The 56,103-nt window shown below is 64.0% G+C and carries 49 protein-coding genes and 2 tRNA genes (1 of these 51 only partly in view); 26 read left to right on the top strand and 25 right to left on the bottom strand.

Features of this window, described 5'->3' with window-relative positions; all coding sequences use genetic code 11:
• From L630_RS0106375 to L630_RS0106355, 5 genes are all read left to right on the top strand, one after another.
• Positions 1–146: the 3' portion of an aa3-type cytochrome c oxidase subunit IV gene (locus tag L630_RS0106375; RefSeq protein WP_024847437.1), read on the top strand. The gene continues 82 nt to the left of window position 1, outside the view; 146 of the gene's 228 nt are visible here — the last part of the coding sequence; the start codon falls outside the window, past its left edge; its stop codon occupies positions 144–146.
• A gap of 513 nt (positions 147–659) precedes the next feature.
• Positions 660–1,784 carry an extracellular solute-binding protein gene (locus L630_RS0106370; RefSeq protein ID WP_245263669.1) on the top strand — a complete coding sequence of 375 codons (1,125 nt, stop codon included), beginning with the start codon at positions 660–662 and terminating at the stop codon, positions 1,782–1,784.
• Positions 1,785–1,838: 54 nt separating this feature from the next.
• Positions 1,839–2,906, top strand: coding sequence for an ABC transporter ATP-binding protein (locus L630_RS0106365; RefSeq protein ID WP_024847435.1), 1,068 nt, complete (start codon positions 1,839–1,841; stop codon positions 2,904–2,906).
• A complete protein-coding gene (locus L630_RS0106360; protein ID WP_024847434.1) occupies positions 2,899–3,780 on the top strand; it encodes an ABC transporter permease in 882 nt (293 codons plus the stop codon). Before L630_RS0106365 ends, L630_RS0106360 begins: the two co-directional genes overlap by 8 nt.
• Entirely contained in the window at positions 3,777–4,586 is an 810-nt protein-coding gene (locus L630_RS0106355) for an ABC transporter permease (RefSeq protein WP_024847433.1), read from the top strand. Before L630_RS0106360 ends, L630_RS0106355 begins: the two co-directional genes overlap by 4 nt.
• Before the next feature lie 29 nt (positions 4,587–4,615).
• Here L630_RS0106355 and L630_RS0106350 read toward each other — a convergent pair whose 3' ends face one another.
• Together L630_RS0106350 and rpsU are read right to left on the bottom strand one after the other, a co-directional pair.
• Positions 4,616–5,467, bottom strand: a complete 852-nt coding sequence (locus L630_RS0106350) for a tetratricopeptide repeat protein (RefSeq protein ID WP_144708861.1) — start codon at positions 5,465–5,467, stop codon at positions 4,616–4,618.
• A 153-nt stretch (positions 5,468–5,620) separates the two neighbouring features.
• Positions 5,621–5,851: a 30S ribosomal protein S21 gene (gene rpsU / locus L630_RS0106345; RefSeq protein ID WP_024847431.1), complete on the bottom strand. Its 231-nt coding sequence runs from the start codon at positions 5,849–5,851 to the stop codon at positions 5,621–5,623.
• A gap of 324 nt (positions 5,852–6,175) precedes the next feature.
• Between rpsU and L630_RS0106340 the strand changes: the two genes are divergently transcribed.
• From L630_RS0106340 to L630_RS0106320, 5 genes are all read left to right on the top strand, one after another.
• Positions 6,176–7,429 (top strand): sarcosine oxidase subunit beta, encoded by a 1,254-nt coding sequence (locus L630_RS0106340; RefSeq protein ID WP_024847430.1) that lies wholly within the window; start codon positions 6,176–6,178, stop codon positions 7,427–7,429.
• A 66-nt stretch (positions 7,430–7,495) separates the two neighbouring features.
• Complete coding sequence (locus L630_RS0106335; protein WP_024847429.1) at positions 7,496–7,786, top strand: sarcosine oxidase subunit delta; 291 nt, start codon at positions 7,496–7,498, stop codon at positions 7,784–7,786.
• The gene (locus L630_RS0106330; protein ID WP_024847428.1) at positions 7,783–10,770 is read left to right on the top strand and encodes a sarcosine oxidase subunit alpha; all 2,988 of its coding nucleotides are present in this window, start codon (positions 7,783–7,785) and stop codon (positions 10,768–10,770) included. Before L630_RS0106335 ends, L630_RS0106330 begins: the two co-directional genes overlap by 4 nt.
• Positions 10,763–11,314, top strand: a complete 552-nt coding sequence (locus L630_RS0106325; protein WP_024847427.1) for a sarcosine oxidase subunit gamma — start codon at positions 10,763–10,765, stop codon at positions 11,312–11,314. Before L630_RS0106330 ends, L630_RS0106325 begins: the two co-directional genes overlap by 8 nt.
• An 86-nt stretch (positions 11,315–11,400) precedes the next feature.
• Positions 11,401–12,102 carry an HAD family hydrolase gene (locus L630_RS0106320; protein WP_024847426.1) on the top strand — a complete coding sequence of 234 codons (702 nt, stop codon included), beginning with the start codon at positions 11,401–11,403 and terminating at the stop codon, positions 12,100–12,102.
• Here the strand turns inward: L630_RS0106320 and L630_RS0106315 are convergent, their stop codons facing one another.
• Positions 12,103–13,131 carry a phosphotransferase family protein gene (locus L630_RS0106315; RefSeq protein ID WP_024847425.1) on the bottom strand — a complete coding sequence of 343 codons (1,029 nt, stop codon included), beginning with the start codon at positions 13,129–13,131 and terminating at the stop codon, positions 12,103–12,105.
• Entirely contained in the window at positions 13,128–13,622 is a 495-nt protein-coding gene (locus L630_RS0106310) for a MaoC family dehydratase (protein WP_024847424.1), read from the bottom strand. Before L630_RS0106310 ends, L630_RS0106315 begins: the two co-directional genes overlap by 4 nt.
• Before the next feature lie 197 nt (positions 13,623–13,819).
• Here L630_RS0106310 and L630_RS0106305 point away from each other — a divergent pair, with 197 nt between their 5' ends.
• Entirely contained in the window at positions 13,820–15,052 is a 1,233-nt protein-coding gene (locus L630_RS0106305) for an acyl-CoA dehydrogenase family protein (protein WP_024847423.1), read from the top strand.
• Between the two features lie 354 nt (positions 15,053–15,406).
• Here the strand turns inward: L630_RS0106305 and L630_RS0106300 are convergent, their stop codons facing one another.
• The 3 genes from L630_RS0106300 to L630_RS0106290 all read right to left on the bottom strand — a co-directional run bounded on the left by L630_RS0106300 (position 15,407) and on the right by L630_RS0106290 (position 20,746).
• Positions 15,407–18,541, bottom strand: coding sequence for an efflux RND transporter permease subunit (locus L630_RS0106300; RefSeq protein ID WP_024847422.1), 3,135 nt, complete (start codon positions 18,539–18,541; stop codon positions 15,407–15,409).
• 15 nt (positions 18,542–18,556) lie between these two features.
• The gene (locus L630_RS0106295) at positions 18,557–19,738 is read right to left on the bottom strand and encodes an efflux RND transporter periplasmic adaptor subunit (RefSeq protein ID WP_024847421.1); all 1,182 of its coding nucleotides are present in this window, start codon (positions 19,736–19,738) and stop codon (positions 18,557–18,559) included.
• Between the two features lie 180 nt (positions 19,739–19,918).
• Positions 19,919–20,746, bottom strand: coding sequence for a MurR/RpiR family transcriptional regulator (locus L630_RS0106290; protein WP_034329536.1), 828 nt, complete (start codon positions 20,744–20,746; stop codon positions 19,919–19,921).
• A 184-nt stretch (positions 20,747–20,930) separates the two neighbouring features.
• On the opposite strand from L630_RS0106290, the gene L630_RS0106285 reads away from it, so the two are divergent.
• From L630_RS0106285 to L630_RS0106275, 3 genes are read left to right on the top strand one after another with little or no spacing between them, the layout of a single operon-like run.
• Complete coding sequence (locus tag L630_RS0106285) at positions 20,931–22,301, top strand: glutamine synthetase family protein (RefSeq protein WP_024847419.1); 1,371 nt, start codon at positions 20,931–20,933, stop codon at positions 22,299–22,301.
• Between the two features lie 25 nt (positions 22,302–22,326).
• Positions 22,327–23,712: an aldehyde dehydrogenase family protein gene (locus L630_RS0106280; RefSeq protein WP_024847418.1), complete on the top strand. Its 1,386-nt coding sequence runs from the start codon at positions 22,327–22,329 to the stop codon at positions 23,710–23,712.
• A gap of 20 nt (positions 23,713–23,732) precedes the next feature.
• The gene (locus tag L630_RS0106275; RefSeq protein WP_024847417.1) at positions 23,733–24,905 is read left to right on the top strand and encodes an iron-containing alcohol dehydrogenase; all 1,173 of its coding nucleotides are present in this window, start codon (positions 23,733–23,735) and stop codon (positions 24,903–24,905) included.
• Positions 24,906–24,983: 78 nt separating this feature from the next.
• Here the strand turns inward: L630_RS0106275 and L630_RS0106270 are convergent, their stop codons facing one another.
• Positions 24,984–26,150: a TMEM43 family protein gene (locus L630_RS0106270; RefSeq protein ID WP_024847416.1), complete on the bottom strand. Its 1,167-nt coding sequence runs from the start codon at positions 26,148–26,150 to the stop codon at positions 24,984–24,986.
• Between the two features lie 181 nt (positions 26,151–26,331).
• On the opposite strand from L630_RS0106270, the gene L630_RS0106265 reads away from it, so the two are divergent.
• Positions 26,332–27,237, top strand: coding sequence for a bifunctional 5,10-methylenetetrahydrofolate dehydrogenase/5,10-methenyltetrahydrofolate cyclohydrolase (locus L630_RS0106265; protein WP_245263668.1), 906 nt, complete (start codon positions 26,332–26,334; stop codon positions 27,235–27,237).
• A gap of 77 nt (positions 27,238–27,314) precedes the next feature.
• Here the strand turns inward: L630_RS0106265 and L630_RS0106260 are convergent, their stop codons facing one another.
• The 4 genes from L630_RS0106260 to L630_RS0106245 all read right to left on the bottom strand — a co-directional run bounded on the left by L630_RS0106260 (position 27,315) and on the right by L630_RS0106245 (position 28,573).
• Positions 27,315–27,626, bottom strand: coding sequence for a hypothetical protein (locus tag L630_RS0106260; protein WP_024847414.1), 312 nt, complete (start codon positions 27,624–27,626; stop codon positions 27,315–27,317).
• A 164-nt stretch (positions 27,627–27,790) separates the two neighbouring features.
• Positions 27,791–27,865, bottom strand: a tRNA-Val gene (locus L630_RS0106255).
• A 191-nt stretch (positions 27,866–28,056) separates the two neighbouring features.
• Positions 28,057–28,131, bottom strand: a tRNA-Val gene (locus tag L630_RS0106250).
• A 79-nt stretch (positions 28,132–28,210) separates the two neighbouring features.
• The gene (locus tag L630_RS0106245; protein ID WP_024847413.1) at positions 28,211–28,573 is read right to left on the bottom strand and encodes a response regulator; all 363 of its coding nucleotides are present in this window, start codon (positions 28,571–28,573) and stop codon (positions 28,211–28,213) included.
• 189 nt (positions 28,574–28,762) lie between these two features.
• Between L630_RS0106245 and L630_RS0106240 the strand changes: the two genes are divergently transcribed.
• On the top strand, positions 28,763–29,653 hold the full coding sequence (locus tag L630_RS0106240; RefSeq protein ID WP_024847412.1) for an N-formylglutamate amidohydrolase: 891 nt from the start codon (positions 28,763–28,765) through the stop codon (positions 29,651–29,653).
• 205 nt (positions 29,654–29,858) lie between these two features.
• Positions 29,859–30,635 carry a histidinol-phosphatase gene (gene hisN / locus L630_RS0106235; RefSeq protein WP_024847522.1) on the top strand — a complete coding sequence of 259 codons (777 nt, stop codon included), beginning with the start codon at positions 29,859–29,861 and terminating at the stop codon, positions 30,633–30,635.
• Between the two features lie 3 nt (positions 30,636–30,638).
• Here hisN and L630_RS21070 read toward each other — a convergent pair whose 3' ends face one another.
• Positions 30,639–31,583: an alpha/beta hydrolase gene (locus L630_RS21070; protein ID WP_034329533.1), complete on the bottom strand. Its 945-nt coding sequence runs from the start codon at positions 31,581–31,583 to the stop codon at positions 30,639–30,641.
• Positions 31,584–32,016: 433 nt separating this feature from the next.
• Here L630_RS21070 and L630_RS0106225 point away from each other — a divergent pair, with 433 nt between their 5' ends.
• Positions 32,017–32,478, top strand: coding sequence for an Hsp20 family protein (locus L630_RS0106225; RefSeq protein WP_024847411.1), 462 nt, complete (start codon positions 32,017–32,019; stop codon positions 32,476–32,478).
• A 62-nt stretch (positions 32,479–32,540) separates the two neighbouring features.
• Here the strand turns inward: L630_RS0106225 and L630_RS0106220 are convergent, their stop codons facing one another.
• Positions 32,541–33,590, bottom strand: a complete 1,050-nt coding sequence (locus L630_RS0106220; RefSeq protein ID WP_024847410.1) for a low specificity L-threonine aldolase — start codon at positions 33,588–33,590, stop codon at positions 32,541–32,543.
• 357 nt (positions 33,591–33,947) lie between these two features.
• Here L630_RS0106220 and gltB point away from each other — a divergent pair, with 357 nt between their 5' ends.
• Positions 33,948–38,654, top strand: a complete 4,707-nt coding sequence (gltB, locus tag L630_RS0106215; protein WP_024847409.1) for a glutamate synthase large subunit — start codon at positions 33,948–33,950, stop codon at positions 38,652–38,654.
• Positions 38,655–38,846: 192 nt separating this feature from the next.
• A complete protein-coding gene (locus tag L630_RS0106210; RefSeq protein ID WP_024847408.1) occupies positions 38,847–40,304 on the top strand; it encodes a glutamate synthase subunit beta in 1,458 nt (485 codons plus the stop codon).
• Here the strand turns inward: L630_RS0106210 and L630_RS0106205 are convergent.
• Positions 40,301–41,512 carry a DUF459 domain-containing protein gene (locus L630_RS0106205; RefSeq protein ID WP_051473111.1) on the bottom strand — a complete coding sequence of 404 codons (1,212 nt, stop codon included), beginning with the start codon at positions 41,510–41,512 and terminating at the stop codon, positions 40,301–40,303. The two genes, L630_RS0106210 and L630_RS0106205, sit on opposite strands and share 4 nt — an antisense overlap.
• Positions 41,513–41,577: 65 nt before the next feature.
• Positions 41,578–42,804 carry a lytic murein transglycosylase gene (locus L630_RS0106200; protein ID WP_024847406.1) on the bottom strand — a complete coding sequence of 409 codons (1,227 nt, stop codon included), beginning with the start codon at positions 42,802–42,804 and terminating at the stop codon, positions 41,578–41,580.
• 221 nt (positions 42,805–43,025) lie between these two features.
• On the opposite strand from L630_RS0106200, the gene galU reads away from it, so the two are divergent.
• On the top strand, positions 43,026–43,946 hold the full coding sequence (gene galU / locus L630_RS0106195) for a UTP--glucose-1-phosphate uridylyltransferase GalU (protein WP_024847405.1): 921 nt from the start codon (positions 43,026–43,028) through the stop codon (positions 43,944–43,946).
• Positions 43,947–44,009: 63 nt separating this feature from the next.
• On the opposite strand, the gene denD is transcribed toward galU, so the two are convergent.
• The 4 genes from denD to L630_RS0106175 all read right to left on the bottom strand — a co-directional run bounded on the left by denD (position 44,010) and on the right by L630_RS0106175 (position 46,708).
• Positions 44,010–44,975 carry a D-erythronate dehydrogenase gene (denD, locus tag L630_RS0106190; protein ID WP_024847521.1) on the bottom strand — a complete coding sequence of 322 codons (966 nt, stop codon included), beginning with the start codon at positions 44,973–44,975 and terminating at the stop codon, positions 44,010–44,012.
• Between the two features lie 24 nt (positions 44,976–44,999).
• On the bottom strand, positions 45,000–45,200 hold the full coding sequence (locus tag L630_RS21065) for a hypothetical protein (protein ID WP_034329530.1): 201 nt from the start codon (positions 45,198–45,200) through the stop codon (positions 45,000–45,002).
• Entirely contained in the window at positions 45,200–45,958 is a 759-nt protein-coding gene (locus L630_RS0106180) for an SDR family oxidoreductase (RefSeq protein ID WP_024847404.1), read from the bottom strand. Before L630_RS0106180 ends, L630_RS21065 begins: the two co-directional genes overlap by 1 nt.
• Positions 45,959–46,024: 66 nt before the next feature.
• Positions 46,025–46,708 (bottom strand): GNAT family protein, encoded by a 684-nt coding sequence (locus L630_RS0106175; protein WP_024847403.1) that lies wholly within the window; start codon positions 46,706–46,708, stop codon positions 46,025–46,027.
• A gap of 83 nt (positions 46,709–46,791) precedes the next feature.
• Here L630_RS0106175 and L630_RS0106170 point away from each other — a divergent pair, with 83 nt between their 5' ends.
• Positions 46,792–47,961, top strand: coding sequence for a pyridoxal phosphate-dependent aminotransferase (locus L630_RS0106170; RefSeq protein ID WP_024847402.1), 1,170 nt, complete (start codon positions 46,792–46,794; stop codon positions 47,959–47,961).
• A gap of 57 nt (positions 47,962–48,018) precedes the next feature.
• Here the strand turns inward: L630_RS0106170 and L630_RS0106165 are convergent, their stop codons facing one another.
• The 3 genes from L630_RS0106165 to L630_RS0106155 all read right to left on the bottom strand — a co-directional run bounded on the left by L630_RS0106165 (position 48,019) and on the right by L630_RS0106155 (position 50,741).
• Positions 48,019–48,777, bottom strand: a complete 759-nt coding sequence (locus tag L630_RS0106165) for an SDR family oxidoreductase (RefSeq protein ID WP_024847401.1) — start codon at positions 48,775–48,777, stop codon at positions 48,019–48,021.
• Between the two features lie 199 nt (positions 48,778–48,976).
• Positions 48,977–49,708 (bottom strand): tellurite resistance TerB family protein, encoded by a 732-nt coding sequence (locus tag L630_RS0106160; protein ID WP_024847400.1) that lies wholly within the window; start codon positions 49,706–49,708, stop codon positions 48,977–48,979.
• Positions 49,709–49,820: 112 nt separating this feature from the next.
• A complete protein-coding gene (locus L630_RS0106155; RefSeq protein WP_024847399.1) occupies positions 49,821–50,741 on the bottom strand; it encodes a rhodanese-related sulfurtransferase in 921 nt (306 codons plus the stop codon).
• A gap of 113 nt (positions 50,742–50,854) precedes the next feature.
• Between L630_RS0106155 and L630_RS21060 the strand changes: the two genes are divergently transcribed.
• Positions 50,855–51,430: an N-acetylmuramidase domain-containing protein gene (locus L630_RS21060; protein WP_024847398.1), complete on the top strand. Its 576-nt coding sequence runs from the start codon at positions 50,855–50,857 to the stop codon at positions 51,428–51,430.
• 89 nt (positions 51,431–51,519) lie between these two features.
• Entirely contained in the window at positions 51,520–52,164 is a 645-nt protein-coding gene (locus L630_RS0106145) for a 2-dehydro-3-deoxy-phosphogluconate aldolase (RefSeq protein ID WP_024847397.1), read from the top strand.
• A 2-nt stretch (positions 52,165–52,166) separates the two neighbouring features.
• Here the strand turns inward: L630_RS0106145 and cueR are convergent, their stop codons facing one another.
• Both cueR and L630_RS0106135 read right to left on the bottom strand, forming a co-directional pair.
• Positions 52,167–52,607, bottom strand: a complete 441-nt coding sequence (cueR, locus tag L630_RS0106140; protein WP_024847396.1) for a Cu(I)-responsive transcriptional regulator — start codon at positions 52,605–52,607, stop codon at positions 52,167–52,169.
• Between the two features lies 1 nt (position 52,608).
• Positions 52,609–55,089 (bottom strand): heavy metal translocating P-type ATPase, encoded by a 2,481-nt coding sequence (locus tag L630_RS0106135; protein WP_024847395.1) that lies wholly within the window; start codon positions 55,087–55,089, stop codon positions 52,609–52,611.
• Between the two features lie 141 nt (positions 55,090–55,230).
• On the opposite strand from L630_RS0106135, the gene L630_RS0106130 reads away from it, so the two are divergent.
• Together L630_RS0106130 and L630_RS0106125 are read left to right on the top strand one after the other, a co-directional pair.
• Positions 55,231–55,425, top strand: a complete 195-nt coding sequence (locus L630_RS0106130; protein WP_024847394.1) for a heavy-metal-associated domain-containing protein — start codon at positions 55,231–55,233, stop codon at positions 55,423–55,425.
• Between the two features lie 33 nt (positions 55,426–55,458).
• Positions 55,459–55,848: a DUF305 domain-containing protein gene (locus L630_RS0106125; RefSeq protein WP_034329525.1), complete on the top strand. Its 390-nt coding sequence runs from the start codon at positions 55,459–55,461 to the stop codon at positions 55,846–55,848.
• Positions 55,849–56,103 lie beyond the last annotated feature (255 nt).

Genomic DNA, 56,103 nt, shown 5'->3' with positions numbered 1-56,103 from the left:
TCAACACGATCGTGAAGTACGGCTCGATGGCGACCGTGGCGCTCCTCATTGCCATGGCCTTCGGGTTCTTCACGACCGCCGGCTTTTTCTCGGCCACTTTCCTCTTCATCATCCTGATCGCCGCCGGCACCTTCCTGCTGCGCTAAGCGCCAGCCGCTGCGTGAACCGATCGCAAGATTCCGGTTCCTGCAGCGGAGGACGGTATGCTGCCGCGCGAGGCTGACCTGACGGGGCCTCGCGTCGTCGTTTTGCGGTGTGCACAGCGATATTTTTTCGCGGCGCTGCAGGTTGGGATTTCACCGTGTCCGAATCGATGACACGCCGCCCGGCATTGGTTGGAATGCCAATGCTGCCCCTGATGCCAGGAAGGTGAGGGGGCATATCGTCAGGTCGTTGACCCATGACGATGGTCCTGGCGGTTTGAAGACTGTGAAATTTGCTCGCCCGGTCAGCAACCGGGCGTTTCTTTTTCCGGCAACTTCTGGCCGCCTGCTCAGCAAATCAGCATCTGCTAACTTTTTGTTGCCGCGACGTTTTCTCCCTGCGGAATGTTCACCTTAAAGTGGCGGACCGACTAATCATCCGATTGCGCATTTGTCATCGAAATGTATCATAGTGAAAATAAACGCGGGTCATTCGCAACCAGGGAGAGCACTTTCATGATGACAATCCAGAGACGCACGCTTCTGCGTGGTGCTGCGGCGACGGCCGGCCTTTCGCTGGCCGCTCCGTTCATTTCGCGCAGCTACGCGCAGGGCTCCTCGGGGTCGGTCAACATTTTCGCGTGGGCCGGCTACCTGAACGACGAAATTCTCGGCGCCTTCGAGAAGGCGACGGGCATCAAGGCGAACTACACGCCTTACGGCACCAATGACGAGCTGCTGAACCAGCTGCGCGCCAACAATGGCGGTGGCTTCGACCTGATCTGGCCGACCGTTGATCGCGTTCCGAACTACGTTGAATACGGCCTGATCCAGCCGCTCGACGAGTCCAAGGTCGAGGTGTCCAAGTGCCTTCCTAGCGCCTGGGAGAATTCGGCCAAGTTCGGCGCCGTCATCGACGGTAAGCGCTATCAGGTTCCGGTTGACTGGGGCACCGAGGCAATCGCCTTCGACAAGGACCAGGCTCCGCTCGAGTACGGCACCGCGTCCTACGGCGACATCTGGAAGCCGGAGATGGCCGGCAAGGCAACCGTTCGCGGCCATTCGAGCCTCGTCGGCCTCGGCCTGTGGCTCGAAGCCGAAGGCAAGCTGCCGCGTCCGCTGCTCGACGCCTTCACCAGCCCGGAAGCCCAGATCGAGATCTTCGACGTGATCCTTGCCGAGGCGATCGCTCGCAAGGGCAACATCATGCAGTTCTGGACCAACGAGAACGAGGCGCAGGGCGCGTTCCGCGTCAACGGCGCCGCGATCGGCCAGACCTGGGACTCGACCGCTGCTGCGCTCGCCAAGGAAGGCCTGCCGGTCGGCTTCATCGCGCCGAAGGAAGGCGCCCTGGCGTGGATGGAAGGCGTGTCTATCCCGGTCGGTGCGACCAATGTCGAGCAGGCCTACGCCTTCATCAACTGGTTCCTCACGCCGGAAGCCGGAGCGATGTACACCAACGCCACCTCGATCAACTCGACCGCTGTCGGCGCTGCAGACCTTCTGTCGGACGACGCCAAGGCGTTCTTCGCCGCTGCTTACCCGGGCGACGCGCTCGACAAGCTGTGGTGGTGGCCGATCCAGGAGAACTGGTACGTCGCGAAGCGTAATGAATATCAGGACCGCTTCCTCTCGGCCTGATGAAGAACTGAAGGGGCTCGCAAGAGCCCCTTCTCCCCCCACAAGAGGTACCTGATGAGTCACTCCGTCGAGCTGCAAGCGGTCGGCATGAGCTTTGGCGCCACGCGCGCCGTGGGCGACGTCAACTTCACCGTCAATGGCGGCGAATTCTTTTCCATTCTCGGCCCATCCGGCTGCGGCAAGACCACGATCCTGCGGATGATCGCCGGCTTCCTGCAGCCGACTGAAGGCCGCATCCTGATCGGTGGCAAGGATATGCAGGGGCTTGGCCCCAACCAGCGCCCCACCGCGATGATCTTCCAGTCGCTGGCGCTGTTCCCGCTGATGCCGGTCTGGGAAAACATCGCATTCGGACTTGAAGCGCGTGGGGCCTCCAAGGCCGAACGCCGCAAGAAGGCCGATGAACTTCTCAAACTGATCGCCCTCGAGGGCTATGGCGACCGCATGCCGGGCGAGCTGTCCGGCGGCCAGCGCCAGCGCGTCGCGATCGCGCGTGCGCTCGCCGTGGAGCCGCAGGTTCTGCTGCTCGATGAGCCGCTGTCCGCGCTCGACCTCAAGCTGCGCCAGCACATGCGCGCCGAGCTGCGCGCGCTGCAGAAGCGCACGGGCGTCACCTTCATCTACATCACGCATGACCAGTCGGAAGCGCTGGCGATGTCGGACCGCATCGCGGTCATGAGCGCGGGCGTCCTGCAGCAGGTTGGCACGCCGCGCGAGCTCTACGACAATCCGGCGACACCGTTCGTTGCGACCTTCGTCGGCGAGAACAACGCGATCGCTGGCAAGGTGACCACCATCGCCGATGGCATTGCCGCGGTAGAAACTCCGCTTGGCTCGTTGCGCGGCCGCGCCAATGGCGGCATCAAGGCTGGCGACAAGGTCAAGCTCTACGTGCGCCCGGAGGCGCTGGTGTCTGGCGGAGCAGGCGAAAACGTGCTGACCTCCACGGTCGACCGCATCGATTTCGAGGGCGCATTCGGCCTCGCCTATGGCCGCCTCCAGGATGGTTCGCAGCTGATCGCGTCGATCCCGTCGACCGACCTTGCCAATGCGCCTGCAACCGGCAGCCAGGCTTCGTTTGGCTTCGCGACCCAGCATGCGGTGGTGCTGCCCGATGGCTAGTCTCTACCAACGCTTCGGCGGCGGACTCGCCACGATCTTCATCGCGCTGGTCTTCCTGTGGCTGGCGGGCATGGTGCTTGCCCCAAATGTGATGATGATCGACTACGCGCTGCGGCCGAACCTGCCGCCAGCGCAGATCGGCGGGCCGAACGACGTCTATTCGCTCGATAACATCCTCTACCTCGCCAACGAGGCCGTGCACCGCTCGATCTTCTTCAAGACGATTTGGGCCAGCGCCTTCGTCGCGTTCATCACCTTCGTGGTCTGCTATCCGCTCGCTTTTTGGCTGGCACAGCGCGCCACGCCCGGCCAGACCGCCATCGCGATCCTCGCGCTGACGATCCCGTTCTGGATCAACGAGGTACTGCGCACGCTCGCTTGGTACATCATCCTCGCCTTCCGCGGTCCGCTCAACGCCGTGCTGCTGAACATGGGAATCATCGAGGCGCCGGTGCGTTGGTACGGCAATATCGGCGTGCTCGCCGGCATGGTCTACGCCTACATCCTGTTCATGCTGTTCCCGATCTACAACTCGATCGAGAGCCTCGATAAGTCGCAGATCGAAGCAGCCCGCGACCTTGGCGCCTCGACCTGGCGCATCCACTGGCGGGTAGTGATGCCGCACGCCAAGGCGGGCATCGCGACCGGCTGCGTGTTCACCTTCATGCTTGCGGCAGGATCCTACGTGGCACCAGCGCTCCTTGGCGCTCCCGGCAGCCGCTGGTTCACCGAGGTCATCTACAACTGGTTCTTCGAGGGCGGCGACTGGAATCGTGGTGCGGCCTATGCGCTGGTCCTCCTCGTGCTGTGCCTTGTCGTCGTGCTCGCCACGCTCAAGATCGCACGTGTCAGCCTGACGGATGTGGCGAAATGAGTGCCGCTGATCGTATCGCCCGCTGGGTGTTCCGCTTCTACATGGTGGCGTTCTTCGTCTACCTGTTCATGCCGCTGGTGGTGATGTCGGCCGCGACGTTCAACACCAGCCGTTTCCCAACCGTGACGCCGTGGCAGGGCACCACCCTGCAATGGTTCTCGGAGCTGTGGGCGGACGCGGCGATGTGGCAGGCCGTGTGGACTTCGGTCGTAGTTGCCTTCTTCGTCGTCATCGTCTCGCTGCCGATCGGCACGGCCGCCGCGTTGATGCTGACGAGCCTGCATGCGCGGGCGAGGGGCCTGCTTTACGCGCTGATGGTATCGCCGCTGCTGACGCCCGGCGTCGTCATCGGCATCTCGACGCTGGTGCTGTGGCGCCAGCTCAATGTCGGCGGCGGCACGTTCCTGATCGTCGTAGCGCAGTCGAGCTTCATCATCTGCTACGTGATGCTGATGGTGGCGGCGCGCCTGCAGCGTTTCGATCGCACGCAGGAGGAGGCAGCCCTTGGTCTCGGCGCGTCGAAGTTCATGGTCTTCCGCCGCATCCTGCTGCCGTACCTGAAGCCGTCGCTGATCGCGGCCGCCTTCCTGGCGGTGTTGCAGTCGGTCGAGAACTACAACACGACGCTGTTCGTGCGCGGCTTCGACACGCCGCTGACGGTGTTCATCGCGACCAAGGTCCGCACCGGCCTGACGCCGGCCGTGAACGCGCTGGCGCTCATCCTGATCACCATCACGGTGCTTGGCGCCGTCACGTACGAAATACTTCGCCGCCGCAATGCTGCGGCGGCGCGTGAGGCAGAATAGTTTTCTGCTGCTGAACTTGAGAAGGACGGCTAGGAGGTCCGGGTACGGGCCACGCCGTCCTTCGCAACCTTCAAGTTCGGATTTAGGCGCAGCGCCTCGCCATAGGAGCGCATCGCGCGGGTCTTATCGCCCTGTCGCTCCAGCACTACACCCTGATACGCCCAGGCTTCCGCATTCGACCGGTCGATCGTGATGACGCGGTTGAAGTCCGCTGCTGCGTTCTCGTCGTCGTTGAGGGCGAGGTAGGACAGACCACGCGCCGTGTAAGGCTCGGTCGCCTGTGGCGACAGCGAGATGGCGGCCGCGAAGTCCTGCAGCGCGAAGTCGTGCTGGCCGCGTGCCTGATAGAGCAGGCCACGGTTGTGGTAGGCGCGCGGGTCGGTGGTGTCGAGCTGGATCGCCCGCTCGAAGTCCTGGAACGCCTCGCTGTCGCGGCCGGCCAGGCGATAGAGGTTGCCGCGACCGATATAGGCGGCGTCGTAGTTCGGATTGATCTGGATCGCGCGGTTGTAGTCTTGCAGCGCCGCCTGCTGGTTGTTCATGTAGCGATGGATCAGCGCGCGGTTCGCATAGGCCTGGTAGAAGTTGGGGTTGAGGCGGATCGCCGTGTCAAAGTCCCGCAGGGCTTCCTTGTAGCGGCCACCCTTGCCGTAGGCCGAGCCACGGATGTTGTAAGCTTCCGGATCATTCGGAGTCCGGCGGATCACTTCGCTCAGCGAGGAGATGTTCTCGGTTGAGCTCTGTGCGGTGTCGACAGCTACGCTGCTGAGTGTCGACGTGGTCGTCTCGCAGCCACTCAGGGCCAGCGCCGCAAGCAGGGCAAAGACCCCGGCAGTCGAACTCTTCAGGAAACGCCGGTCAGCCACGGCCTCGATCGTCATGTGGTGAATCCCCTTCTTCGCCGCATCCAGCAACGTCTTGCGCCGGGACAGGTTCCAGCCGGGTTGTTGCAGAATAATAAAAAGGTGGCGGCGATTCGCATCACCCCCACCTTCATTCACTATCGTCGGAAAAGGACGAAAACTAGGCGCTTTTTAGCGAGCAGCACCCGCGCGGCCGCCGATCAGGCCCTCGCGCTGTGCGCGCTTGCGAGCCAGCTTGCGGGCGCGGCGAACAGCCTCTGCCTTCTCACGTGCGCGCTTGACCGAAGGCTTCTCGTAATGACCGCGCATCTTCATTTCGCGGAAAATGCCTTCACGCTGCATCTTCTTCTTGAGTGCGCGAAGCGCCTGGTCAACATTGTTGTCGCGGACGAGTACCTGCACGTGCGTTCCTGTCTTCCGTTTGGTTGTGACGCAATAAGTTTTCTAGGTACGGCGGCGCAATACCTTAACGGCCCCGCAGCAATCGCACCACGAATTGGCGCGGCTCATAGCAGACCCCACAGTCATTGTCGAGAGGTTCGCGCTGCGTCGTCTCAATATCTTGTTGCAGTTCGATTTCCACATCATTACCGCAGCGTCAGTCGGCGTTGGCGCAAAACGGCACTGTTGGTCGCAAACGATACAGGAAGCGACGTGCCGTTTGGTTAGTGATACGCCGATTGCCGAAAAGGCCAGCTTCCATCATCGAACCGGGACCAACCTTACATGCGCAAATACTCCGCCTTCGCCATCGCCAGGGAGGCGTTTCGCGGCCACAAGGGGTGGGAACAGCAGTGGCGGTCGCCCGAACCGAAGGCCGAATATGACGTCGTCATCATCGGCGCCGGCGGCCATGGCCTTGCGACGGCCTATTACCTCGCTTCCGAGCATGGAATCACCAACGTAGCGGTGGTCGAGAAGGGCTGGCTTGGCGGCGGCAACACCGGCCGCAACACGACCATCATCCGCTCCAACTACCTCTACGACGAATCGGCCGGGATCTACGACCACGCCGTGAAGCTGTGGGAGAACCTCTCCCAGGAGCTGAACTACAACGTCATGTACTCCCCGCGCGGGGTGATGATGCTCGCGCACAACATCCATGATGTTCAGGTCTTCAAGCGCCACATCCACGCCAACCGTCTCAACGGCGTTGACAATGAGTGGCTGACCCCGGAGCAGGCCAAGGAATTCTGCCCGCCGCTCAACATCGACAAGAACGCGCGCTATCCGGTCCTCGGTGCTGCCCTGCAGCGCCGCGGCGGCACGGCCCGTCACGACGCGGTTGCGTGGGGCTATGCCCGTGCGGCTTCGGCCCGTGGTGTCGACATCATCCAGAACTGCGAGGTGACCGGCATCCGCCGCGCGCCGGCAGGTCATGTCGAGGGTGTCGAGACGACCCGCGGGTTCATCAAGGCAAAGAAGATCGGCGTCGTCGCTGCCGGACACACCTCGGTCATCATGCAGATGGCGGGGGTGCGCGTGCCGCTCGAGAGCTACCCGCTGCAGGCGCTCGTCTCGGAGCCCGTCAAGCCGGTGTTCCCGTGCGTCGTCATGTCGAACACGGTGCACGCCTACATCTCGCAGTCGGACAAGGGCGAGCTCGTCATCGGCGCCGGCACCGATCAGTACACCTCGTACTCGCAGACCGGCGGCCTTCACATCCTCGAGCACACGCTCGACGCGATCTGCGAAATGTTCCCGATGTTCACGCGCATGAAGATGCTGCGTTCGTGGGGCGGCATCGTCGACGTCACGCCCGACCGCTCGCCGATCCTTTCGAAGACGCCGGTTCCAGGCCTCTACGTCAACTGCGGCTGGGGTACGGGCGGCTTCAAGGCGACGCCGGGTTCGGGCAACGTCTTCGCCCACACCATCGCTCGCGACGAGCCGCATCCGATCAACGCCGGCTTCTCGCTGGACCGCTTCCGCACCGGCCGTCTGATCGACGAAGCCGCAGCGGCTGCCGTGGCCCACTAATTCGCGCGTCGCGCATCAGTTTTCCGGATCGCTGAGGTCCGGTCGAGAGACAAGACAGGAAGAACCATGCTTCTCATTCGCTGTCCCTATTGCGAGAAGGACCTGCCGGAGGTCGAGTTTCGACACGCCGGCGAGGCGCATCTCGTTCGTCCGTCGAATATCACCGAGATAAGCGACGAAGAGTTCGAGGCCTACTTCTTCCTGCGCCAGAACCCGAAGGGCATCGTCTTCGAGCGCTGGCGTCACGTCCACGGCTGCGGCCGCTTCTTCAACGCCGCCCGTGACACGGTCAGCGACAAGTTTCTGACGACATACAAGGCTGGCGAGCCGAAGCCGGCATTGGGAGAAAGTGCATGACCGCGCCATTTCGTATTGCGGGGAAGGGAAGGCTTGGTTCGGCCGCCGTTGCGCGCTTCACCTTCGATGGAAAGTCCTATGCCGGGCTGCAAGGCGACACGCTCGCCTCGGCGCTGCTGGCCAACGGCGTTCACCTCGTCGGCCGCTCATTCAAGTATCACCGTCCGCGCGGCTTCCTGTCCGCCGGCGTCGAGGAGCCGAATGCGCTCGTCGGTATCGAACGTGATGCCGCGCGCAAGACGCCGAACATCCGCGCAACCGTGCAGGAGCTCTATGACGGGCTGCAGGCGGTTTCGCAGAACCGCTGGCCGTCGCTGAGCTTCGACATTGGCGCGGTCAACAATCTCGGTTCGCCGTTCTTCTCGGCCGGCTTCTACTACAAGACCTTCATGTGGCCGAAGGCTGCGTGGAAGCATCTCTACGAGCCGTTCATCCGTTCGGCGGCCGGTCTCGGCGTTGCGCCGGACAAGGCCGACCCGGACCACTACGCCGCGCGCTATGAGCATTGCGATGTGCTGGTCATCGGCGGCGGTGTTGCTGGCCTGGCCGCGGCACTTTCGGCGGCCGAAACCGGCGCACGCGTCATCATCGTCGACGAGCAGGCAACCGTCGGCGGCACGCTGAAAGCAGAGACCGGCACGAAGATCGACGGCAAGGATGGCTGGGCTTGGGCGCAGGATGTCGCCAACCGCCTCGCTGCCATGGACAATGTCCGCGTGCTGACCCGCACCACCGCGTTCGGCTACCACGCCCAGAACATGGTTGCGCTGGTCGAGCGCGTTACCGAGCACCTGCCGGGCCCGCTTCCCGAGCTGCCGCGCGAGCGCCTGTGGCAGGTTCGCGCCAAGCAGGTCGTGCTGGCGACCGGCTCGATCGAGCGGCACATGGTCTTCCCGGATAATGACCGCCCGGGCATCATGCTGGCTTCGGCCGGCCGCACCTACCTCAATCACTACGGCGTCGCCGTTGGCCGCAACGTCGGCATCTACACGTCGAACGACTCGGCCTACTACGCGGCCGTCGACCTCAAGAAGGCTGGCGTTAACGTCGCGGCGATCATCGACGTGCGCGACAATCCGCAAAGCGCGATCATCGACGAGGCGCGTTCGCTCGGCATCACGATCAAGACCGGCCATGTCGTTGCCGGCTCCACCGGTCGCCTGCGCATCACCGGCATGATCGTCAAGCCGAAGGCTGGCGGCCCGACGCAGACGATTGGCGTCGACGCGCTGCTTACCTCCGCCGGCTGGACGCCTTCGGTGCACATGTTCTCGCAGTCGCGCGGCAAGCTCGCCTATGACGAGGCGACCCAGCGCTTCCTGCCGGGCACCTACGTGCAGGCCTGCGCCAGCGTCGGCGCCTGCAACGGCACGGATGATCTTGCTGCCGTACTCGCCGAAGCGAGCAGCGCGGGTCTTTCGGCCGCGCGCGCTGCCGGCGTCGAAGGGGGGGCGGCTGCAGCCACGCCGCAGGCGAGTGCATCGGAGAGCTGGACCGGCGGCATGCTGGGCGTTCCACAGGGCGTCGAGGACAAGAAGGCGTTCGTCGACTTCCAGAACGACGTGACGGCTAAGGACATTGCGCAGGCGGTGCGTGAAGGCATGCACTCGATCGAGCACGTCAAGCGCTTCACCACCAACGGCATGGCGACCGATCAGGGCAAGACGTCGAACATGCACGGCCTTGCGATTGCCGCCGAGCTGCTCGGCAAGCCGCTGCCGCAGGTCGGCCTGACGACGTTCCGTCAGCCCTACACGCCGGTCACCTTCGGCGCGATCGCCGGCCACGCGCGCGGCAAGCTGTTCGACCCGACCCGCCGCACCGCGATGCATTCGTGGGCGGAAGAGCATGGCGCCGTGTTCGAAGACGTCGGCCAGTGGAAGCGCGCCTGGTACTTCCCGAAGGCGGGCGAGGACATGCACGCCGCGGTCAACCGCGAGTGCCAGACCGTCCGCAAGACCGCCGGCATTTTTGATGCCTCGACCCTCGGCAAGATCGAGGTCGTGGGCCCGGATGCCGCCGCGTTCATGGAGCTGCTCTACACTAATCCGTGGCAGAAGCTCGAACCCGGCCGCTGCCGCTATGGCATCATGCTGCGCGAGGACGGCTTCATCTATGACGACGGCGTCGTCGGCCGTCTGTCGCAAGACCGCTTCCACGTCACTACGACGACCGGCGGCGCGGCCCGCGTGCTGCACCACATGGAAGACTACCTCCAGACCGAGTTCCCGCATCTCAATGTGTACCTGACATCGATCTCGGAGCAGTGGGCAGTCATCGCCGTGCAGGGGCCGAAGTCGCGCGACATCATCGCGCCACTCGTCGAGGGCATCGACATCTCGGACGAGGCAATGCCGCACATGTCTGTCCGCGAGGGCAAGATCTGCGGCGTGCCGACCCGCCTGTTCCGCATGTCGTTCACCGGCGAGCGCGGCTTCGAGATCAACGTGCCGGCCGATTACGGCCGCGCGGTGTGGGAAGCCGTCTGGGCCGAGGGCCAGAAGCACGGCGCCTGCGCCTACGGCACCGAGACCATGCACGTGCTGCGCGCCGAGAAGGGCTACATCATCGTCGGCCAGGACACCGATGGTACCGTCACGCCTGACGACGCCGCCCTCAGCTGGGCCGTGGGCAAGGCGAAGAAGGACTTCGTCGGCATTCGCGGCATGAAGCGGCCTGACCTCGTCAGGCCGGGCCGCAAGCAGCTCGTCGGCCTCAAGACGAAGAACCCGAGCATCGTGCTGGAAGAAGGCGCGCAGATCGTCGCCGACCCCAACCAGCCGGTGCCGATGAAGATGGTCGGCCATGTGACGTCGGCCTACTGGTCGGCAAATTGCGGCCATTCGATCGCGCTGGCGCTCGTCGAGGGCGGCAGGGACCGTATCGGCCAGACGCTCTACGTGCCGATGCCGGACAAGACGATCGAGGTGGAAGTGACCGGAACAATCTTCTTCGACGAGAAGGGGGAGCGCCTCAATGGCTGACCAGATCGCACTGCGCAGAACAGCACTCGACGGCCGCTCCGTGAAGCGTCCCTGGGTCAGCGTCACCCCCGCAGCACCCGCCTCGCGCCTGGTGTTGCGCGTACCGGCCGAAAACGTTGCGGCCGTCTCCGCCGCGCTCGGGACCGAACTGCCGACGAAGGTTCGTACCTCCGCCACCTCCGGAACACGCTCCGTGCTCTGCATCGGCCCGGATGAGTGGCTGGTGATCGACGCAGACGGGGTCGACCTTGCCGGCGCGCTGAAGGGTGTCGAGGCGTTCCACTCGGCGGTTGATGTCTCTCACCGCAATGTCGGGATCATCGTCTCGGGTGAGGGCGCGGAGGCGACGATTTCCGCCGGCTGCCCGCAGGATCTCTACCTGCCGGAGTTCCCGGTCGGCACCTGCTGCCGTACCATCCTCGGCAAGAGCGAGATCGTCCTTTTGCGCACCGGCGAGCGCGAGTTCCGCGTCGAATGCTGGCGCTCCTTCTCCGACTACGTCTTCACCTTCCTCGAGGAAGCCTCGCGCGATCCGCTGATCTGAGGACGGTTTTCAGCTTGCAGTCAAAGCGGTAGTGTCTTCGCCCGATGAAGACACTGCCGCTTTTTTCTTGCGGCCGGAAGCACACTATGAAGACTGGCCTCACGACCATCGGCTTCGACGCCGACGACACGCTCTGGCAGAACGAGCAGTTCTTCAAGCTGACGCAGGAACGGTTTGCGGAGCTGCTTGCCGACTTCGCCGAACCCACGCACCTGCATGACCGCCTGCTTGCCGCCGAGAAGCGCAACCTTGGCCACTACGGCTTCGGCATCAAGGGGTTTACGCTTTCGATGATCGAGACGGCCGTCGAGGTCACCGAGGGCAAGGTGCCCGCAGCCATTATCGCTGAAATCCTCGCCGCTGGGCGCGAGATGCTGCGCTATCCGGTCGAGACGCTGCCGCATGTGCAGGAGACGCTGGAGGCGCTGGCAGGTAATTTCCGGCTCGTGCTGATCACCAAGGGCGACCTGTTCGACCAGGAGCGCAAGCTCGCGCAGTCTGGCCTTGGCGACTATTTCGACGGCGTCGAGATCGTCAGCGACAAGACGCCCGCGACCTACAACCGCGTATTCGACCGTTACGGTGACGGGCCGGAGCGGGCGATGATGGTCGGCAATTCGCTGAAGTCCGACGTCGCGCCGGCCATCGAGGCAGGTAGCTGGGGCGTCTACGTCCCGCACGAGCTGACCTGGGTGCTGGAGCACATCGAGGCGCCGGAGCATCACCCGCGCTACCGGCAGATCGACCACCTCGGCGAGCTGCGGCGACTGATCGAATCCCTCGCCTGATCAGGCCTCGCTAATCGCCTCGACCGCGAGCCGTGCCAGGAGCGGGACGGCCTCGCCATATCGCTTTGCCTTTTCCGGATTCGACGCGTTGCCATCGAGCGCGCGCTTGTAGACGCCCTGGCAGATAGCGGCGAGGCGGAAGAAGGAGAAGGCGAGGCAGAAGGTCCAGTTGTCGATGCCGGCAAGGCCGCGACGGGCGCAGTAGCGCTCGACATATTCCTCCTCGCTCGGGATGCCGAGCGCCTTGCGGTCGATGCCACCAAGGCCGCGGAACGACGACTCGTTCGGCAACCGCCATTGCATGCACTGATAAGCGATGTCGGCGAACGGATGGCCAAGTGTCGACAGCTCCCAGTCGAGCACGGCGGCGACGCGCGGCTCGTTCTGCACGAAGATCATGTTGTCGAGGCGGTAGTCGCCATGGACCAGCGAGACGCGGCCGTCGTCCTCGATCTGCTGTTCCTCAAGCCAGGCGATCAGCTTGTCCATGTCGTCGATGACATGGGTTTCGGTCGCGCGGTACTGGCCGGTCCAGCGCGTGAGCTGGCGGGCAAAGTAGCTGCCGGGCTTGCCGAAGTCGCCGAGTCCGACCGCCTCGAAGTCGAGGTCGTGCAGCGCCGCCAGCACCTCGTTCATCGCGTCGTAGATGGCGGCGCGCTCGCCATTGCCGAGCTCGGGGAGGGCAGGGTCCCAGAAGATGCGGCCCTCGACGAACTCCATGACGTAGAACATGCGCCCGATAGGCGAGCCTTCGTCGGACAGGTGGAACATCCGCGGCACCGGCACACGGCTTCCTTCCAGCGCCTTCATCAGCCGGTATTCCCGGTCGACCTGGTGCGCGGATTTCAAAAGCTCGCCCGCGGGCTTGGCCCGCAGGACGTAGCGGCCGCTCTCGGCCTCGATCAGATAGGTGGGATTGGACTGGCCGGTGTCGAACTTGCGGATCGACCGAAGCGCCCGAAACTCGTCCACATGCGCCTCGAGATAAGGCGCTAGTGTCTTGGGATCGAGCGCGTTAGGATCGTTCAAGCAGTCGCTTCCTTTTTGTCCATGGCCGCGAGCGTCAGCCAGCGCGCGGTGAGCGCCGGCTTCTTCGAGCCCTCGACCTCGACGGTAACGTCATAATTGAGATGCATCCAGCCCGATGGGCGGGCGATCAGTTCGGCCAGCTTGAAGCGGGCGCGGATGCGCGCCCCGGATTTCACCGGCGACATGAAGCGGATCGATTCAAAGCCGTAGTTGACGCCGATGCCGGCGCCCTCGATCGGCGGGATCGTCTCGTAGGCGAGCGTCGAGAGCAGGGAGAGCGTCAGGAAGCCGTGCGCGATGGTACCGCCGAACGGCGTCTCGCTTGCGGCGCGTTCCGGATCGACGTGGATGAACTGATGGTCGTCGGTCGCGTCGGCGAACTGGTTGATCATTTCCTGCGAGACGACACGCCAGGGCGAGACGCCGATTTCCTGTCCGACCGCGTTCTTCGCGTCCTCAAGCGTGACGGGCTCGCGATTGCTAGTGTTCATGCGAAGCTAATTCCCTGAAATCTCGAAGCAGCCGATGGGCGGCCGCGCATGGCACAATTACCGGGTTGTGCGCGCAAAGTCATCCGGTGCTGGCCTCCTGTTATACGGTCGCGTTTGGCGAAACTTTGCCTAGTATGGACGGCGGATGTCTCTCAAGGGACCCGAGGAGGAGGACATGAATGCCGGCAAGCGCTGAGATGAACCTTGGCATGACGGAACGGCTGAAGCCGATCCACGAACAGGTCGCGCGCATGGTGCGCGAGGAAATCATGCCGCTTGACGCCGAGTTTCTCGCAGAGGTGGGCCGAAACGGCGACCGCTGGAGCTACACGCCGCGGCAGACGGAGATTCTGGAAGGGCTGAAGGCCAAGGCGCGCGAGCGTGGCCTCTGGAACTTCTGGCTGACCGACTCCGAGCGCGGTCTTGGTTTGACGACGGTCGAATACGCCTATCTCGCCGAGGAAATGGGCAAGGCGCATCTCGGCGCCGAGGTCTTCAACTGTTCCGCGCCGGACACCGGCAACATGGAAGTGCTTGAGCGCTACTGTAGCGATGAGCACAAGAAGCGCTGGCTGGAGCCGCTGCTCGAGGGCAAGATCCGCTCGGCTTACCTGATGACCGAGCCGGACGTTGCCTCGTCGGACGCCACCAACATTTCGATGCGCTGCGAGCGCGACGGCGACTCTTACGTCCTCAACGGTGAGAAGTGGTGGTCATCCGGGGCAGGGGACCCGCGCTGCGCCATCTACATTGTCATGGTGCATACGCCGAACCCCGACCGGTCGAAGCACGAGCAGCATTCGATGATCCTGGTGCCCGCCGACACGCCCGGCATCACCAAGCTGCGCGCGATGATGGTCTATGGCGACGATGACGCGCCGCACGGCCACATGCACATCCGCTTCGAGAACGTCCGCGTGCCGGCCGAGAACCTGATCCTCGGCGAGGGCCGGGGCTTCGAGGTTGCGCAGGGGCGGCTGGGTCCCGGTCGCATCCACCACTGCATGCGCGCTATCGGCCAGGCCGAGATGGCGCTGGAACTGATGTGTAAGCGGGCGCTGGGGCGCGAAGCCTTCGGCAAGCCGCTCGCCGAGCTCGGCGGTAATTACGACGTCATCGCCGAGTGCCGGATGGAGATCGAGATGGCGCGGCTGCTCTGCCTCAAGGCGGCGTGGATGATGGACCAGGGCGACCGCAAGGCGGCAGCACCCTGGATCAGCAAGATCAAGGTCGTGGCACCCCGAGTGGCACTGAAGGTCGCCGACGAGGCGGTGCAGATGTTCGGTGCGCAGGGCATTTCTCAGGACACGCCACTGGCAAGGCTGTGGACGCACTTGCGCACGCTGCGGCTGGTCGACGGCCCTGACGCGGTGCACCGCCGCCAGATCGCGCGGCAGGAGTTGAGGAAGTACACGCAGCGGGGGATTTGAGGGGGAGCGGGAGACTCAGAGAGCTTTTGAGCGGGGGGCGTCCTGCCAACCTGCGTCTCATCTTGTCCCGCTTAGCCCCGGCAGCCCCCTCCNCCGCCTTCGGCGGCACCTCCCCCGCTTCGCAGGGGAGGATCCTCAGGTTGAGGCTTTCAAAAGCGTAGCGCCACATCTGAGCCGATGATCGGGCTAAGTGTCATCCTCGTATGTGATCTGCCACCATCACCCTGATCCTCCCCCATTTAAGGGGAGGTGGCGCGAAGCGCCGGAGGGGGCTCATAGAGTGAAGGCAGGGAGTGGGGAGCCAAGGCAAACACCCGCCGCCGGGTGCAGGGCCGCAGCCCCGCGATGCAGAACCTACTCCGCCGGCTGCGGCGCTGCGCCGAGTTCGGCCTTTTCGGCTTGCTCGAGCTCCCGCACCAGGCGCTTTTCTTCCTCGACCTTCGGCGTGACGAAGCGGCCGAGGAGGAGGTAGACGACCGGCGTCAGATACAGCGTCGAGATGGTCGACAGGCCAAGGCCGCCGACGATGACCCAGCCGAGCGAAATGCGCGCTTCCGCGCCCGCGCCACTGGCGAGGATCAGCGGGAGGCCGCCGACGATGGTGCAGAGCATCGTCATCACGACCGGGCGCAGGCGGATGTTGGATGCCTGCTCGATCGCGTCGCGGACATTGAGGCCGCGGTCGCGCAGCTGGTTGGCGAATTCGACGATCAGGATGCCATTCTTCGCCATGATGCCAACGAGCAGCACGAGGCCGATCTGGCTGTAGACGTTGAGGCTGGTGCCGGTGAGAAGCAGCGCGAACACGGCGCAGGCAAGGCCAAGCGGCACGGTCGCCATGATGATAGCGGCCGAGACGAAGCTCTCGAACTGAGCGGCAAGCACCAGCAGGATGATGACGATGGCGAAGCCGAACACAGTCATCATGTTGCCCTGGGTCTCGCCGAGCGTCGCTGCTTCGGCGAGCGGCACGATGCGGCTGCCGGCGGGCAAGTGCTTCGCGGCGATCTCCTGCGCGGCGGCGTAGGCCGTGCCGAGTGCAACGTCCGGCGCGAGCGCCGTGGTGATGCCGACGGAGCGCATCTGCTGCTCGCGGGCGAGCGCCGGTGCAACCGCCTCTTCCCGGACCGTCGCGATGGTCGACATCGGCACGAAGCGGCCATCCTGCGTGCGCAGATAGATGTTCTCGAGGTCAGTCGGGTCGTTGATCGGGTTCGTGGTCGACAGCAGCTTCACGTCATAGGAGCGGTCGTCGATGAAGACCGAGCCGATCTTGCGGCCGTCCAGCATTGCCTGGATCGCCGCATCGAGGCCGTTGATCTCGATGCCGAGGTCCGAGGCGCGGTCGCGGTTGATCTGGACGGAAAGCTGCGGCTGCGTCGGCTCTTGTGACAGGCGCGGCTGGCGGAAGCGGCGGTCGTCCGACAGGTCGGCCACGACCTTCTGCGCGGCCTCGTTCAGCTCCGCATAGTTGTTGCCGACGATGGCGAACTGCAGGCCGCTGCCGGCGCCGCGGATGCCAAGGCTGTTCGGCTGGAACGCGAAGGCGCGCACGCCGGGCAGGTTTTCGACGCGCGAAACGACATCAGCGAGGATCTGCTGCTGCGTGCGGGAGCGCTTCTCCCACGGCGACAGCGTCATCACCATGAAGCCGGAGTTCTGGTTGCCGCCCGAGCCCGCGATGGCAAAGGTCGAGGCGATCTCGCCGGAATCGCGTAGCGGCTGGATCAGCGTCTCGATGTTGCGCATCTGCTGCGCAAAGTAGTCGAGCGAGACGCCCTGCGGTGCGGTCACGCGCAGGAAGGCCGCCGAGCGGTCTTCAGCCGGGGTCAGTTCGTTGCGGATGGTCGGGAAGATGGCGGTGGCAAAGCCGGCAAACAGCGCCGCGATCAGCACCACGACGAGGGGCGCGTTGAGCGCGGCACGCAGCGTATTGCGGTAGATCGTGCTGAGCACGCCGCCGATGGCGCCAAGGATCCCGCCATGATGATGCTCGATATTGCCGCTGCTCAGCATGCGCGAGGCAAGCATCGGGCAGAGCGACAGCGCCACCACCGCCGACAAGATCACCGAGACCGCCAGCACGAAGCCGAACTCGCGGAACAGGCCACCGGTCTGGCCGGGCAGGAAGGAGAGGGGCACGAAAACCGCGACCAGCGTCGCGGTCGTTGCCACCACGGCGAAGAACACTTCCTGGGTGCCGAGCACCGCGGCGGCGCGCGGGCCAAGGCCCTCGTTGCGGCGGCGCACGATGTTTTCGAGCACGACAATCGCGTCGTCGACGACGAGGCCCGTCGCCAGCACGAAGGCCAGCAGCGTCAGGATGTTCATCGAAAAGCCGGCGATCCAGACGAAGGCGACCGAACCGATCAGCGCGATCGGCAGCGCGAAAGCAGGGATGAGTGTCGCGCGGATATCGAGCAGGAACAGGAAGATGATCAGCAGCACCACCGTGACCGAGATGCCGAGCGCGATCTCGACCTCGTGGATGGCGCCATTGATGAACACGGCCTCGTCACCCGTGGCGAAGATGTCGACGCCTTCGGGCAGGGTGGGGCGAATGCGTTCGATGGTCTTGTGAACGTCTTCCGATATCTGCAGCGTGTTGGACTGCGCCTGGCGCAGAATGCCCATGCCAATGCCGGTCTGGCCGTTGGCGCGCAGCTGCGACTCGCCGACGTCGCCGCCAAGCGTGACGGTGGCGACATCGCGCAAGCGGATGTTGCCCTTGATGAAGATGTTCTCGAAGTCCTCGGGCGTCTGCACCGGCGCGGTGGCGCGGACAATAAGGTCCTGCGTGCTGCTGGTCAGCGAGCCCGCCGGCGTGTCGAACGACATCGACGAAAGGGCATTGCGGATGTCCGCGACAGTCAGGCCGAGGCTGGCAAGGCGCGATTGGTCGATGTCGACACGGAAGATCTTGTCGCGGCCTCCATAGACCTGCACGTCGGCAACGCCGTCGATTGCCGAAAAGGCGTCGACCAGCTGGTCCTCGACCAGAACGGTCATATCGTGCACGCTCATCGTGCTCGAGGTGACAGCGAGACGGACGACGGCTTCCGAATCCGCGTCGGCCTTCACGACGCGCGGGATCTCGGCGTCGTCGGGAAGGTTGTTCTGCACCTGGCTGACGGCGTCGCGCATGTCCGAGGCGGCGACGTTGAGATCAACGCCGTCCTTGAACTCGACAGTGACGCGGCTGCGGCCGAAGGATGAGGTCGAGGAGATCGACTTCACGCCGGAGACGCGGGCAACCGCGCCTTCGATCTCCGAGGTGATCTCGCGGTCGATTGTCTCGGCGGATGCGCCCGTATAGGTGGTGGTGACGGTGATGACCGGGCGGTCGACGTCCGGCAGCTCGCGGACCTCGACGGCGTAGAGCGCGGCAAGGCCGGCAACGGCGATCAGCGTGTTGAGAACGAAGGCAAGGACGGGGCGGCGCACGAAGAGCGCCGTCATCCCGCTTTCAGCGGAAGCGATACGTTTCATGCGCGTGCCTCCCGCTTACGAATGGCTGACGGAAAGCGACGCCTGCGGCCGGCTTTCCTGCGGATCTCCCACGACCCGGACGACCGCGCCCTCGCGAACCGCGTGGATGCCCTGCGTGACGACGCGCTCGGCATCGCCGATGTCGCCGGAGATGAGGACGCTGTCGGTGTTGCGCTGGACGACCCTGACGTTCACGCGGCGCGCCTTGCGCTCGTCGTCGAGCACCCAGATGTAGGCGCCATCGGTGCTCCACTGGATCGCCAGCGGATCGACCGAAGGATAGCTCTCGCCCGGGAAGCGCATCGTCACCTCGAACGACATGCCGGCCGCGAGGCGGTCGTTGTCGTTGGGCAGGCGGGCCTGCACGTGCAAGGTACGGCTTGCCGGGTCGATGCGGTTGTCGAGGGCGGTGATGGTGCCTTCATAGGTCTCGCCGGCACGGGCAAGCGAGGTGGCGGTAACCGTCTGGCCGACCGAGATCATGCCGGCGAAGCGCTCCGGCACCCAGAAGTCGACGACGAGGTGCGAGCGGTCCTCGATGGTGGCGATGACGGTCTGCGTCGTCACGTAGTTGCCAGCAGAGACCGGCAGGATGCCAACCGTGCCGGAGATCGGCGCCGTAATGGTGCGGCGCTTCAGGGTCACTTCGGCGTTCTGCAGCTCGAGCTTCGCGTTGCTGACGTCGCGCTCGGCATCCGTGACCTGCACGGCGGTGGCCGTGTTCGAAGCGCGGAGGTTGCGGACGCGCTCAAGGCGCGCCTCGGCGTCCTGGAGGGCAATTCGGGCGCGTTCGACCGCGATCTCTTCCACTTCGCTGTCGAGGCGGGCGATCACGTCGCCTGCCTGCACCTGCGAGCCGGACTCGACCAAGAACTCGGTCAGGCGGCCCGACGAGAAGGGCGTGACGGAAACGGAGTTGAGCGCGCGGCCGGAACCGATGGCAACGAGGCGGTCGTTAATGGTGCCGGTCTCGATCTGCGACGCGATCACCAGCGCGGGCTGGCCGAAGCCACCGCCGCCCGCTCCAGGAGCTGCTGCCGGCGCAGCGGCGGGAGCGCCGCCGGGAACCGCCGCGACGGCCCAGTCCAGTCCCCAACGCGCCAGAACTTCGTTCGAGCCCGGATAGAATTTCACCCACAACCCAGCGGCAACTGCGAGGACGACCAACGCTGATGCCAGTTGCTTCCAAAACGACATGCGATACTCCGGGCTTGGCGTGGTTCCTGAGGTGCCTGGCAACCACCCGACATGCAAAAACGGGCGCTCCACCGCACTCTTGCGGGCACGGCGCGTCCCTCATGGCAATGTTATGCCAACACTCGGGGCCTAATGCATCAGGAAGTTCATTAAATATCGGTAAGTTGACCGAGAGGCAGCCTAGCCGCCGCGCAGGTTTTCCATTTCGCGGATGCGTTGGGCGCTCTCGTTTTCCAGCCGCCGGGTGATCTCGGCGATCAGCATTTCCGCAACGACGAAGAGGGATGCGCTGGAATCCCAGGCCGATGGTACCGCGGTGCGGCCGGCGACGACATGGCGCGCGAAGCGCGTAACGGGCGACAGCCACTGATCGGTGAAGAGCACGACCTGCGTGCCGCGCTTGTTGGCGGCTTCGGCAAGTCGAAGCAGACTCTCCTGGTAGCGGCGGATGTCAAAGATGACGACGACGTCGTTCTTGCCCATGTCGAGCAGCCGGTCACGCCAGTTGCTCTCCTGGCCGGTTAGGTGCAGCACGCCAGGGCGGATGATGGCGAGGTGCGAAGCCATGTAGGCCGCCAGCGGATCGGTGAAGCGACCGCCGATGAGGAACACCTTGCCGCGGGTGTTGGTCAGTGTGCGTACGATGGCCGCCATCTGCTTTTCGGAGAAATGGCGGTAGGTCTCGTGCAGGTTCTGGATGACGGCGGCGAGGAAGGGTGGGGCGTCATCGTCCGGAGCGCCCTGCGTTGCGCGCGACAGCGGCGACTGCAGCTGCGCGGCGAGTTCGTCCTGGAGGCGCGCCTGGAATTCGGCATAGTTCTGGAAGCCGAGGCGCGAGACGAGGCGCAGGATGGTCGGCGAGGAAACGCCGGCCTGGGCGGAAAACTCCGCAACGGTTTTCAGGCCGGTCATCGGATAATTGGCGATCAAAACCTGCGCGGCTCGACGCTCGCCTGCAGGCAAGCTATCCATACGCTCGGCAATCAGTTCGGCGATGCCGATGTTCATCACAGAGCCATCCGACAACAGGTTTGACAAAGGTGCTGGAAGTGTATGAAATCATCCACAACAGCGCAATCCGGTCGATCCCGTACCATTCATTACAGATTGAGAGAGTGGTGCAGATCCAGCTGGCGGTCGAAAAGGGCTGGATGAGGCTCAGGCCGAATTGGGGAACACAGCGGAGTAGATGATGGCAGGCAATATTTCCTTCGACCAGTTGAAGCAGCTTGTTGCGGACGGGCAGATCGATACCGTGCTCGGCGCAGCCGTCGACATGCAGGGGCGTCTGATCGGCAAGCGCTTCCTGGCGAAATTCTTTGTCGAATCTGCCTATGAAGAAACGCACGCCTGCAGCTATCTGCTCGCCGACGACATCGATATGGAGCCGGTGCCGGGCTACAAGGCTGCCAGCTGGGCGCAGGGCTACGGCGACTTCGTGCTGAAGCCCGACATGAACACCATCCGCGTGCTTCCCTGGCTCGAAAAGACCGCGCTGATCCTGTGCGACATCCAGGATCATCATCACCACAAGGATCTGCCGCATTCGCCGCGCGCCATGCTGCGCCGCCAGGTCGAGCGCCTGAAGGAACGCGGCTACATGGCCTACTTCGCTTCGGAGCTGGAGTTTTACCTGCTCGACGAGTCCTATGAGACCGCGCGCGAAAAGGGCTTCCGCAACCTCAAGACGCACTCGCCCTACATCGAGGACTACCTGATCGGCCTGACCTCGAAGGAAGAGTACTTCATGCGCCGCCTGCGCAATGAGATGGACGCGGCGGGCATCCCGGTCGAGAACTCGAAGGGCGAGTGGGGCCCGGGCCAGGAAGAGATCAACGTGCGCTATGCCGAAGCGCTCGAGATGGCCGACCGTCACGTCGTTCTGAAGAACGGCGCCAAGGAAATCGCCCATGCCGAAGGCAAGGCGATCACCTTCATGGCGAAGTACAACTATGACCTCGCCGGCAATTCGAGCCATATCCACAACTCGCTGTGGAGCGCCGACGGCAAGACGCCCCTGTTCTTCGACAAGAACGCGAAGTGGACGCTGAGCGAGCTCGGCCAGCAGTGGGCTGCCGGCCAGCTGAAATATGCCAAGGACTTCACCTGGTTCCTGGCGCCCTACATCAACTCCTACAAGCGCTTCCAGGCAGGCACGTTCGCGCCGACCAAGGTGATGTGGAGCGAGGACAACCGCACGGCGGGCTTCCGCCTGTGCGGCATGGGTACCAAGGGCATCCGCATGGAGTGCCGCATCGGTGGCGCCGACCTGAACCCGTATCTCGCCTTCGCCGCGCTGATCGCAGCGGGCCTTGCCGGCATCGACGAAAAGCTGACGCTCCAGGAGCCCTTTGTCGGTGACGCATACCAGGCAAGCGAACTTCCGGAGGTGCCACGTACGCTCCGCCATGCTATCGAGACGCTCGAGAATTCGAAGATGCTCCGCGAGGCCTTTGGCGATGACGTGATCGAGCACTATGTCCATACTGCCCGCTGGGAGCAGATGGAATACGACCGCCGCATCACCGACTGGGAGCTGCACCGCGGCTTCGAGCGATACTAAATCCGACTATACTGACGAGGTAATCATGGCCGAAACGGTCAAACTCATATCTCCCGTCGACGGCTCGATCTACATCGAGCGCCCGGTGGCCGAGGATGCGGCAATCGAGGCGGCGATCTCGCGCGCTCGCGCCGCACAGGCCGATTGGGCCAACGTCTCGATCGCCGAGCGCGGCAAGTACCTGCTCGCCTTCCTCGAGGCGCTGCTGTCGATGAACGACGAGATCGTTCCGGAGCTGGCTTGGCAGATGGGCCGTCCGGTTCGCTACGGCGGCGAGAAGGGCGGCGTCGAAGAGCGCACCCGCTACATGGTCGAGATCGCCGAGAAGGCTCTCGCACCGTACATCCCTGAGGACCGCCCAGGTTTCCGCCGCTACCTGAAGCGCGCGCCGCTCGGCATCGTCTTCACGATCGCGCCGTGGAACTATCCGTACCTGACGGCGATCAACTCGATCGTTCCGGCCTTGATGGCGGGCAATGCCGTCATCCTCAAGCATGCGGCGCAGACGCTGCTGGTCGGCGAGCGTCTCCAGCAGGCGTTCGACAAGGCGGGCCTGCCTAAGGGGTTGTTCACCAACCTCGTCATGAGCCACGCCCAGACCGAGAAGCTGCTTGGTTCGGGCAAGGTTGACCACTGCAACTTCACCGGCTCCGTCGGCGGCGGCCGCGCCATCGAGAAGGCTGCTGCGGGCACCTTCACCTCGCTCGGCCTCGAGCTTGGCGGCAAGGACCCAGCATACGTCCTGCCGGATGCGAAGCTCGACCACGCCATTGCCAACCTCGTCGACGGTGCGTTCTACAACAGCGGCCAGTGCTGCTGCGGCATCGAGCGCGTCTACGTGCACGAAAAGGTCTATGACGAGTTCGTCGAGGGCTTCATTGCCGAGACGAAGAACTACGTCGTCGGCAGCCCGCTCGACCAGGCGACCACGATGGGCCCCATGGCGCAGGCCCGCTTTGCGGACCTGATCCGCGAGCAGAAGGCCGAAGCCCTGCGCAAGGGCGCGGTCGCGCACATCAACATGAAGGTGGAAAACGACGTTGCGGGCTCCCCGTACATCGCTCCGGAAGTGCTGACCAACGTCGACCACCAGATGAGCGTCATGCGCGAAGAGTCGTTCGGCCCAATCGTCGGCATCATGAAGGTGCGCAATGACGAGGAAGCCATCGCGCTGATGAATGACAGCCCGTATGGCCTCACCGCTTCCGTCTGGACCACCGACACCGAGCATGCGGCTGCGATCGGCGACCGCATCGAGACCGGCACGGTCTTCATGAACCGCTGCGACTATGTCGATCCGGGTCTCGTCTGGACCGGCGTCAAGGATACCGGCAAGGGCGGTGCGATGGGCGTCGTGGGCTACCACAACCTGACGCGCCCGAAGAGCTACCACCTGCGCGAAGCGATCTGAAACTTCGGAATACTGAAAAAATGACCAATCTCGTTTCCAAATGGAACTACCCGACCACCGTTCGCTTCGGCGCCGGTCGCATTAAGGAACTGCCGGAGGTGCTGAAGGAAGTCGGCATTTCCAACCCGCTGTTCGTGACCGACCCGGGCCTGGCGAAACTGCCGGTCGTTGCTTCGACGCTGAAGCTACTGACCGAGGCGGGCGTTCCGCATGGCGTGTTCTCTGACGTCAAGCCGAACCCGGTCGAGTCTAACCTCTATGCCGGCATCGAGGTCTTCAAGAGCGGCAAGCATGACGGCGTCATCGCCTTCGGCGGCGGCTCTGCCCTCGACCTCGGCAAGCTGATCGCCTTCCAGGCACACCAGAGCCGTCCGGTCTGGGACTTCGAGGACATCGGCGACTGGTGGACCCGCGCCGATGCATCGAAGATCGCGCCGATCGTCGCCGTCCCGACCACGGCAGGCACCGGTTCAGAAGTCGGCCGCGCTGGCGTGCTGACCCACGAGGCAAGCCACACCAAGAAGGTCATCTTCCATCCGAAGATGATGCCCGCGATCGTTATCGCCGATGCGGAGCTGACCGCTGGCATGCCGCCGTTCATCACCATCGGCACCGGCATGGACGCGCTGGCCCACTGCCTCGAGGCCTACTGCGCGCCGGGCTATCACCCGATGGCTGACGGCGTTGCCGTCGAGGGCATCCGCCTTGTGTTCGAGAACCTCGCGAAGGCCGCTGCCAACGGCAACGACCTTGAAGCACGCGCACACATGATGTCGGCCGCCGCGATGGGCGCGACCGCGTTCCAGAAGGGCCTCGGCGCGATTCACGCCCTGTCGCACCCGATTGGCGCGCTGTATGACACCCACCACGGCATGACCAACGCCGTGTTCATGCCTTACGTGCTGGCGTTCAACCGCCCGGCCGTCGAGGACCGCATCAACCGCCTTGCCGCCTATCTCGGCATCGAGGGCGGCTTCGACGGCTTTGCCGCCGCGATCCTCAAGCTGCGCAAGGACCTCAACGTCCCGCACACGCTGGGCGAGTTCATCAAGGACTTCGCGCCGGATGACGCGCGTCTCGACCTGCTCGCCGAAATGGCGATCGTTGACCCGACCGCCGGCGGCAACCCGGTCAAGCTGACAAAGGAAGCCGCGCTCGCGCTGTATCGCCAGTCGATGGACGGCAAGCTCTAAGCCGAGCTTCGTAACCCACAAAAAGGCGGGGCGCCCGACCGGGTGCCCCGCCTTTTTTGTGTCTGGGCCTCGTGAGGGTCAGGCGGCTGCGGTTGTCACGCCTGCCTTCTTCTTCGCGCGCTGGCCGAAGTACCAGGAGATCGCCACGCCAACGATGATGACCGCCAGCGACACCAGTGGGCGGTACCAGAACCAGGCGACGGCGATGGTCAGGGTGCCGACGAGCGTGCCGAGGCACCAGGCAACGAGGCCGGTGCCGAGACGGACGATCGAGCCAAGGAACGGGATCACGTCGGCGATGACGCCGAGCAGCCCCAGCACCATCGAGAAGCCGACGACGAGGAAGAAGACGCCGGCCGCGCGCAGCACCCAGGTGAGGATCGCATTGTCGCGTTCGGCGTCCTTGAACATCTGCTCGGCGGTGAGCACGCCGTCGTTGACCAGGAGCAGCCTGTCGCCTGCAACCGTTTGGTATTCGGTGAAGCCATTGCCGGTCTGCCGGCCGATCACGCTGGCTGGGCCAATCGGCACGACTCGGTAGGACACGCGGTAGTCGCCGACCTGCGGGTTCTGCGGGTCGTTGCCAAGATAGATATTGCCATTGACTATATGGACGCGCTTGGCCGTGCCGAAGACGTCTTGGATCGCTTCCTCATTGCTTTCCGGGAGCTTGAGCGGCTCCTGGTTGTCGATCATGGCAATGACGCTGCTGCTCAGCCGGAATTCACCGATCGAGGCGTTCTCGACCGGGAAATAGCCGCGGCGGATTTCCATCGGCGGGTTGTCGCGGCCCTGCGGATACCTGAAGTTGGAGGAGTCATGCTCCTGCTCCGACCAGCCGGTGCTGTAGGAATAAGTTGTGGTGATCTCCTCGCTGCCGCCAAGCGAGGTTGTCGACTCGCTGCTGGTCTCTTCGATCCATTGGTACATTTCGACGCTGCGCAGCAACTGCAGCGTGGTGACCGTGATACCGAAGTCGGGATCAGACGGCTTGTCATTGGTGACGACCCGACCGGTGACGTGGACAAGCTTGCCTTCGTTCGCCGGATCGATGCTGTTCGCGTCGACCGAGATGACGATGCCTGCGCCTTCCTCGAGCGACCGCGCAGTGGTCACGGCGCGGCCTTCGTTCCAGAACAGCAGGCAGATCATGGCGATGATGGCGAAGAAACCGACGAGCGCCCCGACGGCCGAATTCTTGATGCGTCCGAACCACGAGACGGACGTCGTTTCCTGATATTGCATAACTCCCCCAAGTAGTCGCGTTGCGACGGCTGCAATCTATAGACGAAGTTTTGGCGCATGCCAGTTGCAGCACGTCGCGATCGTGATTGTATACAGCCCCTGGAGCCCGCTATATGGTCCGCATAACCGAAGGGCACGCTTCCGGATGCTGCCCGAGATGGAAAAACGGAAGGAAGATCGCTTGTCCGACAAGAGCACGACGGAGCCAAAATTCCGCGACCATCGACTGATCGAGGGCAAGGCCGTGCAGACGCGTATCCTTGCCGAAGTGGCAGAGCAGGTCGCCGCCGCAAACCCGCCGGTGGGCAAGCTGGTGTCGGTCTGCATCGGCCCGACGCCGGAGGTCGCCGTCTATGTGCGCAACCAGGCACGGGCGGCAGCAAAGGTCGCCATTCCGTTCGACGAGCAGGTGTGGCCGTCCGAGATCACGCAGGAAGAGTGCAAGAAGCGCATCCAGTCGCTCAATGACAGCGCCGATGTGCTCGGCATCATCCTGCAGCGTCCCGTTCCGGCGCACATCAACGTGCGTTCGCTGCAGTCGGCCATTCACCCGCTCAAGGACGTCGAGGGCATGAACCCGGCGTCGATCGGCAACATCGTCTACAGCGACATAGCGCTGGCGCCGTGCACGGCCGCCGCGTCGGTCGAGCTGCTGCGCTCGACGGGACTGGAGCTCAAGGGGCTCGAGGTCGTGATGATCGGCCACTCGGAGATTGTCGGCAAGCCGGCGGCGCTGATGCTGACGGCGGAAGGGGCGACAGTGACCGTCTGCCACCACATGACGCGGTCAGTGGCGATGCACTCGCGCCGCGCGGATGCGGTGGTCGTTGCGGTCGGCAAGCCGCACCTGATCGGCCCCGACATGATCAAGCCGGGCGCGGCGGTCATCGACATCGGCATCAACCAGGTCACCGATGCCGACGGCAGCGTCCGCATCGTTGGTGACGTCGACACGGATGCGGTGAAGGAAGTTGCCGGCTGGATCACGCCGGTTCCGGGCGGCGTCGGGCCGGTAACCGTTGCGATGCTGATGCGCAACTCGATGGTCGCCTACAAGCGCCAGAAGGAAGCCGGCTGGATCTCCTGATCGCGGCCAGTCAAAAGAAAGAGCAGCGGGCCTCTTCAGGCTCTGCTGCTCTTTTCGTTTTTGGGCTTAGCGGCTCGTCATTCCTCGCCGCGCCGCACCAGCTCGTAATAATTGTCGCGCCGGCCGGGAACGTCCTCGTTCACGATCATCTCAAGCCCGCTCTCCTCGAAGATCTTCATCCAATCGTCCCATTCGACGAGCTCGATGCCGCCGGCGTTCTGCGGCCGCTCGGGCCGGTCCTGATCCTGATAGGCCGCCTGGTCGAAGACGATTCGCAGCATCGGCTGCGTGCCCGTTTCCACGGACGTGTCGACTATGGCCGGGAATCCCATCCGGGCGGCTGCCCAGTCGCGGATCGCGTCCTTGTCGGTGAGAACTGTCGTAGCCATAGCGGAATGCCCTCCAGGAAGGATTGGATTTTCCCGGAAACGCGCCACGGGCAAGCATGTTCCTGAGGGGAAGTGAGGCGACCGTTTTCGCGGTGTTGCGATGAGAAAATGCGGAGGGAAACGATGGCAGCGGTGCTGCTAGGCTTTTCGTTCTGGGAAGGGAATGGTGGGCGTGACAGGGATTGAACCTGTGACCCCTACGATGTCAACGTAGTGCTCTCCCGCTGAGCTACACGCCCGGGTGCCGAAACATCCAGCGAGTGGGCGTGTAGCCCGCTCCGCCGTTTCCCGCAAGCCGGTTTTTTCGTTTTATCACTGAGTTGAACAGGTGGGGGCGATGACATCCCGACGCGCACGCACGGTAGGAGGCGCACGGCAACGATGCTCGCCGAAAGCGACGCAGAATCAGAAACTTGGTTTTCTTGAAGGATGGTGGGCGTGACAGGGATTGAACCTGTGACCCCTACGATGTCAACGTAGTGCTCTCCCGCTGAGCTACACGCCCATCCGACGAGGGCGCATACACCACACGTGAACGCCGTCGTCAATAGAGGAAAAAACGTTCTTTGACGGTTTCCTCAGGCTCAAGCCGCATGCAGCATCTTTTCCACCTCGGTGACGAGCTCACGCAGGTGGAAAGGCTTCGACAGGACCTTCGCGTCGCGCGGGGCCTTCGAATCGGGATTGAGCGCAACCGCCGCAAAGCCAGTGATGAACATCACCTTGAGGTCGGGGTCGATTTCCGTGGCGCGGCGGGCGAGTTCGATCCCGTCCATCTCCGGCATCACGATGTCGGTGAGAAGCAATGAAAAAGGTTCTTCGCGCAGGCGCTCGTAAGCGCTCGCGCCGTTGTCAAAGTCACTGACGTCGTGGCCCGCCCTTTCCAGTGCCTTGACCAGGAAGCGGCGCATGTCGTTGTCGTCTTCCGCGAGCAAAATTCTTGCCATGTAGCCCGTCCGAATCAGTCAGTCCCCTGTCCAGCATCCGCCGAACACCAGATTAAAGGCGTATATGAGGCCGCTTCTGTAAAGATCAAGTGAATGCCCCGGCCGCCTGCGACGCGTGTCAATCTGGACAGAAAGCCCAGCAAATGGCAGGGTTTGCGGACATTCCGCGCCAGGACATTGCACCGCAACATGAGCGTCTCTCTCGATTTCGGCTTCATTCCTCCCTTCGCGGTGCGGGCACCCGCCGAACAACGAGTGCCGTTCGTATTCAACTCGCCCCACAGCGGGCGCTACTATCCGCCGCGGTTCCTGGCGATGAGCAAGCTGGATCCAGTTGCCATCCGGCGCTCCGAAGACTGCTTCGTCGACGAGCTGTTCGCAAGCGTGGTCGAGCTCGGTGCGCCGCTGCTCGTCGCCAACTTTCCCCGCGCCTGGCTCGACGCCAATCGCGAGCCGTGGGAACTCGACCCGCGCATGTTCAGCGAGCCGCTGCCCGGCCATGCCAACACGCGCTCGGCGCGTGTCGCAGGAGGCCTCGGCACGATCCCGCGTCTCGTGGGCGAGGGGCAGGATATCTACGTGGAGAAAATGCCGCTCTCCGAGGCAATCGCGCGGATCGAGGGCGTTTACAAACCCTACCATGCGCAGCTGAAGCAGCTTTTGACGACGACCCACGCCCGATTCGGCTTCGGCGTGCTGATCGACTGCCACTCGATGCCGGCGAGCGTGCGCGTGCCTGACGGCGGCATCCGGCCCGATTTCATCATTGGTGATCGCTTCGGTGTTGCGTGCGCGCCGGGGCTTTCGAGTGCTGCGATCGAGATCCTGTCGGGCATGGGTTACCGCGTCGCGCACAACAAGCCTTATGCCGGTGGCTTCATCACCGAGCACTACGGCCGCCCGGCCAAGGGGCTGCATGCGCTGCAAATCGAGATCAACCGCGGCCTCTACATGAACGAGAAGACGCTGGAGCGCTCAGCGGGGTTCGACGCGCTCGTTGCCGACCTCTCGCGGTTCTGCGCCGACATCATGTCCGTTCCGGACCATGAGCTGCAGGGCCTGCCGCTCGCCGCCGAATAAGCCAAACATTTGATGGGGAAGCTAGAAAAAGGACCGCGTCGCTTGCGCTCGGCGGTCCAAGTCTAGGGAGGAAACGCCCCAAAAAGGGCTCAGACAAGAAACTTGTCCGTCACCAAAGTTATTGTGCGTTGCACAAATGTCAAGCTGATGTTGCCGTTCGACTGAATTTTGTGCAACAGGCAGACAGCCTAGCCGGGAGATGCAAATGAGAATCGAAGCCGACTTCATGCACCGTATCGCCGCGGCGGCTGCCGCGCAGACACTGCCGCGTTTCCGGCAAGCGGGGCTTGTCTCGGCCAACAAGCTAGCTGGCGGCTTCGATCCGGTCACGGAAGCCGACCGCGACGCGGAGCAGGCGATCCGCGCGCTGATCCGCGAGGCGTTCCCTGACCACGGCATCATCGGCGAGGAGTTCGGCCGCGAGAACGAAACGGCGCGCTACCAGTGGGTGATTGATCCGATCGACGGCACGCGCTCGTTCATCTCCGGCATTCCGCTGTGGGGCACTCTGGTCGGCCTTACCGACAATGGCGACGCGGTTGCCGGCATGATGTCGCAGCCGTTTACAGGCGAGCTGTTCTGGGCTGACGAAACCTCGAGCCAGTACAGCGGCCCAGGTGGCGACCGGCAGCTCAAGACCCGGCCGACGAAGACCCTGGCTGAAGCCATGATGTGCACGACCACGCCGCGCATGTTCAAGGAGCGCCGCAGCGAGGTCTACGACCAGCTCGAGCGTTCGGTGAAGCTCGCGCGATACGGCACCGACTGCTACGCCTATGTCATGCTGGCGTCGGGCTCGATCGACCTCGTCGTCGAGACGTCGCTGCAGACCTACGACATCATGGCGCTGGTGCCGATCATCGAGCGGGCGGGTGGCGTCATCACCACCTGGGATGGCGGCCCGGCCGAGGCTGCGGGCGACATCGTCGCGGCGGCGACGCCCGAACTGCACGAAGCGGCAATGAAGATCCTCAACGGCTGAGGATCATTCGCTGCCAGGGATGAAGGCGTCGAAGGCGGCGAGCACCTGCTCGCGGAAGACGTCGGCTTCCTGCAGCAGCTCGTGCCGCGCACCGTCGACCACCACCAGCGAACCGGTGCGCAGCTTGCGAGCGTATTCCTCGATGGCAGGGGTGCTGACGACGGTGTCGTCGCCTGCGCCTACGAGCAGCATCGGGATGCGGATGCGCGCCAGGAATTCCGGATCATTGACGCGGGTGATGGCTTCGCCTGCCGCGCGCACCCATGTCGCCGTCACGCCGCCGATGCATAGCGCCGGGTGGGTGGTGGCAATCTCGGCATTGCGTTTGTAGCGCTGTGGATCGCTGGTGAGCGGGTTGCCTGCAAAGGGGGGCACGCCGTTGGGCTTGCCGCCGTGCACGTACATTGAACCAAGGCCGATTGCGTGCAGGAAGCTCGAGATCGGCGCGGCTTTGCGCATGGTGTAGGACTGGCCGGGAAAGCCGAGCAGCGGCGCCAGCAGCACCATCCGTTCGACACGGTTGTAGAGGTGCCGGGTGGCGAGCAGCGACACCAGCGCGCCGGTCGAATGCGCCAGCAGATAGTAGGGACCGCGGCAATCAGGCAGAACGACATCGTCGAAGAACGGCCCGAGGTCGTTGGCATAGTCCTGGAAGTCGGCGATGAAACCTCGGTTGGGATCGTGCAGCAGGCGGTCGGAACCGCCCTGGCCGCGCAGATCGAAGATGGCCGCGCCGAAGCCGCGCGCGCCAAGGTCGCGGATCGTCTCGAAATATTTCTCGATGAAGTCGTTGCGACCGGGAACGATGACGACGGTGCCGAGCAACGGCCGGCCCGTCGCGGGAAAGCGAGCATAGCGGATGCGCTTGCCGTCCGGCATGGTCAGCATGCCGCTGACCGCCCCGCCGGGCACAGGATTGTCCGGCGTCTCGAACAGGCTTCCGTCCATGGCGTGCGTTTCCGTCCCGCGCGAGAATTGCATGCTTCGTGATAGGAAGCGGCACCGCGAATTGCAAAGGGATTTCTTTGCCGCCCGAGAGGCGGGGGGAGGCCGGAAGAGCTTTCGCAACTTCCGGCCTTCTCGCGAACCGGATGGAAGGGACGATGCATCCGGCCCGCCTCGTAGGCGGCCCCTGGGGGGAGGGGGAGGAGGCCGCTTGTTCGATGCTGGGTAAAGGTTACATCGGCCTTCCTGAACGCTGTCCGAAGCAGCGGTTCATCCGCCGTTCATCAAGCCTTTGCGGGGTCTTGAAAGGCCGTTTTGCGGTTCCCAAATGTTGGGTGCGGTCGCCGATGACGGGGCCGCTGGCCAACCGGAAGTGCCTCAAATGGATTCCAGCCGGCCAAACGCGAAACTTGTTGCTCAACAGGAGAACAGAACCATGCGTCACGTTGATTTTTCGCCGCTGTACCGCTCGACCGTCGGGTTTGATCGCCTCTTCACGATGCTCGATTCCCTTGGTCAGCCCGATAGCGGCCAGAGCTATCCGCCCTACAACATCGAGCGCACTGCCGAAGATGCCTATCGCATCTCCATGGCCGTTGCCGGCTTCTCGGAGGATGATCTGTCGATCGAGGCCCACCGCAACGTGCTGACGGTGAAGGGCGAGAAGACCGAGGAGCAGAACGAAAAGGCCGAATATCTCCATCGCGGCATCGCTTCGCGCGCCTTTGAGCGTCGCTTCCAGCTTGCCGACCACGTGGAGGTGATCGGCGCCGAGCTCAAGAACGGCCTGCTGCACATCGACCTCAAGCGCAACATCCCCGAGGAGATGAAGCCGCGCCGCATCCCGATTGCTGCCGCACCGGCGACTACCCGTCAGATCGAGGCGAAAGCGGCCTAATCCGCTGCCTCAGGACTTGAGGGAAAGCACTGGCGGCGCCCATCGGGCGCCGCCTTCGTTTGTCAGCCGAGCAGGTCGGCGAAACGGTCGATCTCTTCCTCGGTGGTCGCGAAGCTGGTGACGAGGCGTGCCAGCGACTCGTCGGGTCCAACCTGGGCCGAGAGGTGAGCCGGTGTCGGCCAGGGATAGAATGCGGCGCCGGCTTCCTGCAGTTTCTTCACCGTCTCGTTGCGGATGATGGGGAACAGCTCGTTGGCATCGACGCTCCAGCCAAGCCGCGCGTTTTTCGAGCTGGCGATGCGATCTGCCAGACGCTTAGCCGTCGCATTCGCATGACGGGCGCTGTCGAGCCAGACGCCGTCCTTCAGGTAAGCCTCGAACTGCGCGGCGATGAAGCGCGACTTGGAGAAGAGCTGCGCGGAGCGCTTGCGGATATAGGGGAAGTCGCGAACCTGCTCCGGATTCATGAAGACGACAGCCTCGGCGCACCAGCAGCCGTTCTTGGTGCCGCCGAAGGAGACGACGTCGATGCCGCGCTTCCAGGTCATCTCGGCGGGGGTGGTTCCAAGCGAGACCAGCGCATTCGCGAATCGGGCGCCGTCCATGTGGACCGGGAGTTTGTTCTCGCGCGCGATCGCGCCGATCGCATCGAGCTCGGCCAGCGAATATACGGTGCCGATTTCGGTCGCCTGGGTGACGGAGATGCCGGCCACCTGGCCGCTGTGAACCGAGCCTGGCGAGTAGCGGCGGATTGCGGCTGCAAGCGCGTCGGGATCGATCTTTCCGTCGGGCCCATCGACGCCAGCCATACGCACGCCGCCGGTCAGGAATTCGGGTGCGCCGCCTTCGTCGGTGATCATGTGGGCATCGCGGTAGGCGAGCATGATGCCGCCGGGGCGTGCGAAAGCGGCTGCCGAAAGCGAATTGGCCGCGGTGCCGGTTGCGACAAAAAAGACCGCGACCTCGCGTTCGAAGATCTCGCAGAAGGTTTTTTCTACCGCCTTGTCGAGTTCACTGGTGCCGTAGGCGCTCGTAAAACCGCCTGCATGACGGCTCAGGTTCTCCGAAATCGCGGGGTGGGCACCCGCCCAATTGTCTGATGCAAAAAACATTTCTGGTTTTCCAGGTTCTCGAATCCGCCGGGACTGTGACGGAGGCGGTTCTACGCCGCAAGCGCGAACAGAAAAGTGCGGGTTGTGGTCGCCCTGTGCAACAAAGTTACGCAAACTACCGTGATTTGCTACGTTTCCGTCTTGTGCGGGTAAACTGCTTATGGCATAGGGAATTTAGGACAGCACTGCTGTCTTATTTAGCATGCCGCGACACGCCGGTATCGCGTATGATGGCCGGTGAGGGTTCGCGAGCCTCGTCGCGAGAGATACCCGGCGACCATGCCGAACTAGCCGCGTTGCGCTAACCGGAAAGACGAATACCCCAACAACGGGGATCTATAGGGAGTAAAGAGGTCCATGACGCAGACCATGCCATATGTGACGCCCGCACGAGTGGAAGCCGCGCAGACGAAGGCGGCTACCAAAACGGAAGCTGAGCTGCGCGGCCTCTACAACTCCAAAAAAGAACATGATGCCTGCGGCGTCGGATTCATAGCCAATATGAAAGGTGCGAAATCGCACCAGATCGTCAGGGACGGGCTTGCAATGCTCGAGAACCTGACTCATCGAGGCGCAGTTGGCGCGGACCCCCTTATGGGTGACGGTGCCGGCGTACTCGTCCAGATTCCAGATCGCTTCTTCCGCGAGGAAATGGCCAAGCAGGGCGTCACCCTGCCGGAAGTTGGCTATTATGCCATCGGCCATATTTTCATGCCGCGCGACGATGCTGCGCGCGCTCGCGTTGAAGAGATCATTGCCGAGGTCGTCGCTCAGGAAGGCCAGACGCTGCTCGGCTTCCGTGACGTCCCGGTCGACAACTCGTCGCTCTCCAAAGCGCCTGACATCGCAGCCAGCGAGCCGGTGCACCGTCAGGTGTTCATCGAACGCGGCGCGAGCGTTGCAACTCAGGAAGAGTTCGAGCGTCGTCTTTTCATCCTGCGCAAGGTCATCTCGGCACGTCTGTTTGCCGAGGCTGGCGAGCGCGACGAAGGTGCCTACACGGTCTCGCTGTCCTCGCGCACGATCGTCTACAAGGGCATGTTCCTCGCCTACCAGGTCGGCGCCTACTACAAGGACCTGTCGGACCCGCGCTTTGAGAGCGCGCTGATCCTCGTCCACCAGCGCTTCTCGACCAACACCTTCCCGTCGTGGAAGCTGGCGCACCCGTACCGCATGGTTGCGCATAATGGCGAGATCAACACGCTGCGCGGCAACGTCAACTGGATGGCTGCGCGCCAGGCTTCCGTCGACTCCGAGCTGTTCGGCAACGATATCTCGAAGCTGTGGCCGATCTCCTACGAGGGGCAGTCGGACACCGCGTGCTTCGACAACGCGCTGGAGTTCCTATACCAGGGCGGCTACTCGCTGGCGCACGCGATGATGATGCTGATCCCGGAGGCCTGGGCCGGCAATAAGACCATGTCTGCCGATCGCAAGGCGTTCTACGAGTATCATGCGGCACTGATGGAGCCGTGGGACGGTCCGGCTGCCGTTGCCTTCACGGACGGCAAGCAGATCGGCGCGACGCTCGACCGCAACGGCCTGCGTCCGGCCCGCTATGTCGTCACCGACGATGACCGCGTCATCATGGCGTCGGAAGCCGGTGCCTTCACCGTTCCGGAAGAGAAGATCGTCAAGAAGTGGCGCCTGCAGCCCGGCCGCATGCTGCTCATTGACCTTGAGCAGGGCCGCATCATCTCCGATGACGAGATCAAGTCGGAGATCGCGGGCAAGCACCCCTACGCGCAGTGGCTGAAGAATACCCAGCTCATCCTGGAGGAACTGAAGCCGGTAGCACCGCGCGAGCTGCGCAAGGACGTCTCGCTCCTCGATCGCCAGCAGGCATTCGGCTACACGCAGGAAGACCTGAAGTTCCTGATGTCGCCGATGGCGACGACCGCACAGGAAGCCGTGGGCTCGATGGGCACCGATACGCCGATCGCGGCGATGTCGGACAAGCCGAAGCTGCTCTACGACTACTTCAAGCAGAACTTCGCACAGGTCACCAACCCGCCGATCGACCCGATCCGCGAGGAGCTGGTGATGAGCCTGGTCTCGTTCATCGGACCGCGCCCGAACATCTTCGACCTTGTCGGCACGTCGCGCCGCAAGCGTCTGGAAGTTCGCCAGCCGATCCTGACGAACGCCGACCTCGAGAAGATCCGTTCGATCGGCCACACCGAAGACCGCTTCGACACCAAGACGATCGACATCACCTACTCGGCAACCGAAGGTGCCGAAGGCATGCCGGCGGCGATCGAGCGTCTGTGCGAGCGCGCGGAAGCCGCGGTGGCCGGTGGCTACAACATCATCATCCTGTCCGACCGTCAGATCGGACCGGACCGCATCGACATTCCGACGCTGCTGGCGACGGCTGCGGTGCACCATCACCTGATCCGCAAGGGTCTGCGCACGTCGGTCGGCCTGGTGGTCGAGTCGGGCGAGCCGCGTGAAGTGCACCACTTCTGCTGCCTGGCCGGCTTCGGCGCCGAGGCGATCAACCCGTACCTTGCATTCGACACGCTGCTCGACATGCACGCGAAGGGCCAGTTCCCGCCGGAAGTCGAGGCTGAGGAAGTCGTCACCCGCTACATCAAGGCGATCGGCAAGGGCATCCTGAAGGTCATGTCCAAGATGGGCATCTCGACCTACCAGTCCTATTGCGGTGCGCAGATCTTCGATGCGGTTGGCCTATCCAAGGAGTTCGTCGACAAGTTCTTCACCGGCACTGCCACCACGATTGAAGGCGTTGGCCTCGAGCACCTCGCGGCTGAGACTGTGCGCCGTCATCGCGACGCGTTCGGCAACGATCCGGTGCTGTCGCACGCACTCGAGGTTGGCGGCGAATACCAGTACCGCATGCGTGGCGAAGCCCACATGTGGACGCCGGATGCGGTGGCAAGCCTTCAGCATGCTGTTCGCAAGAACTCGTGGTCGACGTTCAAGGAGTTCTCGACCCAGATCAACGGCGAGAACGCCCGCGCCAAGCAGATCCGTGGCCTGTTCCACATCAAGCTTGCCGAGGAAGAGGGACGCAAGCCGGTGCCGCTCGAGGAAGTCGAGCCGGCCTCGGAGATCGTCAAGCGCTTCTCGACCGGTGCGATGTCGTTCGGCTCGATCAGCCGCGAGGCACACACGACCCTCGCAATTGCGATGAACCGCCTCGGCGGCAAGTCGAACACGGGCGAGGGCGGCGAGGAGCCGGATCGCTATCTGCCGCTGCCGGACGGTTCTCCGAATCCGGAGCGTTCGGCAATCAAGCAGGTTGCATCGGGCCGCTTCGGCGTGACGACCGAGTACCTCGTCAACTCGGACATGATGCAGATCAAGGTCGCGCAGGGTGCGAAGCCCGGCGAAGGCGGTCAGCTCCCGGGTCACAAGGTCGACGCGACCATCGCCAAGACCCGTCATTCGACTCCGGGCGTCGGCCTGATTTCGCCGCCGCCGCACCACGACATCTACTCGATCGAAGACCTGGCGCAGCTGATCTTCGACCTGAAGAACGTCAACCCGCAGGCCGACGTGTCGGTCAAGCTGGTGTCGGAGGTGGGTGTCGGCACGGTTGCGGCTGGCGTCGCCAAGGCGCGCGCCGATCACATCACGATCTCCGGCTATGACGGCGGTACCGGGGCTTCGCCGCTTACCTCGCTCAAGCATGCCGGCAGCCCGTGGGAAATCGGCCTTGCCGAGACGCACCAGACGCTGGTCCTGAACGGCCTGCGCTCGCGCGTCGCGCTGCAGGTCGACGGCGGTCTGCGGACCGGTCGCGACGTGATCGTGGGTGCGCTGCTGGGTGCCGACGAGTTCGGCTTCTCGACGGCTCCGCTGATCGCGGCCGGCTGCCTGATGATGCGCAAGTGCCATCTGAACACCTGCCCGGTCGGCGTTGCGACCCAGGACCCGGTCCTGCGCAAGCGCTTCAAGGGCACGCCCGAGCACGTCATCAACTACTTCTTCTTCGTTGCAGAGGAAGTACGCGAGCTGCTCGCGCAGATGGGCTACCGTTCGCTGAACGAGATCATTGGCGAGTCCCAGATTCTCGAGAAGCAGGCCGTCATCGATCACTGGAAGGCCCAGGGCCTCGACTTCAGCCGTCTGTTCTTCAAGCCGCAGGCGCCGAAGGAAGAGACCTACTGGACCAAGCGCCAGGAGCACCCGATCGAGGACGTGCTCGACCGCAAGCTGATCGAGCTGGCTCAGCCGGCGCTGACGGCCCGCCAGAAGGTCGAGATCGACCTGCCGATCCGCAACGTCGACCGTTCGACCGGTGCGATGCTGTCGGGCGAGGTTGCCAAGCGCTTCGGCCACAAGGGCCTGCGTGACGACACCATTTCGGTGCGTCTCACGGGTACCGCCGGCCAGTCGTTCGGTGCGTTCCTTGCACGCGGTATCTCGTTCGAGCTGATCGGCGACGGCAACGACTATGTCGGCAAGGGTCTTTCGGGCGGCAGGATCGTTGTCCGTCCGCCGGAGAACACCCGGATCGTGCCGGAAGAGTCCATCATCGTCGGCAACACCGTGCTCTACGGTGCGACCGAGGGCGAGTGCTACTTCCGCGGCGTCGCCGGCGAGCGTTTTGCCGTCCGTAACTCGGGTGCGATCGCTGTCGTCGAAGGCGTGGGTGACCATGGCTGCGAGTACATGACGGGCGGCATCGTCGTCGTCATCGGCAAGACCGGCCGCAACTTCGCGGCTGGCATGTCCGGCGGCGTGGCCTATGTGCTCGACGAGGAAGGTGACTTCGCCCAGCGCTGCAACATGGCGATGGTCGAACTCGAGCCGGTTCCTGAAGAGGACGACATGCTCGAGAAGCTGCACCACCACGGCGGTGACATCGCCCACATGGGCCGCGTTGACGTATCGGGTGACATGACCCGCCACGATGAGGAGCGCCTTGTCCAGCTGATCTCGAACCACTTCCACTACACCGGTTCGACCCGCGCCAAGGCAATTCTCGACGATTGGGCGAAGTACCGTCCGATGTTCCGCAAGGTGATGCCGGTCGAGTACCGCCGCGCCCTGCTGGAGATGGAGCGTCTTCGTTCGGGAGCGGCCGCAGCATGATCGGGCAGCTCTTCACGATGGGCGTACCGCCGTCTCTGAAACCTGGGGCGCGTCCGCGCTGATTGTCGGGGTCGCGAATGAGCGGCCCTTCGCGGCGGGGCCGAGAGCCGGTCCCGCCACTGGTTGACAACTACGCACGACCGGCTGCCGCCACGAAAGCGCAGGGTCGAACGCAAGGTCCAAGGTATCAAGATGGGCAAGGTTACGGGTTTTCTCGAAATTGACCGGCAGGTGCAGAAGTATCAGCCGGCGTCCGATCGCATTCGGCACTACCGGGAGTTCACGCTCCCGATGTCGGATCAGGAAGTGGAGAAGCAGGCGGCGCGCTGCATGGATTGCGGCATTCCGTTCTGTCACGGGCCGACCGGATGCCCGGTCCACAACCAGATCCCCGACTGGAACGACCTGATCTACAACGGCGCCTGGGATGCGGCGATCCGCAACCTGCACTCGACCAACAACTTCCCGGAGTTCACCGGCCGCGTCTGCCCCGCCCCGTGCGAGGAAGCGTGCACGCTGAACCTCGAGGATATTCCGGTCGCGATCAAGACGGTCGAGCAGGCAATCGCCGACAAGGCTTACGAGACCGGCTATCTTGCGCCGCAGCCGGCTGCCGAGAAGACCGGCAAGAAGGTCGCAATCATTGGCTCCGGTCCGTCCGGCATGGCCGCTGCCCAGCAGCTCGGCCGCGCTGGCCATGACGTACACGTCTACGAGCGCGAGTCGCGCCCGGGCGGCCTGCTCCGCTACGGCATTCCCGACTTCAAGATGGAGAAGAAGTACATCGACGCCCGCGTCCGCCAGATGGAAGGCGAAGGCGTCACCTTCTTCTGCGGCGTCAATGTCGGCGTCGACAAGAAGGTCGAGGAGCTGCTCGCCGAGTACGATGCCGTGCTCTACTGTGGCGGCTCCGAAACCCCGCGTCCGGCCGGCATTCCGGGTGTCGAGTTCAAGGGCGTCCATGATGCAATGCCCTATCTCGTTCAGCAGAATCGCCGCGTCGGCAACGAGGACATTCAGTCGGTCGCGTGGCCGTCCGAGCCGATCCTGGCCGGCGGCAAGCACGTCGTGGTCGTCGGCGGTGGCGACACCGCCTCGGACTGCGTCGGCACCGCGTTCCGCCAGGGCGCGGTTCGCGTGACGCAGCTCGACATCCGTCCCCAGCCGCCGGAGAAGGAAGACAAGCTGACCGTCTGGCCGTACTGGGCGACGAAGATGCGCACCTCTTCCTCGCAGGCCGAGGGTGCAAAGCGCGAGTTCCAGGTCGCGACGCTCGAGTTCGTCGGCGACGACGAGGGCAACCTCACCGGCGTGAAGTGCTGCCAGGTCGACGAGAAGCGCAAGCCGATCGAGGGCACCGAGTTCGTCATCAAGGCGGACCTGGCCTTCATCGCCATCGGCTTCGCCGGTCCGATCAAGAGCGGCGTGGTGCAGGAGCTCGACGGCAAGCTGAACCTGACGGTGGATGCGCGCCGTTCGACCAACGTCGCGGCCAACGATCTCGACTACCGCACCAACATCGACAAGCTGTACGTTGCCGGCGACGTGCGCCGCGGCCAGTCGCTGGTGGTGTGGGCGATCCGTGAAGGCCGCCAGGCAGCGCACGCAATCGACAAGGACCTGATGGGCGCGACCGTCCTGCCGCGCTAACGCGCTGGCGGCAGCGCGGAGGTCGTTTCCTTCGAAGCTGCAGCGGCATCCGGCAGTGAGAAATCATCGGCCCGTCCCTTCCGGGGGGCGGGCCCAATTCCTTCCAGCCTCAGCCGGTCGGCATCGCTCTTCGCTTCATCGATGCCCGGCTTGAAACTCGCTCCCAAAAGCTCCGAACCTTCCGTCGCCAGATCCTCGATCGGCATGGGCGGCGTGCGGTCGATCACGGCAGGCGTGCCGTCCTCGACGGCCGGCGGCAGCACGCCTTCTGGCTGCAGCACACCGGGTTCGGGCACCGCACCGCCGAGACCGAACAGGCGGCCCAGCGGCTTTTCCAGATAATAGGCGATCTTGCGGCGACCCTGGCGGGTGACGTTGATGCCGTCGCTCGAGCGCAGCTGCGCCGGCTGGCCATTGATGTCGGGGCCCGCAGCGGCAAAATTGCCGGCCTCGTCGACAAAGCCATCCCAGACGTCAATGTACTCGCCGCCCGCGTCGGTGACGATGCGGCGGTAGATGTCGTTGAAGACGACCATGTCCGAAGTCATCGACGGGGACTTGTAGGGCAGGTTGCCGACCCACAAGAGCGGCAGGCCCTTGTCGCGCACGGCCTTCGCGAGTGCCGTGACGCGCCGCTCATATTCGGCCGTCCACTCATCCGTGCGCGGTTCGACGCGGGTTCCACCGACCACCATCTGCTGGCGGTCATTGGCGCCGATCATCACGACGACGGCGGCGGGGGTAGACGCATCGATCACCGAAGCGATGTTGCCCGGCCAGTCATAGTGGTCGCTGCGCACGAGGCCGGAGGAGCCATTGGTCTTGTCGACCACGGCGACGTCTGGATTCTGTGCGAAGGCGGCCTCCAATCCGGAGGCGAGACCCGATGCGACGAAGTCACCAACGACGAGCACGCGCTTCGCGTTCTCGACCTTCTCGATGACGGGTTCCGGGGGAGGGGCGGCGGGCGTCGAGCGCCGCTTCGCCGGTTCGGCCGCGCGGCGCTGGCGTGTCGGCGGGGCGACGCGTTCCTGACGCGGCGGCTCACGCCGCTGGAACAAGAAGCGCAGCAGGCCGACGCCCTGGCGCTGTTCCTGCGCATGGGCAGCGCCGACAAACGAGACCTCGCCCACGGGAATCACGCACAGCGCCAGCAGGATGCAGAGGAGGCGCGCGGAAAACAGCAGCGTTGCGACGGGCAGTTTCATGCGAACCTTCCTGACGATTGACGGGGCACAGAGGCCCCGTCACTCTGATCATCTGCGGTCAGGTTCTACTGACCCCTGAGCCGCGTCAACAGTTCCTTGCTCGGGTGGCCGTCCTGCGGCATGCCCAGCCGTCCCTGGAGCGCCTTGATCGCCTCCCGCGAGCCTGAACCGATGCGCCCGTCGATCTCGCCATTGTAATAGCCGTGCGCGGAGAGCCGCTTCTGCAACTCCTGCGTCTCGGCGAAGGTCAGGCGCGTGAACGGCCGGTTCCAGTCACGGGTCGGTGCCGGATAGCCGGCGATCTGGTCGGCGAGCAGCGCAACGGCCAGTGCATAGCGGTCGGAGCTGTTATAGCGCTTGAGAACGTTGAAGTTGTGCAGGACCAGGAAGGCGGGGCCATCCCGGCCGTCGAGGACCTTCAGCTCGGCCTGATCGTTCGGGCGCGGGAAGGGCTTGCCGTTGGCGCGCACGACACCAATCGCCTGCCACTGCGCAAGCGTCATGCGCCCGGACGGGAACTTTCGGCCGGCCGGGAGCACAACCTCGTAGCCCCAGGTCTGGCCCGATCGCCAGCCATTGTCCTTCAGAAGGTTCGCTGCCGAGGCAAGCGCGTCCGGGATCGAGTTCCAGATGTCGCGCCGGCCGTTGCCGTCGAAATCGACGGCCCAAGCCTGGTAGCTGGTCGGGATGAATTGGGTGTGTCCCATAGCGCCTGCCCACGAGCCGGTGAGCTGGTTGATCGACACGTCACCGTTCTGGGCGATCTTCAGGGCGGCGATCAGCTGCTGCGTGGCGTATTTCTGCCGGCGCTTGTCGGCGTAGGCGAGGGTGGCCAGCGACGAGACGATGTTGCGCATCACGCGCGGATTGCCCAGCGCCTCGCCATAGCGCGACTCGATCGACCAGATGCCGAGCAGGATGTGGCGGTCGACGCCGAAGCGCTTTTCGATCGCGTCGAGCGTGCGGCGGTGCTGCTTCGCCATGTGGCGTCCGGTCGTAACCGACTGCTCGTTGACCTGATTGTCAAAATATTGCCAGACGGGCGCGGTGAATTCCGGCTGACTCGTCGCGAGTCGCAAAACTTCGGGGTCGGGGGCGGTGATGCCAGCAAATGCGCGATCAAACACGTTGCGGGAAACGCCGCTATTCAGTGCCGTGGCGCGGAACTGGCCTACCCAACGCTGGAACTGTGCGTCAGCAATTGCAGCAGTTGCAGGCAAGCTCAGCGACAGCGCGAGACACAGCGCGCGGCCGGTGTTGACGAAGCGGCTTGCCATCATGCGAGAGATCATCCGTGCCTCCTTTTCGCTTGGCTGGCCCATTCATCTGCCATCGAGGTTAGGAAAGTGTTTACCCTAACGCTTACCTAGCGAATGCAACCGAAGGCTCCTCCGACGCGTTACCTATTTTGGAGGGGTCCCCCCGTTCCCATCTATTCAATAATTTTCAATCCAGGCGTGAAAATGTCACTTAGGACCGCTGATGCGGCGCAACTATTGGGTAATCAAAGTCGATGAGAAAAGTCCGTAAGGCCGTATTCCCCGTTGCTGGACTCGGTACGCGTTTCCTTCCTGCCACCAAGGCGACGCCGAAGGAAATGCTGACCGTCGTCGATCGTCCGGTCATCCAGTATGTCGTGGACGAAGCCCGGGAAGCCGGCATTGAGCATTTCATCTTCGTCACGGGCCGCAACAAGGCGGTGATCGAGGACCACTTCGACGTCCAGTTCGAGCTGTACGATACGCTGGAGCAGCGCGGAAAGCTGGATCAGCTGGAGCGCATGCGGTCGATGCAGCCGGCTCCGGGCCAGACCAGCTTTACGCGCCAGCAGGAGCCGCTGGGTCTCGGCCATGCCGTATGGTGTGCGCGTGACCTCGTTGGCGACGAGCCGTTCGCTCTACTCCTGCCCGACATGATCATGCGCTCGGAAGAGAGCTGCATGAAGGGCATGGTCGAACTGTTCCAGAAGACCGGCAACAACGTCATCGGCGTGCAGGAATGTTCGCCGGACGAAACGCATAAGTACGGCATCGTGGCCAAGGGCGCGTCGATCCACACCGGCTTCGAAATCACGGCGATGGTCGAGAAGCCCAAGCCCGGCACTGCACCGTCGAACCTCTACATCAACGGCCGCTACATCCTGCAGCCGGAGATCTTCCGCATCCTCGAGAATCAGGAGCGCGGCGCAGGCGGCGAGATCCAGCTGACCGACGCGATGCTGAAGCTCGGCAAGGAGCAGACGCTGTTCGGCTATCACTTCCGCGGCGAGACCTACGACTGCGGCTCGCCGGAAGGGTTTCTTGAGGCCAATATCGCCTTCTCGCTGCAGCGCGATGACCTGCGCGACGTGGTCTTCAGCACGATCGACCGGCTGCGGCCGAGGTTCGAGGCGCCGAAGACGGCTCCTCAGGCTCAGGCGAAGGCCGAGGCATAGTCCGGCCGGGTCCCACTTCAACGACAGACGCGCGGAGCTCCGGCTTCCGCGCGCTTTTCGTTTCTACCCGTTGAGGTCGTCCTCGATATAGGCGCGGATGATCTCGTCGAAGCTGTCTTCGGCCTTGAAGCCAAGCTCCCGCGAGCGCCGTGCCTCGAAGCGCGTCGGCCAGTTCTTCACCATCGCCCAGATCGCCTCGTCATGCTCCTCCCGGATGAGACGGACTGCGTCGCTGCCTGCGACACGCGCCAGCGCCTCGATCTGATCACCGACGGTGACCGCTGCGCCGGGCAGCGGCAAATTGCGGTGCGGCCCGACAGCTGCGCTGTCGAGGGATGCCGCGTGCATCAGGAAGCCGACCGCCGCGCGGGGGCTTGCGTGGGTGCAGACGACCGAGCGCGGGACGGGCAGGACTGCCGGGAGGCCGGCAAGCGGCTCGCGGATGATGCTCGAGAAGAAACCGGAGGCGGCCTTGTTCGGCTTGCCGGGACGGACGGTGATGCCGGGAAGGCGCAGGCCGATGCCGTCGAGGAAACCGCGTCGAGTGTAGTCCTGCAGCAGGGCCTCGCCCATCACCTTCTGCGCGCCGTAGGACGACAGCGGCGAAGTGTGGAACTCGTCCGGGATGATGTCGGGGAAGGGGCCGCCATAGACGGCGATCGATGAGGTGTAGACAACCCGCGGTGCGTTGCCCGCCTCGCGGATCGCTTCGTAAAGGGCGCGTGTGCCGTCTAGATTGACGTGGTAGCCGAGCTCGAACTCTGCCTCCGCCTGGCCGGAGACGATACCGGCGAGATGAAACACCACGTCTGGCCTGCGCGCGGCAAGCGCCCTTGCGCTGCCGGGAGCCGCCAGGTCACTCACATGCGTTGCGATCTTGATGCCATTGCCGTCAGGGGCGTCGAACGGCACGACATCCTGCAGGTCGAGTTCGGTTATCGGCCTGTCCCCGATCTTCCGCTCGCTTAGTAGTCGCGCGGTCAGCTTGCGGCCGATCATACCGGCCGCGCCCGTTACCAGGACACGCATCTGTTCACTCCCCCAATTCAGATTTTATTTCCCGCGGCGGCTGCGCCCCCGCAGCCAGAACACACCGAAGAACGCTACCACGAACAGGAAAGCTGCCGCGCCGCCGAGCCATGGCGAGTAGCCGCCGAGCCACAGGACGATGTTCGGCAGGAAAAATGCGAGCAAGCAGAATGCGCCCATGACGAGGGCGGCGGCGATTGCGTTCTTCTTGGTGCTGGCGTCCATCAGGCGCTCAAACCTCCGTCAACGGGAATTGCAGTGCCTGTGGTAAAGGCGGATTCGTCACTGGCGAGATATACCGCAAGGGCGGCGATTTCCCATGCCTCACCGACGCGGCCCATTGGCTGGCGGGCGATAAACATTTCCATCGCTTTGTCCTTGCCGCCGACACTCTTGCCGAGATCCTCAACGCGCTCCTCCCACGAGGGCGAGCGGACGGTGCCGGGGCAGATCGCGTTGCAGCGGATGCCCTGCCGGACGAAATCGATGGCGACCGACTTGGTCAGGCCGATGACCGCGGCCTTCGATGCGCCGTAGGCGTAGCGGTTGGCGATACCTTTGATCGAAGAGGCGCCGGAAGAAAGGTTGATGATCGAGCCGGATGTGCCGTTCGCCTTGGCTCGCTCCAGCATGCCGGGCAGGAATGCCCTGATCATACGGTGCATGCTCTTGACGTTCACGTCGAAGGAACGGTCCCAGTCGTCCTCGGTACATTCCAGCACCGAGCCGTGATGCACCCAGCCGGCGACATTGCAGAGGATGTCGATCTGGCCGACCTTCGCGGCGTAGGCGTCAACTGCCCGGGTCGAGGTCACGTCGAGCTTCGCCTTCTTTGCACGGGCAAGGCCCTCAAGCTTGGCGCGGTCAATGTCGGTGGCGTAGACGGTCGCGCCTTCCTTGACGAAGGCTTCCGCGATTGCGCGCCCGATCCCTTGTCCCGCAGCGGTGACGACTGCGATCTTGCCCTTGAGCCTTCCTGCCATTCTGATCTCTCCCTCCCGAGGCATCGCGCCTTGTGCCGCGCTGCCTCGCCGGGAGCGCAGGCGGCGTCAGCCAATAGCGGCGCGAATCTCCTCCAGCCGCTTCCTCTGCCGACCCTCACTATCGAAGTTCGACCGGTCAAGCCACTCCTCGAACGCAGCGCGGAGCGTTGGCCACTCGCTGTCGATCATAGAGAACCAGGCCGTGTCGCGGTTCTTGCCCTTTGCGACCATGTGCTGGCGGAAGGTGCCTTCGTAGGTGAAGCCGAAGCGGAGTGCTGCGCGCTTGGACGGTTCGTTGTCGTTGTTGCACTTCCACTCGAAGCGGCGATAGCCGAGATCCTCGAAGGCGTGTCGGGCAAAAAGGTAGAGTGCCTCGGTGGCGCCAGGCTGCCGTGCCAGCGGCGGGTTCCAGAGGATCGAGCCAATCTCGATGACGCCGTGGGCCGTATCGATGCGCATGAAGGCCTGGCGGCCGGCGACCTTGCCCGACGCCTTGTCGATCACCGCGAAGAAGAAGGGATCCGCGGAAGCCGCGGCCTTGTCGAGCCACGGCTGGAATTCTGCGCGCGAGGCTGGCGGAGTCTCGAACAGCCAGCGAAAGCGCGCATCGGCATCCCCGGCGGAAGATGCCTCGAACAGGTGGTCGCCGTGACGCGCCGCGTCCAGCTTCTCCAGGCGGACATAGCGGCCTTCCATCGGTTCCGCAGAGGGACGTTCACGGGGCGTCCAATGTTCGAGGCTCATAGTCATGCGTCCGGTGTTCCGAGATTGACAAAGGGTGGCCTAACATCACAAAGCCCGAGGATGAGCCTAGAACCAGGGAGGATGGCCGTATGCTCCAAACCATAGACGCCTTTGACCGGATCGGGGAGGAAAACGCGTTTGCAGTGCTTGCACGGGCGACGGCCCTTGCACAGTCCGGCAAGGACATCATCAACCTCGGCATCGGCCAGCCCGATTTCCGCACGCCCGAACATATCGTCGAGGCGGCGATCAAGGCGCTGAAGGACGGCCATCACGGCTACACGCCGGCGACGGGCCTCCTCGCCACCCGCGAGGCGGTGGTGCGACGGACGCTGAGCACGACCGGCGTCGAGGTTTCGCCGGAGAATGTGATGATCCTGCCGGGCGGCAAGCCGACCATGTTCGCGGCGATCCTTATGTTCGGCCAGCCGGGTACGGAAATCCTTTATCCAGATCCGGGCTTCCCGATCTACCGCTCAATGATCGAATTCACGGGCGCAAAGCCGGTGCCGGTGCCGATCCGCGAAGAGAACGGGTTTGCCTTCTCGGCGGAGGAGACGCTGTCGCTGATCACGCCGCAGACGCGGCTTTTGATCCTAAACTCGCCCGCCAACCCGACGGGCGGTGTGACCCCACGTGAGGAAATCGAGAAGCTTGTGAAGGGCCTCGAGGCGCATCCGCATGTCGCGATCATGTCCGACGAGATCTATGACGTCATGACCTATGACGGCGAAAAACACGTCTCGCTGCTGCAATTCCCGGAGGTGCGCGATCGGCTCATCGTCCTCAACGGATGGTCGAAGACGTGGGCGATGACCGGCTGGCGCATGGGCTGGTCGATCTGGCCCGACCAGCTCTACGACAAGATCCGCAAGCTTGCGGTCAACTGCTGGTCGTGCGTGAACGCGCCAGCGCAGTTTGCCGGCATTGCCGCGATCGACGGTCCACAGGACGATGTCGAGAAGATGATGCGGGCGTTCGACAACCGCCGCAAGATCGTGGTTGAGGGACTGAACAGCCTGCCCGGCGTGTCCTGCATTACGCCGAAGGGCGCGTTCTACGCGTTCCCGAACATCAAGGGCACCGGCTGGAAGGCGAAGCAGCTGGCCAATGCGCTGCTGGACGAGGCGGGCGTTGCGCTGATCGGCGGCCCGGACTTCGGGGTGCTCGGCGAGGGCTACATCCGCGTCTCTTACGCGAACTCAGAAGAGAACATCCTGCGCGCCATCGAACGGATCGGCGCATTCCTGCAGAAGTAGGAAGGAAACTGAAAGCCTTCTCCCCGGTTGCCGGGGAGAAGGCGATCTTGCGGCGCGTCAGCCGCGGCCGACGAAGGGCATCTTCGTTGCCATGACCGTCATGAACAGCACGTTGGCGTCGAGCGGCAGGCTCGCCATGTGCAGAACTGCGTTCGCGACGTGCTGGACATCCATCAACGCCTCGGCGCGCATCGACCCGTCAGCCTGCGGCACGCCGGAGGCCATTGGTGCGGCGAGTTCGGTGAGGGCGTTGCCGATGTCGATCTGACCGCAGGCGATGTCGAACGGGCGGCCGTCGAGGGCGAGCGTCTTCGTCAGGCCAGTAATGGCGTGCTTGGTCGCGGTGTAGGGAATCGTGCCCGGACGCGGCGCATGGGCCGAGATCGAGCCATTGTTGATGATGCGCCCGCCCTGCGGCTTCTGGTTGCGCATCATGCGGAAGGCGCCGCGCGCGCACAGGAACGAGCCGGTGAGATTGACGTCGACGACCTCTTTCCAGACCTCTACCGGAATTTCGTCGATCATAGCGCCCTTGGCGCCCATGCCGGCGTTGTTGAAGAGGAGGTCGAGACGGCCGAACTGCTGCTCGATCTTGGCGAACAGCTCATCGACCTGATCGGCCTTGGTGACGTCGCAGGCAATCGCGACGGCCTTTGCCGTGCCTGCTGATTCAGCTGCCTTCGCCGCTTCCTCCAGGCGGTCGAGGCGGCGGCCAGTGAAAACCGTGTTCCATCCAGCGGCAACCAGCGTCGTTGCGACGGCTTTGCCGATGCCGGAGCCAGCTCCGGTGACGAGGGCGACTTTGCTTTCAGACATGTATGCTTCTCCCAGTGCAACTGACTGTGCTTTGCAGATGACGATGGGGAAGACAAGCGGCTTTGCCACAAAGAGAGGGCGGTCTGCTGACCGCCCTAGTTCGACTACGCCTGGGAGGAGGAGAGCGAAATCGTCTGAGAATCAGGGTGGACCTGATCGGTTAACGAAAGGTTAACGCTTCCAGAAAAATTCGCACTTCTTACCAGGGGGAGTTGGCAGGAGCGGCGGCTTCGGTTTTCACCGCCGACACCGTCTCCTCGATATGCTCGACAAGTGCGTCCGGTAGCGACAGCCTGCCCGCGAGCAGGTCTAGATAACCGCGCTCGGCACGTGTATCCGGGTCAATCGCAATTCGCGACGCGGTGTAGAGCTCGACCTTCTGCGCGTCGGTCTTGGCTGCGGCAACGATCGCGTCGAGGTCGAGCGGCTTCTCAAGCTCGGACATCAGGAATGCCTCGGCCTCGTCGCCAATGCCGGAAAGGTGAAGGCGGTCGGCGATCTTCGCGCGTTCCTCGGCGTCGATATGGCCATCGGCTCTGGCGGCCGCGATCATGGCGCGGACGATCACCAGCGCAAACTCGTTCTCGCCCTGCGGCGCCTGTTCCGGGCTGAAGGGGGTGCCTTCGGGCGGTGGCAGGAGCTCAGGTTCGGTGGCTGCCGGCTGTTCGCCCGGCTGCTTCCCGTTCGAATAGTTCTGGTAGGCTTTGTAGGCGAGGCCCGCTATGGCGGCGAGGCCGCCCAGCTTCAGTGCCGAACCCGACATCTGGCGGCCGGTCCTCGTGCCGAGAAGCACCGCGGCCAGCGCGCCCGTTGCAAGCGGATTGTCCTTTGCCATCTGCACGGCCTTGCCTGCATTGTCGCGCACGGTCGCACCGGTTCCCGGTACGGCGGTGCCGAGAAGTTCGTCCAGAAGCTTCTTCGGGTCGAGCATGCTTGCCTCCTTGTTCGGCTTTGCGTCAGGCCGCACCAGGGGGCGACCTGTCCGAAAGTAGGCAGGCCGATGTGGCATTGCAATGACGGGGGGAAAGCTCGCCGAAGTTGCGTCAGCTGCCGATATGGGGACCCTTGCCGCGCTTTTGCGCCAGCAGCACCTGCCGGTGACGCTCACGGTAGCGCGCCCGGTCTTCCTCCGTGCGCGTATCGTAGCAACGATGGCAGGAGACACCTTCCTCATAGTACGGCGACTTGAGGTCTTCCGGCAGGAGCGGATGGCGGCAGGCGCGGCACAGCTCCGCATCGCCTTCCTCAAGGCCGTGCTTCACCGAGACGCGCTCGTCGAAGACGAAGCACTCGCCTTCCCACAGGCTCTCTTCCGGCGGGACTTCCTCGAGATACTTCAGGATGCCGCCTTTGAGGTGGTAGACCTCCTCGATGCCGATCGAGCGCATGTAGGCGGTCGCCTTCTCGCAGCGAATGCCGCCGGTGCAGTACATGGCGACCTTGCGGCCCTTGAGCTCGTTGTGCCGGTTCTGCGCCCAGCGCGGGAACTCGGTGAAGGTCTGCGTCTCGGGATCGATTGCGCCTTTGAAGATGCCGATTGCCGTCTCGTAGGTGTTGCGCGTGTCGATGACGATGGTGTCTGGATCAGAGATCAGCTTGTTCCACTCGCGCGGCTCGACATAGGTGCCGGCATCGCGCAGTGGGTCGATCGTGTCGACGCCCATGGTGACGATCTCGCGCTTCAGGCGCACCTTCATGCGGTGGAACGGCATCTCGGTCGCGTGGGAGTACTTCAGCTCGAGGCCTTCGAGCTCCTTGATGGCGCTGAGATAGTCGATCAGCTCGGCAATCGCCTCGTAGGTGCCGGCGACGGTGCCGTTGATGCCTTCGTGGGCCAGCAGCAGCGTTCCCTTGATGCCGCGCGCTTCGCAGAACTCGGCAAGCGGGGCACGCAGCTCCGTGAACTGCGGTAGCGAGGTGAAGCGGTAAAGGGCGGCTACGCGAAAAGGACCATTGTTTTCCATGGGCCGCGATTAATCCGCCACATGCGGGGTTTCAAGCTGTTTCGGTGACGCACTTATCCACCTCTCCGGGACGTTATCGAAACTGAGGCCTCCACTTAGGGAGGTTCCTGGCGATGCTGAACGAAACAAAGAGGCTGACGATTGCGGAAGTGGCGCGCACGCTCAAGGTCGAACCGGCGGCACTTGCGGCTGTCGTGGAGGTGGAATCCGGCGGGCGTATTCAGGCGCTGGTCGAAGGCAGGCCCGAGCCGCTGATCCGCTTCGAGGGACACTATTTCGACCGCAGGCTAGCGGGCGACGGGCGCGAGGGGGCGCGGAAGCAAGGGCTCGCCGCACCGCAGGCCGGCGTCATCCGCAATCCTGCCTCACAAGCCGCACGCTGGCAGATGCTGCGGCAGGCAGCTGAAATCGACCGCAAGGCCGCGTATGAATCGACTTCGTGGGGCGTCGGGCAAGTGATGGGCGCGCACGACTGGGCCGCCTTCGCCCGCGGCTACAACGGACCCGCCTATCGTCGCAACCGCTACGACACCAAGCTCGCAGCGGCCTATGCCATCTACCAGAAGGTGAGCTTTGATCTCGGACTCAATGCTGGCGCGGAAACCCGGACGGCGCGGACGCGCGGGCCGGCCGACCTGTTCGACAGCACCATCCGTTTTTTCGCGGCGCTGTTCGGCCGCAGATCCTAACGTGAACGCCGGGCTCATGGACAGCATGGGCCCGGCTCTGGTACACGCGCTGTACCTAATCGATTGAAACTTGATCTGGAGCAGGACCGATGAAGGGTGCACAGAAGACCGAACCGCTTCTCAAGGTGATGGAAGGCCAGCCGGTCATTCCGGTCCTGAAAATTGACCGTGCCGAGGATGCCGTGCCGCTGGCGCGCGCGCTGGCCAAGGGCGGCTTGCCGGCCATCGAAATCACCCTGCGCACGCCGGCTGCCATCGAAGCGATCCGCCGCGCCGCTACAGAGGTGCCGGAAGCGATTGTCGGTGCCGGCACCATTCTTGATGCGGACCATTTTGCGCAGGCCGCCGAGGCGGGGGCGAAGTTCATCGTCAGCCCGGGCCTGACACCGCAGCTCATCGAGGCGGCGGCAGCAAGCGAGGTGCCGCTGCTGCCGGGCGCGATCACGCCGAGCGAGATCATGGCTGCTCGCCAGGCTGGCTACTCGCTGCTGAAATTCTTCCCCGCGGAACAGGCCGGTGGTGCCGGTTTCCTCAAGGCGCTGTCGTCGCCGCTCGCCGGCATCCGCTTTTGTCCGACCGGCGGCATCAGCGCGAAGAACGCGGCCGAGTACCTGTCGCTGCCGAATGTCGTCTGCGTCGGCGGCTCGTGGATCGCGCCGGATGCGCTGGTCAAGGGCGGCAAGTGGGATGAGATCGCGGCGCTCGCCCGCGAGGCCGCGTCCCTCAAGCGCTAAAACTATCCGTGCACGGCGCCGTGGGAGATCCGCGGCGCCGATGCCGACAGCCCCTCCGGGCTTTCAAGATCCGCGAGGATCGGGCAGTCGGGGCGGTGGTCGCCCGAGCAGCAGGACGCCAGATGTTCGAGCGTCGCCGCCATCTGCTCCATCTCCGCGATCCGCTTTCGCAGTTCCGAAATGTGGTCGAGCGCGATGCGCTTGACGTCGGCGCTCTTGCGATTGCGGTCGCGCCAGAGCCCCAGCAGTCCCTGAATTTCCGCAACCGAGAAGCCGAGGTCGCGAGCGCGGCGAATGAAGCGCAGCACGTGGACGTCGTTCTGCGAATAGTCGCGGTAGCCTGACGCGGTCCTTTCCGCGGGAGGGATCAGGCCGGTCTGCTCGTAGTAGCGGATCATCTTGGCGCTGACGCCCGATGCCTTTGCTGCCTGGCCGATGTTCATTTCATACCTCCGGATTGAAGGTTCGAAGCCGCAGCGCATTGCCGACGACGAACACGCTGGAGAGCGCCATCGCGCCCGCCGCGAGCGCCGGCGAAAGCAGGATGCCGGCTGCCGGGTAGAGGATGCCTGCAGCGACGGGGATGAGTGCGACGTTGTAGGCAAACGCCCAGAACAGGTTCTGACGGATGTTGCCGATTGTCGCCTGCGAGATCGCCACCGCGCGGGCAACGCCCGTCAGCTGGCCGGACATCAGGACGACGTCAGCTGCCTCCATGGCTACATCCGTGCCGGTGCCGACGGCGATGCCGACATCGGCTTCGGCAAGCGCGGGCGCATCGTTGATACCGTCGCCGACGAACGCGAGTGCGCCATGTTCGCTGCGCAGGCGGCGGATGGTGTCGACCTTGCCCGCGGGCAGCACTTCGGCGACGACCTCGTCGATGCCGAGGCGGCGGGCGATGGCCTCGGCGGTGCGGCGGTTGTCGCCGCTGATCATCGCGACCTTGAGGCCGGCGCGGTGCAGCGCCGCGATGGCGGCAGGCGTCTGCTCCTTGACCTCGTCGGCAACGGCGATGATCGCCGCAGCCTTGCCGCCGATCGCGGCGTAGAGCGGGCTCTTGCCCTCTTGGCCGAGCCGTTGGGCGGTCGAGGCGAAGGCGGTGATGTCTACGCCAAGCTTTGCCATGTAGCGGTCGGCGCCGACGTTGATGGCGGTGCCGTCGATCTCGGCATGGACGCCGTAGCCGGTGACGCTCTCGAACCGCGCAATCTCCGGGATCGCCAATTGCTCGGCTTCTGCCGCCTCGACGATGGCGCGGGCGATCGGGTGCTCGGAGCGCTTCTCGACAGCCGCGACCATGGCAAGAACCTTGCCACGGTCCAAGCCACCGGCGAGTTCAAGGTCGGTCAGGCGCGGCTTGCCTTCAGTCAGCGTGCCGGTCTTGTCGAAGGCGATGATCCTGACGTCCTTCAGCTGCTGCAGCGCCTCGCCCTTGCGGAAAAGCACGCCCATCTCGGCTGCGCGGCCGGTGCCGACCATGATCGAAGTGGGCGTGGCAAGCCCCATCGCACACGGACAGGCGATGATAAGCACGGCTACGGCATTGACGAGCGCGAAGGTGAGCGCCGGCTGCGGGCCAAACAACAGCCAGGTGATGAAGGTGAGCGTTGCTGCCGCCATGACGGCGGGGACGAACCACATCGTCACCTGGTCGACCAGCGCCTGGATCGGCAGCTTGGAACCCTGCGCTTCCTCGACCAGCCGGATGATCTGGGCGAGCACAGTGTCGCCGCCGACGGCGGTGGCGCGGAAGGTCAGCGCGCCGGTCTGGTTGATCGTGCCGCCGGTCACGCGGCTGCCGGGCTGCTTTTCGACCGGTACCGGCTCGCCGGAAATCATCGACTCGTCGATGAAGCTGCTGCCTTCGACAACTTCGCCATCGACTGGCACCTGTTCGCCAGGGTGTAGGTCGATGATGTCGCCGGGGGCAACATTCGCCGCGTGGATCTCGATGAGCTTCCCGTCCCGCAGCACGCGCGCGGTACGCGGGCGAAGCCGAACCAGCCGGCGGATCGCCTGCGAGGTGCGCCCCTTCGCGCGCGCCTCAAGGAAGCGGCCGAGCAGCACCAGCGTCACGATGACGGCTGCCGCCTCGTAGTAGACGTTGACGGTGCCGGCGGGCAGCAGGGCAGGGGCGAAGGTCGCCACCAGCGAGAAACCGTAGGCGGCGAGGGTGCCGACGGCTACCAGCGAGTTCATGTCGGGCGCGAGCCGCGCCAGTGCCGGCAGGCCCTTGGTGTAGAAGCGGCGGCCGGGGAAGACGAGCACGATCGTGGTGAGTACGAACTGCAGATACCAGCTCGCCTGCATGCCGATCGTGCGCATGACGAGGTCGTGCACGAAATCGAAGGTGTGCGAGCCCATCTCCAGGACGAAGACGGGGATGGTGAGCGCAAGAGCGATGGCGAGGTCGCGCCGCAGCAGGGAAGCCTCGGCTTCCTTGCGTTCTGCCTGCCGCTCCTCGTCCTCGCCGCTGCGATCGATGGGGCGGGCGTCGTAGCCTGCATTTTCGACCGCCGCGATCAGCTCTTTCAGGTCGGCATTACCGGTGACGACCGCGCGCTCGGTGGCCAGGTTCACTGTCGCTGCCTCGACACCGGGAACCTTCGCCAGCGCCTTCTCGACACGGCCAACACAAGACGCGCAGGTCATGCCTTCAACCGCCAGCTCGATTGAGCGGTCGGACTTCGGCACGTCGTAGCCGGCGTTTTCGACCGCCGCGACGAGTGCTTCATAGTCGAAGGGGGCAGAATAGGTGATGTCGGCGCGTTCGGTCGCCAGATTGACGTTGGCGGCAGTCACGCCCGGCACGGCCTTCAGCGCCTTTTCGACGCGACCGACGCAGGACGCGCACGTCATGCCTTCGATCGGCAGCGAAAGAGCCTTGCCTTGTGAAGTGGTAGATTGCAGCGGCGCGTTCATGGTGTCGTCTCGCTCGTTGGCTAACGTCCACCCTTAGATGGGGGTTCCAACCATTGGAAGGTCAAGGGGCAGAAAGTGGGTTGACCTTCCCAAGGTTGGAAGGTCCATGCTCCGCCCAAATTATGGAACCTGGAGTTCATCATGCAGTTCAATATCGAGAACATGACCTGTGAAGGTTGCGTGCGCGGCGTCAGCAAGGCGATCCAGCGGGTCGACCCGACGGCGCAGGTGAAGGCGGATCTCGCCACCAAGAAGGTCGAGGTGTCGACAGAGCTTCCGCGCTCGGCATTCCTGCCGGCGCTGGATGAAGCAGGCTTCACCGTTTCGACCGAATAACCACAGCGGGGGCATTGCTCGGAAGAGCGGCAAATGACGAAACTGAAAACACTGCTGATCTCGGCATCGATCGCCGCCTGCGTGGGGATGAATTCAGCACACGCGCAGAGCCATGACCATTCGGCGCACGGCGGCCATGCTGCCCATGGTGCAGCGGAAGAAAGCCCCGCAGCCAAAGCCTACAACGAGGCCAACCGCCAAATGCATGATGCGATGGACGTCGAGATGACGGGCGACGCCGACGTCGACTTCATGCGCAGCATGATCCCGCATCACCAGGGCGCGGTGGCGATGGCGCGCATCGTGCTCGAGCACGGCAAGGATCCGGAAGTGCGCAAGCTCGCCGAGGATGTGATTGCGACTCAGGAAGTCGAGATCAAGTTCATGAAGGACTGGCTGGCGAAGCACGGCTACGGCGACTGAAGCCGGAAACGCACCGCATCAATGAAAAAAGGCAGCGAATTCGCTGCCTTCAGACCACTGACAAACCCGCCGATTTTTTTGGCGGGTTTTTCGTTTGGGCGGGATGACAGAGCGCAGGGGCGCTGCCGGCGCCTGACGAAGTGAAGATAATGAAGGGGCGAGAGGGCCTCATGCCCCCGCCAGGCGGGGCTGGCGGGTGAGTGCCAGGGCGATCTTCTTCATGTTCTGGCTGGCGGCTGCCAGCAGGCATTGCCA

Source organism: Aminobacter sp. J41 (assembly GCF_000526635.1).
Lineage (GTDB): Bacteria > Pseudomonadota > Alphaproteobacteria > Rhizobiales > Rhizobiaceae > Aerobium.
The sequence above is the reverse complement of the archived record's forward strand: the minus strand, read 5'-3'. Positions and strand labels throughout refer to the sequence as shown.

What these genes read in the sequence shown, in the direction of transcription:
- L630_RS0106320 (WP_024847426.1), top strand. Translation starts at nt 11,401, where the DNA reads ATGAAGACTGGCCTCACGACCATCGGCTTCGACGCCGACGACACGCTC.
- L630_RS0106200 (WP_024847406.1), bottom strand. Translation starts at nt 42,804, where the DNA reads ATGATCTCTCGCATGATGGCAAGCCGCTTCGTCAACACCGGCCGCGCG.
- denD (WP_024847521.1), bottom strand. Translation starts at nt 44,975, where the DNA reads ATGCGTGTCCTGGTAACGGGCGCGGCCGGTATGATCGGCCGCAAGCTG.
- L630_RS0106240 (WP_024847412.1), top strand. Translation starts at nt 28,763, where the DNA reads ATGAGCGTCTCTCTCGATTTCGGCTTCATTCCTCCCTTCGCGGTGCGG.
- L630_RS0106285 (WP_024847419.1), top strand. Translation starts at nt 20,931, where the DNA reads ATGGCAGGCAATATTTCCTTCGACCAGTTGAAGCAGCTTGTTGCGGAC.
- L630_RS0106160 (WP_024847400.1), bottom strand. Translation starts at nt 49,708, where the DNA reads ATGCTCGACCCGAAGAAGCTTCTGGACGAACTTCTCGGCACCGCCGTA.
- L630_RS21065 (WP_034329530.1), bottom strand. Translation starts at nt 45,200, where the DNA reads ATGGACGCCAGCACCAAGAAGAACGCAATCGCCGCCGCCCTCGTCATG.
- L630_RS0106370 (WP_245263669.1), top strand. Translation starts at nt 660, where the DNA reads ATGATGACAATCCAGAGACGCACGCTTCTGCGTGGTGCTGCGGCGACG.
- L630_RS0106145 (WP_024847397.1), top strand. Translation starts at nt 51,520, where the DNA reads ATGAAGGGTGCACAGAAGACCGAACCGCTTCTCAAGGTGATGGAAGGC.
- L630_RS0106280 (WP_024847418.1), top strand. Translation starts at nt 22,327, where the DNA reads ATGGCCGAAACGGTCAAACTCATATCTCCCGTCGACGGCTCGATCTAC.
- gltB (WP_024847409.1), top strand. Translation starts at nt 33,948, where the DNA reads ATGACGCAGACCATGCCATATGTGACGCCCGCACGAGTGGAAGCCGCG.
- L630_RS0106305 (WP_024847423.1), top strand. Translation starts at nt 13,820, where the DNA reads ATGAACCTTGGCATGACGGAACGGCTGAAGCCGATCCACGAACAGGTC.
- L630_RS0106130 (WP_024847394.1), top strand. Translation starts at nt 55,231, where the DNA reads ATGCAGTTCAATATCGAGAACATGACCTGTGAAGGTTGCGTGCGCGGC.
- L630_RS0106330 (WP_024847428.1), top strand. Translation starts at nt 7,783, where the DNA reads ATGACCGCGCCATTTCGTATTGCGGGGAAGGGAAGGCTTGGTTCGGCC.
- L630_RS0106350 (WP_144708861.1), bottom strand. Translation starts at nt 5,467, where the DNA reads ATGACGATCGAGGCCGTGGCTGACCGGCGTTTCCTGAAGAGTTCGACT.
- hisN (WP_024847522.1), top strand. Translation starts at nt 29,859, where the DNA reads ATGAGAATCGAAGCCGACTTCATGCACCGTATCGCCGCGGCGGCTGCC.
- L630_RS0106155 (WP_024847399.1), bottom strand. Translation starts at nt 50,741, where the DNA reads ATGGAAAACAATGGTCCTTTTCGCGTAGCCGCCCTTTACCGCTTCACC.
- L630_RS0106295 (WP_024847421.1), bottom strand. Translation starts at nt 19,738, where the DNA reads ATGTCGTTTTGGAAGCAACTGGCATCAGCGTTGGTCGTCCTCGCAGTT.
- L630_RS0106220 (WP_024847410.1), bottom strand. Translation starts at nt 33,590, where the DNA reads ATGTTTTTTGCATCAGACAATTGGGCGGGTGCCCACCCCGCGATTTCG.
- L630_RS0106365 (WP_024847435.1), top strand. Translation starts at nt 1,839, where the DNA reads ATGAGTCACTCCGTCGAGCTGCAAGCGGTCGGCATGAGCTTTGGCGCC.
- L630_RS0106245 (WP_024847413.1), bottom strand. Translation starts at nt 28,573, where the DNA reads ATGGCAAGAATTTTGCTCGCGGAAGACGACAACGACATGCGCCGCTTC.
- L630_RS0106275 (WP_024847417.1), top strand. Translation starts at nt 23,733, where the DNA reads ATGACCAATCTCGTTTCCAAATGGAACTACCCGACCACCGTTCGCTTC.
- L630_RS0106300 (WP_024847422.1), bottom strand. Translation starts at nt 18,541, where the DNA reads ATGAAACGTATCGCTTCCGCTGAAAGCGGGATGACGGCGCTCTTCGTG.
- L630_RS0106335 (WP_024847429.1), top strand. Translation starts at nt 7,496, where the DNA reads ATGCTTCTCATTCGCTGTCCCTATTGCGAGAAGGACCTGCCGGAGGTC.
- L630_RS0106290 (WP_034329536.1), bottom strand. Translation starts at nt 20,746, where the DNA reads ATGAACATCGGCATCGCCGAACTGATTGCCGAGCGTATGGATAGCTTG.
- L630_RS0106310 (WP_024847424.1), bottom strand. Translation starts at nt 13,622, where the DNA reads ATGAACACTAGCAATCGCGAGCCCGTCACGCTTGAGGACGCGAAGAAC.
- L630_RS0106340 (WP_024847430.1), top strand. Translation starts at nt 6,176, where the DNA reads ATGCGCAAATACTCCGCCTTCGCCATCGCCAGGGAGGCGTTTCGCGGC.
- L630_RS0106165 (WP_024847401.1), bottom strand. Translation starts at nt 48,777, where the DNA reads ATGTCTGAAAGCAAAGTCGCCCTCGTCACCGGAGCTGGCTCCGGCATC.
- L630_RS0106210 (WP_024847408.1), top strand. Translation starts at nt 38,847, where the DNA reads ATGGGCAAGGTTACGGGTTTTCTCGAAATTGACCGGCAGGTGCAGAAG.
- L630_RS21060 (WP_024847398.1), top strand. Translation starts at nt 50,855, where the DNA reads ATGCTGAACGAAACAAAGAGGCTGACGATTGCGGAAGTGGCGCGCACG.
- L630_RS0106180 (WP_024847404.1), bottom strand. Translation starts at nt 45,958, where the DNA reads ATGGCAGGAAGGCTCAAGGGCAAGATCGCAGTCGTCACCGCTGCGGGA.
- L630_RS0106260 (WP_024847414.1), bottom strand. Translation starts at nt 27,626, where the DNA reads ATGGCTACGACAGTTCTCACCGACAAGGACGCGATCCGCGACTGGGCA.
- L630_RS0106125 (WP_034329525.1), top strand. Translation starts at nt 55,459, where the DNA reads ATGACGAAACTGAAAACACTGCTGATCTCGGCATCGATCGCCGCCTGC.
- L630_RS0106170 (WP_024847402.1), top strand. Translation starts at nt 46,792, where the DNA reads ATGCTCCAAACCATAGACGCCTTTGACCGGATCGGGGAGGAAAACGCG.
- L630_RS0106205 (WP_051473111.1), bottom strand. Translation starts at nt 41,512, where the DNA reads ATGAAACTGCCCGTCGCAACGCTGCTGTTTTCCGCGCGCCTCCTCTGC.
- galU (WP_024847405.1), top strand. Translation starts at nt 43,026, where the DNA reads ATGAGAAAAGTCCGTAAGGCCGTATTCCCCGTTGCTGGACTCGGTACG.
- L630_RS0106355 (WP_024847433.1), top strand. Translation starts at nt 3,777, where the DNA reads ATGAGTGCCGCTGATCGTATCGCCCGCTGGGTGTTCCGCTTCTACATG.
- L630_RS0106135 (WP_024847395.1), bottom strand. Translation starts at nt 55,089, where the DNA reads ATGAACGCGCCGCTGCAATCTACCACTTCACAAGGCAAGGCTCTTTCG.
- L630_RS21070 (WP_034329533.1), bottom strand. Translation starts at nt 31,583, where the DNA reads ATGGACGGAAGCCTGTTCGAGACGCCGGACAATCCTGTGCCCGGCGGG.
- cueR (WP_024847396.1), bottom strand. Translation starts at nt 52,607, where the DNA reads ATGAACATCGGCCAGGCAGCAAAGGCATCGGGCGTCAGCGCCAAGATG.
- L630_RS0106225 (WP_024847411.1), top strand. Translation starts at nt 32,017, where the DNA reads ATGCGTCACGTTGATTTTTCGCCGCTGTACCGCTCGACCGTCGGGTTT.
- L630_RS0106360 (WP_024847434.1), top strand. Translation starts at nt 2,899, where the DNA reads ATGGCTAGTCTCTACCAACGCTTCGGCGGCGGACTCGCCACGATCTTC.
- L630_RS0106325 (WP_024847427.1), top strand. Translation starts at nt 10,763, where the DNA reads ATGGCTGACCAGATCGCACTGCGCAGAACAGCACTCGACGGCCGCTCC.
- L630_RS0106270 (WP_024847416.1), bottom strand. Translation starts at nt 26,150, where the DNA reads ATGCAATATCAGGAAACGACGTCCGTCTCGTGGTTCGGACGCATCAAG.
- L630_RS0106175 (WP_024847403.1), bottom strand. Translation starts at nt 46,708, where the DNA reads ATGACTATGAGCCTCGAACATTGGACGCCCCGTGAACGTCCCTCTGCG.